This window comes from Embleya sp. NPDC008237, assembly GCF_042956465.1.
In the GTDB taxonomy this organism is placed as follows: domain Bacteria; phylum Actinomycetota; class Actinomycetes; order Streptomycetales; family Streptomycetaceae; genus Embleya.
The window spans coordinates 663,124-720,794 of the sequence record NZ_JBIBGL010000005.1; the positions used below are offsets into that span (position 1 = coordinate 663,124).

The following is a 57,671-nucleotide window of genomic DNA, read 5'->3' on the forward strand; positions in this document are numbered from 1 at the left end:
TGCCCGGCCGGGGGGGTTGGCGCCCTCGGGGGGCGCCCCCCGCCCCCGCCCCCCCCCCCCCCCCCCCCGGCGCCCGGGGGGCGCCCCCGGGGGGGGGCGGGGGCCCCCCCCCCCCCCACGACCCGGGCGGGGCGCTCGAACGATCAGGTGGTCGGGGTGACCTTGGCCAGGCCGATCGGGGCGTCCGGGTTCGCGCCGCGGTGCAGGGCGAAGGCGCGGGCGAGGGCTTGCAGATGCACGGTGGTGGCGATCGCACGGGCGGATTCCGTACGCAGGTCGCCCAGTTCGGGCGCCACCATCGCGTGCGGTATGCCGTCGGCGACCAGCCGCTCGCGCAGGGCGGCGATGTCCGGTGCCGTCGGGCCGCCCAGGTCGATCAGCAGCACCGGCACCCGATCGCCCAGCGCGGCGATCGGCCCGTGCAACAGATCGGCGACCGAGATGCCCTCGGCGAACACCCCCGACGTCTCCCGGATCTTGAGCGCACCCTCCAACGCCACCGCACCCCCGAGCCCACGCCCGGCCACCACCAGGCGATCGTGGTGCGCCCAGTCCGCGGCCAACGCCTCACACTCATCGGCACCGGCCAACACCCGGCCCACCGCATCCGGAAGCCCGGCCAGATCCGTCAGATCCGCGACCGTCGGCGGCAACGGGCCGAGCGCGAGCGCGATGCCGACCATGGCCACAAGCTGCGCGGTGACCGTCTTCGTGGCCGGCACCGCGATCTCCGTACCCGCGTCGGTCGCGGCAAGCACATGCGCCTCCGCCGCAAGCACGCTGTTCGCCTCGTTGGTGACCGCCACCACCCGAGCACCCCGCTCCCGCGCGGCCCGCACCGCCGTGACGATCTCGGGCGTACGACCCGACTGGCTCAACGCGGTGACCAGGTAACCGGTGTAGTCGGTGTGCGCGTCGTACCTGGTCACCAGGCTGGGCGCGGCCAGACCGGCCGGCCGACCGGAGGCCAACTCGTACAGGTAGCGCCCGAACATCGCCGCGTTGTCCGAGGACCCACGCGCAATCAGCACCGACCCGTGCAACGGCACCGGCAGCGCACCGCGAATCGCCGCGGCCAGTTCGGGCAACCGGCCCACCAACCGCCGCAGCACATCCGGCTGTTCGGCCATCTCGGCGGCCATCACGGCACCGGGGGCGGGAAGGGCGGGAGAAGCCGTATTCGTCATGTTCATCCCCATCGATCGATTTCGAACCAGGACCGAAAACCAAACCGTGCAACCCGCACCCGCCACACCCGGCCGCGGAGCGGAACGACCACCGTCACGTCACCAGAGCCCACCCCGGCCGCTCACCTCCGGCCACGTCCCACGCAAGCGCGGCGGCGCCCCGCAGCGCGCCGTCGTGGATGTAGCGGGCCGCCACGATCACCTCCCCCGGATCGACCGGGCCCGGAGCGTGCTTCGCCAGGAAACCCCGCAGCACGTCGAGCACCCGCTCGGACACGGCCATCAGCCCACCGCCCAAGGCGATCCGCAGCGGATCCAGCGCCAGATACAGGTTCAGGACATGGCCCGCCAGCACGTCGAGGGCATGCTCGGCGACCGCCCGCAGGCGCGGGTCGGCGGAGGTCAGGATCGCCGCCGCATCCGGCGGCAGGCCGTTGCCGGCAAGTGCGTACAGGGACTGCGTCCGGGCCACGAGCGGGCCGCCGCCGATCAACGATTCCAGGTCCGGTTCGTCCGGCCGACCCGGCACCAGCGAATACCCGATCTCGCCGGCCACGCCCCGCGCGCCGCCCACGACCCGGCCGCCGACCGTGAGCGCGGCGGCAACTCCCGTACCCAGGTTGACGAACAGCCCCGGATCGGCCGCCACCAGCGCGCCCGAGCGCAACTCGGCCAGCCCTGCCGCCTTGACGTCGTTGGCCACCACCACCGGAACCGCCCCGAACGCCTCCCGCGCCAGGCCGAGGACGTCCACGTTCTCGATCCCGGGCAGGTTCGGCGACAACTCCACTCCGGCCGAGGTCACCGTGCCGGGACAGACCAGGCCCACCGCCACGATCTCGCGCCGCCCGTCCCCGGTCGCCGCCGCAACCTGCTCCCGGGCCAACCGCAGCAGTCGATCCAGCGCATGCGCCATGTCCTCGCCCGGCTCGCGGGTGGCGACTCGTCGTTGCGCGAGCACCGTACCGGTCGCATCGATGGCGGCCATGGCCGTCTTGGTCCCGCCGATGTCGAGCGCGACTATCCCGAGGGAGTCGCGCGGCAGCGGCGGGTCGACCAGGTCGGCGGAGTCGAACACGATCGTCACAATCCTCGAGTCGGGCAAGCACGAAGGACATGGGCAAGGGAGACGGTGGCCGTCGGATCGGCCGGTCAGGAGGGATCGCCCACCACGCGCGCCTCCGCGTCGTAGCGTTCGCCCCACACCACCGCACCCGCATCGGCCCCGTGCAGCCCGGCCACCGACTGCGTGCGCCCGCGCGTCACGAACGCCTGCGGTCGGAAGCACATCACCACCGTGTCGCCCGGCCGAATCCCCAGCCGGCGCGCGTCCCGAAGCACCGTGTAGTAGTGGATCGCCCCGTCCGGAGCGGTATCCACCCGCACCTGCCGATCGACCGCGGTCGCCGGGTCCCGGCCCACCAGCGCGGTGAGTTCGAAGTCGCCCAGGACCTTGTCGACGTAGTGCCCGGCGGCGAACGCGTACGCGTCGTCCCCGTCCACGTGCGACACCTCGGTCACGTACACGATCGCGGGCTGCTCCGGCGCCTCCTCGGAAAACACGTGCAGCGGAGTCGTCCCGTGGATCGCGTTGCCCGGCTCGACATGCGTGGCACCCGCGTCTGCGGCGATCGTCAGCGAACGCGCGGACGTGGTCCCGGGCGCGTTCACCTGACGGATGTCGAACCCGGCCGCCCGCAACCGCTCCGCCGCCGCAACGACCGTGGCCAGGTTGGGCGTCGCCACGATCCGCCGCTGCTCCGGATCCGCGAGCAGGCACGGAAACGTGGTCGCCCCGTGTACCGCGACGCCCTCCACCGCGGCGACCTCGCGCGCCGCGGCCACCACGTCGGCGGCCGGGAAGCCGCCGCCGTGGCCGAAGTAGAACCGGTCCCCGGCATCGTGCACGCGCAGCAGCACCGACACGGGCGCGCCGCCGCGCCGTACCGCCGCCGCGCCGATGCGCCGCGCCGCGTCCACGGAGAAGACGGTGACCACCTCGGGGTCGGCGCCGACCACGAAGTCCTCGCTGCCCCGATGCGGCTGCACCAGGTGCCCGACGTGCCCGACCGGCAGGCCGTGCCGGACCGCGGCCGACACGCAGGCGGTGTCCACCGCGACCACCGGACCGAGCCCGGCCTCGATCGCGGTGCGGGTGACGTCGGGATTGCGCCCGTACTGCTTGGCCATGACGTACGTGGACAACCCCCGCGAGGACGCGGCCTCGGCGATCGTGGCTGCATTGCGGGCGACCGTGTCCAGGTCCGCCACGTACGTGTTGGCAAGCAGGCGGCCCTCCTGATGTGCCGTCACGACGGCCTCGATCAACGGGCGATTGTGGGCGAGGAGTCGGTCGAGGAACATCGCGAGGCTCTCCTTGAGACGAGCGGACGGAGCGGTGGATGGGGATGGAAGCGCCGGTCGAGCGGATGGCGAATGCCGGGGGTCGGCGGAGGCGGGACCCCGGGTGGCGTTGCCCGGCGTGGGTCAGGTCCGGCCGAGCGGCACGGGTATCGCCCCCTCCCCCGATTGGGCAGCCGCCGCGCTCGCGTCGTCCGCGTCCGGTTCGTCCTCGAACACGCGACCCATCGCGGCCAGCACCTGCGGACGCGAGCGGTGCGCCCAGACCAGGTACGCGGTGCCGAGCAGCATCCAGCCGACGATCACGTACGGCACGAGGTTGTTCGGGTGATCGGGCACCGGCCACAGCTGCCCGTATATCGGCAGCAGCATCAGCAGCACGGTCGCGCCGGGCAGGATCCCGTGCCGCAGCGTGGAGAACTCGCCGCGGTGCTCGCGCAGGTAGAAGCGGATCACCGCGATGCTCATCAGGATGTAGATGATCACCATGCCCAGCCCGAGGATGGTGCCCGCGAACCCGTACACGCCCAGCGGGCCCAGATCGCCGCCGAAGCCGCTGCCCAGCACCAGCGCGAAGACGAGCGAGAAGCCCAGGTAGGCGGTGATCGCCGACTGCGGCACGTGCCGTTCGTTGGTCCGGCCCAGGAAGCGCGGAAGCACTCCCTCGCGGCCCATCGAGAACAGCACCCGCACGGCGGCGTTCGAGCCGGAGACGACGTTGGCGAACTGGCTGACGATCACGGTCAGCGCGAGGATCCAGGTGACGCCCCAGTAGCGGTCCACCAGGGTGGTCAACGGCGCGGCGTCCTCGGCCAGTCGGGAGCCGTGCGCGGAGCCGAAGCCGATCGAGGTCGAGTAGGCCATCAGCACATAGAACGTGCCGATCACCGCGACCGCGGTGAACAACGCGAGCGGGATGCTGCGCTTGGCGCCGCGCGCCTCCTCACCCAGGGTGGCCACCGACTCGAAGCCGATGAACATCAGGATGCCCCACAACATGCCGGTGCCCAGGCCGCTGAAGCCGTCGATCGAATGGGCCGGGTCGAACGGCGCCACCGACAGGCCGGAGTCGCCCCCGTCACCGAGGATCACCCCGGCCAGGCCGAGCAGTACGCCGACCTCCAGGACCAGGAAGATCAACGCGGTCTTGGCCGAACTGGACACGCCGAGCGAGTTGACGCCCCACACCACGGCGGCGAAGGCCAACGACATCACCTGCCACGGCACCCGGACGTCGAACTGGCTGTCCAGGAAGTCGTGGCTGTATCCGCCGAGCGCGGCGAACAACATCGGGCCGACCATGCCGTAGGTGAGCAGCAGCAGCCACCCGGAGAGGAAGCCGCCGGACTTGCCGAAGCCGTGGCTGTTGTAGGTGTAGGCGAAGCCGGCGGCCGGCAGCTTGCGGGCGAACGCGGCGATCGTGTTGGCGACCAGGAGGCTGGCCACCATGGCGAGCACGATGGCCAGGGGCAGCGCGTACCCGGCTCCCGCCGCGGCGGGCGGCGTGTTGAACGCGACGCTGGTGGCGGGGCCCATGAAGGCCATGCACATGGCAACGGCACCGAACACGGACAACGTGTTCCGGCGGAGGGACCCGCCCTTCGACGGCAGTGGGGTGGACATCGGTGGTACTCCAGGCGGTTCGGTGGGGTGGGACGGACCCCTGAGGGTGCGCGGGCCGCCGCTCGGCACGGCGGCGCGATCTGCGTCGGGGCCGGTCGGCTGCGTCGGTACGCGTGCCGGCCGGGGTCGGAGGTGGGCTGGAGGACGGCTGCGGTGCGCTTCGCGGGGATCGTCGCGGGGCGCTTCGCGGGTCGTCGCGGTGCGCCTGGCAGGTCGTCGCGCGGTGCGCTTCGCGGGGTGGTCGCGGTGCGCTTCGCGGGTCGTCGCGGGTCGTCTCGTGGGGTCGGTTGCCGCGGTTCGTTCCGTTGCCCGGTGGTGGCGGGTAGCCGTCAGCGGGGGTGAGCTGTCGGCGGGGGTGGGCCGTCAGCGGGACGGGTGGTCGGTGGGATGCGCCGTCAGCGGGTGCTCGGTGTGAGCAGCGCGGACAGTTCCAGGTCGGCCCGGACCGCTGCCGCCGCGTCCGCCGCGACGTCGAAGCGGACCCGCAAGGCGGTCAGTCCGCGCGAAACCGCGCCCAACGCGCCCGCGAGATCGGCCAGTTCGGAGTGCACGAGCTCGGGGCACGCGGGCAATCGTCGGCGTACCCGTTCGCGCAGGCGGGTGGTCATCGCGGCGTCGATCGAGGCCGAGACCCGACCGCCGAGGACGACCAGTTCGGGTTCGTACGCGATCGTCACCGCGATCAACGCCACGCCGAGCGCGCGCTCGAACCGGTCGATCACGGCGCGGGCCGCGGGCGAGGAGTCGACGAACAGGTCGGCGGCGGTGGCCACGTCCAGGCCGGCCTCCCGGGCGGCCCGCATCAGGCCCTCGGCGCCCACCAGTTCCTCCACGGTCCGGTCGTCGGAGTCCACCGGCAGGAAGCCGAACTCGCCGACCAGACCGGTCGGTCCGCCCCGCATGTGTCGATCCACGGCCACCCCGGCGCCGAAGCCCGCGCCGACGGTGAACATCACGGCGGTGTCGGCGGTACGGGCGGCGCCGTGCCGCAGCTCGCCCTCCAGGGCCAGATCGGCATCGTTGCCGAAAGCGACGGTGCCCTCCAGCGCGCGGCGCACCCGGCGGGTGAACAGGTCACCCTCGATCTGCGGAAGGTTGGTCGCGCCGCGCACGCCCAACCCGTCGGCCGCGACCGCGCCGGGCAGACCTATCACGCCCGCACGCAACACATCGGGCGCGGCCGAGTCGGCGTACAGCGCGCGGACCCGCTCAGCGAGCCAGTCCGCGAGGTCGTCGGCCGCCAGGTGCCGGGGGGTGGGCTCCTCGCGGTAGCGCGGCGCATGGCCCAGCAGGTCGGTGGCCAGGAACCGGCAGGTGGTGCCGCCCAGGTCGACGCCGACCGCGACCCCGCGCTCGGCGGCCACCTCGATCACCACGCCCTGCCGCCCACGCCGCCCGGTCTGCAACGCGGCGCCCTCCCGAACCAGGCCCTCGTCGAGCAGCCCCTCCACCACCCGCGAAACGGTGGCCGCACTGAGCCCGGTCTGCTGGGTGAGCCCCGCCCGACTGTGCTGCCCACCGGCCAACAACACCGCAAGCAGGCTGGAGCGGTTGGCCCACCGGGCATCGGCCGTCTCCGCCATGTTCACCTCTCAGAGTGAAAATATTTCAGAGTGAGAGAAAATTAAGCCCCTCGAGAAGTGGTGTCAAGACTCCGTCAAAACCTCCCTAAGCGGAGAACCGCTACTGGGAGGGCACGTGGACCGCCGTGGTGCGGGCCGGGGGCGGAGCCCGGGCCGGGGTCGGGGGTCGGGGGCCAGGGCCGGGGCCAGCGGGCCAGCGGGCCAGCGGGACGGCAAGGCGGCAGGTCGGCAGGACGGCAGGCCGGGGCCGGGGCCGGGCCGGGGATCGTGGCCGCGAACCGGCGGGACGCCAGAACAGGGCCGGCCCGGCCCCGGGGTTCGCGACGGCGGGCCGGAGGGGCCGGCGGGGCTGCCGACGCGGCGCGACCGGACAACCGGCGGAATCAGGGCGGGCCCGAACCGGTCCGGTGCGGACTGGGCCGGAGCGGCCGACAGGGGCGGTGGTGGACGCGGTCGCGGTGGCTGCCCGCAAGTCCGTGCAGACCGACCACGAACCCGGACTGCCCGCCCCGCCGGCCGGGACAAAGCCGGGGACGGTGGCGCTCCCGGCCGAGCGGCGGCTGAACCACCTGCCGCCGGACGCGGCCACTGCCGTCGGCGGCGCCCTACGACCACCACAACGCGCGGTCCTGACGAATCGACGCACTGCCGCACTGGAACACGGTGTCGACCCGCTCGGTGCGGTCGATCCGCTGGACCATGTACCCGGTCGCCTGCGCCGGTGGCAGCCGGCGGAAACTGCGATCGAAAGCACCGAACTCGTCCGCAAAGAACTTCGGATGCACGAGTCGCCGCTCGCGCCGGTAGCCAACCACCCTGCGCACCAGAGGAGTTCGGCACCGCACCCGGGCCCCCGCCCGGCAGATCCGGTCGGCCCGCCCGCCAACCTGCCGGGCCGGGCACGACCGCCGGCCGGCCGAACACGAACGCACCCCGAGCGACGACCGGAGCGAGCCGGATCGGTCGGGGTGGGCGTGGGTCGGCTTCAGACCTGTCGTCGGCCGGTTTCGACGTAGGCGCGAAGGTGGTCGAGGCCGCGTTCGAGGATGTCGCCGATGGCCAGGTCGGCGTCCGTGCCGGCCTGGCGGTGGCGGGTGAGCGCGTCCACGGGCAGTGCCTCGCGGCCCTTCTTGCCGCCGAACTGGCGCGCGTCGTGGAGGCGCTCGCGTTCGACCGCGCCGAGGTCGAGCGGTTCCTGGCCGTCGTCGACCATGACGGTCACGATGCTGTCCACGTCGCTCGGGCCGTCCTGGACGATCACGATGCCGGTGTATGGCGTACCGCGCACGATCCATTCGATCCGGGTGCCGGGGCCGTCCCGATCCAGGTCGACCTCGGCCGCGACGGAATGCGCCGTCTCGCCGGCGGTCACCACCACCGCGCGGCCCGCGGTGGCCCGGACGGCGGTCACCGGAGGGAAGTATTCGGGAAGCTTGTCCGTGTCGGACAAGAGCATGTACACCCGGTCGGTGGACGCTGCGACCTGCACGGAACGCGTGTGAAGAACCATGCGCGTACTGCTATCCGTTCGAGGACCGTTCCATTCGCGATCCGTATACGCCCCGCCCGGGGCGGCCGCGCGGGTCGCACGCCGGGCCCGGCGTACCGGGTCGTCAGTCGGTTCCGTCGCCCAGGGATTCCAGGAGCGTGCGGAGCCCGTCGGCGAGGGCGGCCCGCTGCTCGACGCCGAGCGCGGCGAGCACGCGGTGTTCGGTGGCCAGGTGCGCCGGCAACACCCGGTCGATCAGTTCGCGGCCCTCGTCGGTGAGGGCGACCAGGACACCGCGGCCGTCCGACGCGCTGGTGGTGCGGGACACCAGGCCGCGCGCCTCCAGTCGATCCAGGCGCTGGGTGATGGCGCCCGAGGTGACCATGGAGGCCCGCATCAGTTCGGTGGGGCTCAGCCGATGCGGTGGCGGGTGCCGGCGCAGCGTGGCGAGTACGTCGAACGACGAGGCGTCGAGCCCGTGCTCGCCGAACGTCCGGGCAAGTTCGGCGCCGGCCAGACGCGCGGCGCGGGACAGCCGGGCGAGTACCGCCATGGGCGACGCGTCCAGGTCGGGGCGCTGCGTGCCCCATTGCTCCAGCACAAGGTCGACGTGATCTGCCACGGCGTCAGGTTAACCGAGCCGATCCGCGGATCCGGGTCGACTGCCCCTTCCCACTTATCTTAGCGTTGAGGTATCTTTCCCTTAGCACTAAGGAATCAACCATATGGTTGAACCGTCGACCGAACCACGCCCGAAACCGCCGGCCGACCCGCCGCCCACCCACCTATCGCCCCACCTATCGACCCATCGATCGACCTACCGATTGACCCATCGACCGACCGTCCCGAAGGGGCACACCATCATGCGCATCACCGTGTTCGGAGCAGCCGGAAGCGTCGGCAGCCGAGTCGTCTCCGAGGCCCTGTCCCGAGGCCACGAGGTCACCGCCGTGGTCCGCGACGCCGCCCGCTTCCCCGAGCTGCACCCCGAAGCCGAGGCCCGGGTCGGCGACGCCGCCCGGATCGAGGACGTGGCCGCGCTCGGTGCCGGCAGGGACGTGGTGATCAGCGCCACCCGCCCGGCACCCGGCAACGAACAGGCGCTGGCCGACACCGCCGAGGCGCTGCTGTCCGGGCTGGCCGGCACGGGGGTACGCCTGCTGACCGTCGGCGGCGCGGGCAGCCTGACCGTGCCGGGCGACGGCGACACCCTGGCGGTCGACGACCCGCGATTCGTGCCCACCGCGTGGCGCGGCATCGCCATGGCCTGCAACGCCCAGCTCGACGTCTTCCGAACCGACACCGAGGTCGACTGGACCTACCTGAGCCCGCCGGCCAACCTGGCGCCCGGCATCCGCACCGGTACCTTCCGACTGGGCACCGACGAACTCCTCGTCGACGACGACGGCGTCTCGGCCATCTCCGTCGAGGACCTCGCGGTCGCCCTCATCGACGAGGCGGAGCAACCGCGCCACCGCCGTACCCGCTTCACCGTCGCATACTGACCGTCGCATGCCGGCCGAACCCGATGGTTCCCGCCCGATCAGGTCCCGTGCCCCGGCGTCGACCGTGGTCGGCAGCAGCGGATTCCACATCTCACGTACCGCCGGGCCGCCCGGGACCAGGCCGTGTTTCAGGAAGCGGGTGACTCGTGGGCGGCGAGTTCTTCGGCCAATTCCATGCAGCGCAGGCGGGCCGGGGAGAAGTCGTAGGGCATCTTGCCGATGGCCTCGACCGCAGTCATGGTGTCTTGCCCCCTGCCGGAGCTTTGGCCGGCCTCGTCGGCGGTAGCGGGGTGCAAAGCGTCCCAGGAGTCGAAGAGCGCATCGTCGCTCTGCGCCAGGCCGGAGTCCTCGATGACGGCTTGCAGCACCCTTTCGAAGGCGTGCCGTTCGGCGGCCACCTGGGCCACGCGGGGGTCGTCGACCGCGATCGTGTCATCGAGCGCATCCTCGGCGGCGTCAATGCGGTCGGAGTCCTCCCGCAGATCCGGGTGGGTGGCCAGGGCGATGAAACGGGTGGCCTGGACGGCCGCACCGAGTGGGCCGAAGATCCGCTCGGTGACCAGCAGGCCGTCCAGGTCCGCCCGGCGCAGGGAGCCCTCGGGCAGGCTCGCCAGGCGGCTGGTGACGAAGTCGGAGAGCAGACCCATCCTGCTGCCTTCGGTGCGCATGCGCTGCACGGCAGTCCGGTGCCGCCGCAGTTCCGCTTCCCGCGCGACGAGCGATTCCTCCAGCCGTTCCAGGATGCTCGCGATGCCGTGGTCGCCGTCGGCGTCGGCGGAAGCGGTATGGGTGTCGGCGGCGAAGGCGTCGCGGATGTCGTCCAGGGCGATCCCGGCGTCGGCCATCTTGCGGATCCACAGTAGCCGGATCATGTCTTCGTAGCCGTAGCGGCGGCGGTCGTCACTGCCCCGCTCGGGCTCGGTGAGCAGGCCGATCTCGTGGTAGTGACGGATCGCCCGCGGTGTGGTGCCGACGAAGGCCGCCGCGTCACCGATCTTGACCCGGCGCGGCGGGATGAAGGACGAATACATGAACAGGGCCTTCCTCAGGGGGGCGGGACGTGAGTCCACCGGACCACATGCCGCTACGGAAGGTGCAACTCCAGGCACTCCGCCCGGCATCCATGCCAGGCCTTCCGGTGCCGGCGCGCCCTCTCCCCTCCCGAAACCCCCGCTTTTGCCTGTGCGGCACGGCGCGCCCGAAAACCGTTCCCGACGGAGCGATGACTTTGCGGGTCGGGCCCGGTCATACCCAGCACAGCCGCTCGCAGTGGACACGACAACAGCGAGCACCACCGGCGCAGGACATGGGATCCGCATTCATGGGAGCAGCATTCATGGGCACAACGCACACCGTGGCATCCGCCGACGGCACCACGATCGTCTACGACCGGCACGAGCCGGCGGGCGACAGCCGGGGGACGGTGATCCTCGTCGGCGGCGCCTTCAGCTACCGGAAGTTCCCGAAGATGGTGCGGTTGGCCGAGTTGCTGACCGAGGAATACGGGCTGACCACCGTGAACTACGACCGCCGTGGCCGCGGCGACAGCGGTGACACCCCCGGCCGCTACGACGCGGCGCGCGAGATCGACGACCTGGCCGCGCTGGTCGCCGCCGAGGGCGGGTCGGCGGCGCTGTTCGGCTGGTCGTCCGGCGCGGTGTTGGCGCTGCGGGCCGCCGCCTCCGGACACATCCCCGGGATCAGCCGCGTGGTGGCGTTCGAGCCGCCTTTCGTCGTCGACCGCACGCGCCACGTACCGCCGGCGGACCTGACCGCGACCCTGCACGGATTGATCGCCGCCGACCAACCCGCCAAGACCGTGCGGTACTTCATGACCAAGGCAATGGGTATCCCGGCCCCGTTCGTGGGCCTGATGCGGATCACCCCGATGTGGTCCAAGCTCACCGCGGTGGCCGACTCCACCGCGCACGACTGGGCGGTGATGGCCGAGCACATGCGCGGGGAGCCGCTCGACCCGGCCGACTGGGCCGGCGCCCGGATGCCGGTGCTGGTGCTGTCCGGTGGCCGCAGCGACGCACTGCTGCGCACCGCCGCCGGCGCCGCGACCGCGGCACTGCCCGACGCCCGCCACATCGAGATCGCCAAGCTCAGCCACAACCCGAACGTCCGGCTACTGGCAACACCGGCAGGCGAGTTCCTCACCGCCCGGGAGGCCTCGACCCGCTGACCCACAGCACCGGCGGGCGGAGCCGGATCCGGCATCCTCGAGCCCGGGGGGGGCGACCCGACGGGGTTCCGCCGCCGGGGCCCACCCGCTCGCCCGCCGGATGCTCGCGGATCCCGTCCGGGCGATCGGTGAACTCACCGACCTCTTCGTCTGCTGGTACCCCTCCACGATCCCATTGGGGCGGCGGCACGGCCCGGTCGGCACGGCCCGATCATCATCGAAAAGCGGCGCGGTGTACACGACCGGCTTCGCGGCCTGTGCAACAGCGGTCACGAGGACGTCCTTCTCTTCTCGCGGTAGCGTGGCCTGCCGGCAGCCGCCCGGTGTGGAGGGAAGAACCGGAGTGAGCGAGCAGGCAGTCACCTATGTGCGCCGACTGGGCATCACCGACCACATCACCATGCGAGTCTTCCTTGTCCTGGCCGAGCACACCGGGACCACGAACAGCCTTTCCGGAGCCGAGATTCCCGAAGTCATGGGCCTCGACCTCGCCGAGAGGGATCTGCCTCGCCTCGCGGCGGAGACCGGCCTTGACGTCGAGGCGTTCCGTCGGGAACTACGCGCCCTCAAACGCCGCGTCCCGATGGACATTCTCGAACATGACGACGGGACCTGGGAGATCGTCTACGGCCCCTCGTACACCGACCCTCCGCCGCCGGTACGGGGACGCGCTGTCGTCACCGATGAGAACGTCGGCGGGCCGCACGTCTTTTCGATGCCGGGCTGGAACCGCTACAGCACCTGGGGGTACGACCGGAACCCCGACTGCCTGTACGCCCAGATCATCCGCAACGAGGATGACCCCGATGCCCGGCCTCGGATCTGGATCACCCCGCCCGCGTACTGCCCGAAAACGATCGACGAACTGGCACGGGCGATTGCCGAGGCGATGGTCCCCTATTCGGTGGTGCCGCCGCCCGCCGAGTTGATCAAGGACTGGTTGACCAAACCTCGGCTTTCGTGACCCGACCAACGCACCGCGACCGCGACCGCGTGCGTCGGAGTCGGGGCCGGGCTCGGCACCAGGCCACGGATCCGTCGGTGTCGGTGTGGTCTCGGGGATCGTGGTGTGTTCCCTCGAAACCTCGAGCGCGCACGCGACACGCAGCCGTACCGACGTCGCAGGTCCGCTTTGCGCACGATCGGCAACATCGGTATCGCTTCGAACGCGTTGGCAAGGAGGCCACCCCGTGACCCACGCCCCACCCGGCCCACGCCCACTCGCCGTCTTCGATCTCGATGGCACCCTCGTCAGAGGCGATTCCTTCGGCCACTTCACCCGCGTACTGCTGCGTCGGGCCCGGTGGCGCATGGTCGCCGCGGCGCTGTGCCTACCGATCATCGGCCCGCTGTATACCGTCCACGCGACCCGCCGGCACGCCTTCGCCCTCGTTCTCCGGCTCGCCACCATCGGCCTGCCCGCAGCCCGATTCGAGGACCTGGCCGCCGACTTCGCGGCCGAACGCACGATCGAGAGCAATCGGGTCGCGATCACCCTGGCCCGGGCCCGCGCCCATCTCGCCGCCGGCGACCGGGTCGTGGTCGCGACCTCGTGTGCCGATCCCCTGGCCGCCGCCATCTGCCGTGAACTCGGCCTCACTCCGGTGGACGTGATCGCCTCCCGCCTCACCCCGAGCCGCGCCGGCATGCGACCGCTCCCCGCCTGCCGAGGCCCCCGCAAGGTCGCCCGCATCCGCGCAGCCGGCATCACCGATCCCATCACCCACGCCTACACCGACAGTTCCGTCGACCTCCCCCTCCTCGCCGAGGCCACCCACCGCTACCTGATCGACCCGGCCCCGCCCCACCTCACCCGAATCCACACCCGCCTGGGCCCGAACTACCAGGTCCTGCGCTCCCGGTAGCCGACCGCCTGCCGTCGTTGCCCGAGTGATCGACGACCGTACCGACCCGAGTCGCGCGCCGAACCAGCGTTCCGGACGCCGTGCGGCGCGGTTCCGTGGAGCGTGGGGGCGCGGTTCCGCACCTTGCCGTGCGGCGCGGTTCCGCACACCTCGCCGTGCCGCACCTTGCCGTGCGACGCCGTGCCGTACACAGGCCGTGCCGTGCACAGGGTCCGTGCCGTGCCTTACAGGACAGTGCCCGCGGCATGGTCGCATCGCGCCCCTACGCTGCCCCCAAGGACATCAGGGAGCGGGCCGTCGGTGCCGTCGTCGGGTCGGCCGTCGGGGATGCGTTGGGCGCGCCGTTCGAGTTCGGGTCGGCCGGGGCCTTCGGTACCCGCTTTCCCGAGGCGCCGGCCGGGAGTTCACGCTCCGAGGCGGTGGCGGATGGGGCGCCGGCGAGGCGACGGACGATACGCAGATGGCCGTGCACGTGGCCTATTCGCTGCTGGAGCGCGAGGGGTTGGACCTGCCCGACATGTTCGCCCGCTTCCAGCGCTGGGCCCGGTCCGACCCCAAGGACATCGGCCTCCAGACCGAGGACGTACTCACGAACGGCATGCCCTGGGACCTCGCGGCCGGCGTGCACTTCCAGACCACCGGGCGCGCGGCCGGGAACGGCTCGCTGATGCGGGCCACCACTCCCGCCGTGTACTTCGCGCCCGACGGTCGCACGGCCACCATGGCCGCCGCCCGTCGGATCGCCGCGCTCACCCACGGCGACCGGGCCGCGTGGGAAGGCACCGCGATCTTCCACGAGTTGCTCCGGGTGACCCTGATCGGCGACGACCCCTCGGCCGCGATTGTGGAGACACTCGCCGAGGTTCACCCCGACCACCACGACCGCTACGCCACCGTCCTGGACCCGGCCTGGCACCCCACCGACGCGACCGAGTTCAACGGCGCCGTCTGGCCCTGCCTCGGCTCGGCGGTCTGGGCGCTGCGCACCACCACCTCGTACGAGAACGCCGTCCGCGCCGCGATCGACCTCGGTGGCGACACCGACACCGTCGCGGCGGTGACCGGTGCCCTGGCCGGCGCCCGATACGGCCGGGCCGCCGTCCCCACCCGCTGGACCGACCGCCTCCACGTCCCGCTCCCCGGCTCGAACGGCGAGGTCCTGCGCCCGTCGGACCTCGCGGACCTGAACGACCGCCTCCTCAGCCGCACAACACACCCGGAAGCCCCGCCCGCCCTCGACGAAGCCTGATCAACCGACCCCAACCGCGACCCCTGCCGAGCCCTGAGCGCCATCCACGGCTCGCCGACCGCAATTGCCCGGCGTGCGTGGATCGACCATCGGCGCCCACCCGGGGCGGGCCGCGGATTCATCCCGCCTCTCACCCGCCCCCTCCCCCCTCCCCACCTGCCACACACCCCGAACGGCCCGCAGGCTCAGTCCGTTCGCACCTTCGCCTGGGTTCGGCGTGCGTAGGCGCGGGCCGCGCGGACGCGGTCGCCGCAGCGGGTCGAGCACCATTGGCGGGAGGCGTGGGTGCGGATGAGAAGGCGTCGACAGGGGGTCGCGCCGCAGGGGGCCAGGCGTTCGGCGTCCGGGCCGGTGACCAGGTCGGCGGCGTCCGCGGCGAGGATCGCGATGGCGTGGTTGACGATCTGGTCGATGGGGTGCGCCTGGGCGCGGTACGGGCCTCGGTCCTCGTCCCAGTAGAGGAGTGCGGCCGACGGGGCGCTGGTGAGCGCGTCGTTGATGGCCTGTACCGATGCGGCCGGCGCCGGGAGATCGGCGATCCGGGACGAGAGCAGTGTTCGCACCACATCGCGGAGGGCGCGCAGCCGACCCGCGCACACGTTGTACAGCCGGCTGTCCGGCGGCGCGAGCTCCCGCGCGACCAGCCATTCCTTTGCGGACGCGGGCGAACCCAACAGGTCGATCTCCTGGCCGCCGGGGAACGCGAGGTCGCTGTTGGCCAGATCGAGCGCGAGGTATCGATCCGCCCCGGGCGCCGGCGGCGGACCGACGGACACGGGGTGACCGGATGCGCCCGCCACGTTCTCCTTCATGGCTCTCATGTTAAGTCATGGCTCTCATGTAAAGCCTTGCCGTTCTCCGTGAGAATCGGCTAGGTTTCTCACGGCAAACAACGCGATTATCCGTGAGGTGTGCAGTGACCGGCAGCAGCAGTGCGACCAACGAGCAGATCGACATCCGCGTCTTCGGCGGCCCCTCCGCCCTGATCGAGTTCGGCGGCCTCAGGTTCCTCACCGACCCCGCCTTCGACGAGCCCGGCGAGTACCCCATCGGCACCGAGCGCGTCCTGACCAAGACCGCTCCCGCCGCCATCGACCCGGCCGACCTCGGCCCCATCGACGTGGTCCTGCTCTCGCACGACGAACACCCGGACAACCTCGACCATTCCGGTCGGGCGCTCCTCGCCGACGTTCCATTGGTCCTGACCACCTCCGGCGGCGCGGGCCGGCTCGGCGGCACGGCCCGGGGTCTGGTCCCCTGGGAGACGGTGGAGCTCCCCCGTCCGGACGGCGGCACCGTCACCGTGACTGCCACGCCCGCCCAGCACGGCCCCGACGGCTGCGAACCGGTCACGGGCGAGGTCGTCGGCTTCGTACTGACCGCATCCGACCTGCCCACCGTCTACGTCAGCGGCGACAACGCCTCCCTGGCGGTGGTCGAGAAGATCGCCGCACGCGTCGGCCCGGTCGACACCGCCGTCCTGTTCGCCGGCGCGGCGCGCACCCCGCTCTTCGACGGCGCGCTCCTCACCCTCGACAGCGCCCAGGCCGCCGAAGCCACCACGATCCTCGGCGCGCGCCGGGTCGTCCCGGTCCACTTCGACAGCTGGGGCCACTTCACCGAGGGCCGCAGCGCCCTGATCGACGCATTCACCGCGGCGGGTCTGATCGACCGCCTGGAACTGAGCTGACGAGAGCGGCGGCGAGGGCAACGCGGAGCGCATGGGCGTAAAAGTCGCGGAGGCATGCGAAGGCATGCGGGCGCGGGGGCATGCGGGCGCGGGACGGCCCTCTGCGCCCGGGCCCGTCCGCGATGCCATCATGGCGAATGTGAATTCACCGGATGCCACCACACCCAACGCCGCGCTGGTGCACGAGCATTGGCAGTTGCGACAGGCGCCGTACGGGGACTTCATCGTGTTCGCCGACGGATCGTTGGCGGTGATGGACCTGCTCCGCGTTTCCCCCGCCGACCGACCCCACGACAGGCGCGCCGAGCAGTGGTATTGGGGGGAGGCACTCCGGGCCACCGCCTGGACACCCACCGACTGGATGGACGTCGACAGCACGTCCGCCTCGTGCAGCCACGAAGGAAGCCGCGCACTCGCCGGCGAGTCGTCGAACCACGGCAGTATCGGCTGGGTCGCGCTGACCCGTGCGGACGACTCGCTGGAGTGGCTCGCGGTCTCCTGCTGGTCCAATCCGTTCACCGAAGTCACGCTGAACGAAACGCAGTTGATCGCCACCTGCACCCTGGGTCGGATCTGGACCTTCCCGCGCGGCGCCCCCCAGCAGGTGAAGATCACCGAGGACCCGGCCTACCCCTGGCCCACCTCGTCCCAGCCCTCCACCTGAGCCGATCCGCCGGATGGGCCGACGGCCCGTCACAGCCACGGCCCACGGCCTCGGCGCAACTCCCGGGCGCAGCCCGGGCTCAGCCCGCCGCCGAGCCTTCGCACGAACCCGATGCCATAGGATCGCGTAATCATGGACACGAGCGCGGGACTCGCATTGCTCGCCCTCCCGGCCGGACACGTGACGCTGTCCGACCGGCGAACCCGGCGCAGCTGGTCGGTCGAACTCGCCTCATACCGGCTGGCGGCGTTCCCGGTCACCCAGGCGCTGTACACGGAGGTCACCGGCCTACGACCGAGCGGCCCGCACGGCGAGCAACTGCCGGTCGAGGGCGTTTCCTGGTGGGACGCGGTGCGGTTCTGCAACGCCCTGTCCGAACGCGACGGCTTCACTCCGGCGTATCGCATCGAAGCCGACAGCGACAACGGCAGCGGCAACGGCAACGGCAACGAGCGCATCGAGTGGGACACATTCGCCGACGGATACCGCCTGCCGACCGAAGCCGAGTGGGAACACGCGTGCCGAGCCGGTACGACGGGACCCCACTACGGCCCCCTCGACGACATCGCCTGGTATCGCGCGAACTCGGACGAGCGCATCCACGAGGTGGGCGGCAAACAACCCAACGCGTGGGGCCTGTACGACATGCTCGGCAACGTGTGGGACTGGTGCTGGGACGTCTATGACGCCGAGATCTACGGCAGCTACCGTGTTCTGCGTGGTGGTGGCTGGTTCGACGAACACTGGAGTTGCCGAGCCTCCGCCCGTCGCCGCAGCCACCCGACCTACCGCGTCGACGACGTCGGATTCCGCATCGCCCGCTCCGCCACCCCCTGACCGGGAGCCGCGCGTGGACATGGCGCCCCGAACAACATGCCCTCGTGAGCCGCGGCGGCGACGCCGTGCGCCATAGCGTGTCCCGTGCCATGACCGCCCGCGCCCGCTTGGTGCACCTCGTGCCGCCGCCGATCGATCCCGTCGATGCCCGTGGTGACTGGGCCGCGGTGGAAACCGCGCTCGGCGTCCGACTTCCCGATGACTACAAGTGGTTGGTCGAGGCGTACGGATGGGGCGAGTTCGGCGACGTCCTCCATCTCCGCACGCCGTTCGGAACGAACGGATGCAACGGACACAACGGCATCGAGTGGCAGAAGGCACATCCCGCCGACTCGGCGGCGCGGGATCGGGAGCGCTACCCCCACCCCCTGCACCCGGCGCCGGGCGCGTTGCTCGTCTGGGGCGCCACGATCGACGCCGATCGGCTGTGCCTGCTCACCGCCGGTGCGCCCGAGGACTGGCCGATCGTGGTGTGGAGCAGCGAGGGCTGGTACGAGACCCACCCCATGGGCGCAGCCGAGTTCGTCGAAAGGTGGACCGACGGACGCCTGGTCTCCCGCCTGCTCGCGAGCATGGAGCCGGACCTGGCACCGTGGTTCAACACCTTCCGCCCGCGCACCCACAGATGCCTCCGCCTGTCCGAGAGCCGGTTCGCCCACCCCGTTCGCCTGCGCCTCCTCCGCGAGGCACTGGCCCCGACCGTGGACCGGGGCCGGTGGGAGTCGGACGCCGAGGACGAGTGGCAGCACCACCTCGCGACCGTGGAGCACGACTGGCTGCTCACCTACGAGGCGCCCCACCCACACACGATCCGCGTCGACTTCCCGCCCGAGGACGCGGACCTGATCCTCCCCCGCCTCCTCGCCGCCGTCCGCCACATGGGCTGCGAGGTCCTACGGATCACCACCGCGGCCGGAATCCCCCTGCCGGACCCGGACACCGCCATGCACGAGCAGCCCCCAGCCCCCGCGGCCCCGCATGTGTCCGAACACCGTTGACCCGCCCGACTCGTGAACGCCGCCGCCCCCTTCGACACGGCATGCATCGCGATCGTCACCATCGAGACCCGCCGCATCACCCATCAAGCCCCGAATCGGGCATCGGGACGCGGCTCGCGATCACCGCACGTATTCGCGTCGGCCTCAGCCGTGACGTGCGGGGATACGCACGGCATGATGCCGGTTACGCCATGTGGGGTACGTGAGGCCGGCCGCCCACCGTGACCTCACCGCCCCATCGACGCGCATGGCCGGTACCGACCATCGACGGGGGATGATCCGAACTCGTGTTGTGCCCAAGCTGCGGCGCCCGATCCACGCTGCCGGACCGCTGCACCAACTGCGGTCACCAGGAATACGCCCCGCCCGCGGAGGCAACATCGTCCCTGGACCTGCGCTTCGCCCGGTTCGGCCCCGCCGCGACGCCGCCGCCGGGCTGGTACGCGCCGGTCTTCCGATCCCTGAGCGGACTGGCCACCGCGCTGTACGTCCTGCTCGGCGTCACCGCCGTACTGTCCCTGCTCGCGGCGATCGCACTGTTCCATCGGGCCAACCTGGTCGACCAGACCCTGCACGGCGGGTGGCTGTCCGCCGACCCCGACGCGGCGAACCGATCCATCGGCGTGTGGTGGGGGCTGGCGAGTCTGGCCATCGTCGCGGTCATGGTCGTGTTCGTCATCTGGTTCCACCGGGCCCGGTGCAACGTCGAGGTGTTCCCGCCGTCCGCGCAACACCTCTCCAGGGGCTGGGCGATCGGCGGCTGGTTCTGCCCGGTGGTCAACCTGTGGTTCCCGCCGCTGATCGCGCACGACATCTGGAAGGCCAGTGACCCCCGGGCACCGCTGCGCGGCGGCCTCACCCCGGGCCGGCATCCGCTGCTGTGGAGCTGGTGGGCAGCCTATGTCGCCGCGAACATCGTGATCGTCTTCGGCGTGATCGGTCGCAAGACGGACGGCGGCGACGACCCGATCGGCAGCGACGCCTGGACCGCGTACCACGAGTCGTACCGCACCGCCGACACCGCGGCGGGCTGGGCCTTCCTGCTACTGATCCCCGCCGCCGGCCTGGCCATCGCGGTCGTGGCCCGGATCACCACCTTCCAGTCCGAGTACGAACGCGGCTTCCACATGACCCAGGGCGTGCACCGGGTGGGACCGATGCATGGGATGGGACCGATGCACTCGATGCACCCGACGGCGCCGATGCACGGGATGGGACCGAGGCACCCGATGGCGCCGATGCACCACCCGTACCCCATGTACGCCGCCCCCTCGACGCCGCCTGCGCCCATGCCCGCGCCCACAGCTGCGGCAGATCCCGCGCAACAGGTCGACCCGGCGCAGCCCGACCACGGCCGCCCGGTCGAGGGGCACTTGCCGCCCCCGCCCCCGATCCCCCGCCAACCACCGCCCCGGCCGCAGCAACCACCGGCGCCTTTCTGACCGGCAGACCCCGCCCTCACCCGCTCCCGCGCACCGACCGCCGCGTCGACCGGGGTATCTCGGTCGCCGCGGCGATCTCGCGCAGCGCGAGGGTCGCCGCCTCGATCGCAGCCGCCGGCGCGCCGCGCCAGACCTCGGCGTGTGCGGCGGCGTTGGCACGGACCGCGTCCTCCGCGACCTGTACGCCGCGCGGGGTCAGACTGATCAGCGTGCCCCGACCGTCGCCCTGGTCCGGGAGGCGTTCGGCGAGGCCCTCGGCGACCAGGTGATTGGTGACGTTGCTGGTACCGCCCGAGGACAGCAGCAATGCGCGGCTGAGTTCGGTGGGCTTGAGCCGATAGGGCGCGCCGGCCCGTCGCAGCGCGACCAATACGCCGAACTGGGCCGGGGTGAGCCCGAATTCGGGCAGCTCGCGACGGGTGGCCTCGTCCAGGTCGGCGGCGAGCAACATGATCCGCTTGCTCAGTTCCGTCGTCGCGTCCAGCACGTCGGGCAGTTCGGCCTGCCACGCGTTGACGAGGGCGCTCGCGCGGTCCTGTGGTGCGGTCATCTTGACAGCGTATTACACACACCTGATAGCTTTCTAAAAAGCTTTCAAGTGAACTCGACGCTGTGCGTGCCAACCACGCGGCGCCCGGCCGGCACCGCCCCCGCCCCCGCCCCCGCACCGACACCAGTGCGGGGGTCGATGCGGGCACCGGTGCCGGCACCACCGCCGATCGCCGACACGACCACACCTGCCCGACCCTTCTCGGAGGCCCTGATGTCCACCCATCCCACCGCCGCGCCGACCCCTTCCGCCGCGCCCTCCCCCACCCGACTGCTCCTGCGCGGCGGCACCGTCGTCGACACCGACCCGCACGTCACCGCCCGGCCCGACACCGACGTCCTGATCGAGCACGGCGCAATCGCCGCCGTCGGTCCGGACCTGTCCGCCGAAGGAGCCGAAGTCGTCGACGCCCGCGACCGGATCGTGCTGCCCGGATTCGTCGACACCCACCGCCACGTGTGGCAGTCCGTGCTGCGCGCGGTGGCCGTCGACAGCGACCTCGGCGACTACCTCGGCCGGGTGCTCGGCCGGCTCTCCCCGGCGATGCGCCCCGAGGACGTGTACGCCGGCAACCTCGTCGGCGCACTGGAATGTCTGGACTCGGGCATCACCACCGTGCACGACTTCTCCCACGTCCAGCACCGCGCCGAACACGGCGAAGCGGCGGTACACGGGCTGCGCGCTGCCGGCATCCGCGCGGTGTTCGGCTACGGCCATCCGCCGTTCGACCCCGCCGCCCGCGACCCCCGCATCGTCCGCGACCTGCGTAAACGCCTGTTCGCCGGCGACGACGACCTGGTCACCCTCGCGCTCGCCCCCGGCGGCCCGTCGTACACCCCGATCGACCTGGTCGAACAGGACTGGCGCCTGGCCGCCGACCTCGACATCCCACTGGCCGTACACGTCGGCAGCGGCCCGGTCGCCCAACGTCCCATCGAAGCCCTGCGCGAGCACGGCCTGTTGAACGCGCGCACCCTCTACATCCACGGCAACTCGCTCCCCGACGACGAACTCGCGATGATCGCCGACTCCGGCGGCACCCTCTCGATCGCGCCGCACATCGAGGCCCAGATGGGACACGGCGCACCGATGATCAACCGCGCCCACGCCACGGGGCTGGTCACCGGGCTCGGCGTCGACGTGGTCACCAGCGGTCCGGGCGACATGTTCTCGCTGCTCCGCGCCGCCCTGCTCACCAGCCAACTCGCGGACGGGCCAAGGTTGTTCGCGACCGACATGCTGCGCATGGCGACCATCGGGGGAGCCGCCGCGCTGGGCCTGGCCGATCGCATCGGATCCCTGGCGGTGGGCAAGCAGGCCGACCTGATCCTGCTGCGCGCGGACGCGATCAACCTGGTCGGCGCGTCCCACGACATCGCCGGAGCCGTGGTGGCATCCGCCCACGCGGGCAACGTCGACACCGTCCTGGTCGCCGGCCGAACCGTCAAGCAGGCAGGCCGACTCACCCACCCGCACCTGACCGACGCCATCACCAACGCCCGAAAGTCCGCCGAACACCTGGCCGCTACGGGCTGACCCGCCGGGTCGGTATGGGTTGATCCGCCGGGTCGGTACGGGTTGATCCGCCGGGTCGGTACGGGTTGATCCGCCGGGTCGGTATGGGTTGACTCGCCGGGACGCTACGGGTCGGCCCGCCGGGCCAATACAGGCTGACCCGCCGGGACAGTACGGGCCGACACACCTGGGGCGGTATGGGCTGACGCACGATGCCCGGCACGAGCTGACGCATCCGCCCGGCGAACACCGGCGGTCCCGAGGGGAGGAGGGGCCGCCGACGAAGGACCGCCGACACGGGACCACGGCCAGGGGACCGCCGCCAAGAGGCCACCGCCAAGGGAACACCGCTGGGAGAGCATCGCGGTGCGGCGGCGGCACCTCGTGTGCCCGCACGGTTCACCGATCCCCGCCTTTGCGTCCGTTGACCTGCACGAGGCCGTCATGCAGGCTCTGGACCCAGGGAGCGGGGGATCGCCACAGGAGGTACAGGGTGGGGTACTGCGGGGGTTGTTCCGGACAGGGCTGGGTCCCGATGGACCAGATCTGCAACGGATGCGGCGGATCCGGCCAGAACGGCATGGGCCAGGACAGCAATTGGTCCTGTTCGGGATGCGGCGGATCCGGCAGGATGCAGGCGATGATGCCGTGCCCGACCTGCGGAGGGAACGGCGGTCAGGGAGGTGGCGGCGGGGGCCCGATGTACGCACCACCGAGCGCCCCGCTCACCCGCGGCCAGCGCGTGAAGGCCCGACTGCTCTCCCTCGTGGCCTTCGGCATCCTGGCGGCGTACGTCTACCACACAACGAGGTAACCCAGGCCGGCCCCGGTTTCGACGTCGACGTGGACGTCGAGACCGGGGCCGGGAGCGGGGCGAGACCAGCGGCCCGGCGCTGGGGCTGGGGCCGGGGGCTGCGGCCGAACACATAATGCGCGGTGGAGGGCGGCGACGTACCGCCGCCCTTCGTCGTGCGCCCATGTTGTCCCACAGCGAGTGGTGCTCCGCATCGCGAACAGCGCACCAGATAGCGAGCGGTGCACCCGAACACGAGCAGCGCACTCTACCGAGAGCAGCGCTCTCCGCGGCGAGCAACGCACACCGAGAGCAGTGCACTCCGTAGCGAGCGGTGCCCTCCCATCCCACCAAGAGCAGTGCTCTCCGCGGCGAGCAGCGCTCGCTCAAGACTGTGCATTCCGCTGCGAGCAGTGCACCGAACAAAGAGCGCTGCTCGCTCCCACCCGCAGGCAGCGCAAACCACCAGGAGCAGTGCATCCCACCGAGAGCAGCGCTCTCCAAAGCGAGCAGCGCTCACTGAAGACTGTGCATTCCGCTGGGAGCAGTGCACCTAACAAAGAGCACTGCTTCACCCGCAGGGCAGCGCAACCCACCAAGAGCAGTGCACTTCGTAGCGAGCGGCGCACTCCCATCCCACCGAGAGCAGTGCTCTCCGCAGCGAGCAGCGCTCACTGAAGACTGTGCGTTCCGCCGCGACGGTGCACCGAAAAAGGCACTGCTCTCACATACAAGCGGCGCATCCACCGAGAGCACTGCCCTCCGTAGCGAGCGGTACCCTCCCATCCCCTCAAGAGCGGCGCTCTCCGCAGCGAACAGCGCACCACTCAACGAATGTGCGTTCCGCCGCGAACGGTGCACCGAACAGAGAGCACTGCTCACACCCGCAAGCGGCGCAACCCACCAATAGCAGTGCATCCCACCGAGAGCAGTGCACTTCCTAGCGAGCGGTGCACTCCCATCCCCCTTCGAGAGCAGTGCTCTCCACAGCGAGCAGCGCACCACTCAACGAATGTGCATCCCGCCGCGAACGGTGCACCGAACAAAGAGCACTGCTCACACACACGAGCAGCGCAAGCCACCAAGAGCGGCGCTCTCCATAGCGAGCAGCGCGCTCCCATCCCACCGAGAGCAATGCTCCCGGGCAGCGAGCAGCGTAGAGAACACCGGCCCTCCCCACCTCTCCATGGCGCTCAACCGTGATGATGCAAACCCGCCGCGCGTCGCCCTCGCCCCACGGTCGAGCTTCGCCCGTCGAGCCGTCCCCTCAAGCCTCATCCGGTGAGACCTCCCCGGGCCGAACCGCGCCCGGTCGAACCTCCCTCATGCCGAACGCCATCCGTCCATCCGCACCCGATCGAGCCCGGCGGGAGCTCGATCCGCGCCCCGCCGTCGGCTGGAACGGCACGTGGGTCGTCCTCACCCGACGCCGACTGTCCGAGCGCCCCGTTAGTCTCACTCCCCCGACATTCGAACAAGGATTCGATCACCAGGCGAGCACACCACCCCTCCCTCCCCTCGTCGAGTTCCGGAAAGGGCCACTGTGAAGGTACGGATAACCCGCGACCGCCTCGTCGAGGCCATCGGCTGGGCCGTTCGCGCGCTGCCCGCGCGGCCGGTCGTCCCCGCTCTCGCCGCCTTTCGGCTCAAGGCGGCCGACGGCACCCTGGCCGTCTCCGCGTACAACTACGAGGTCTCGGCCGGCATCGAGGTCGCCGCCGAGGTCGCCCGGGTCGGCGAGATCCTGGTCCCGGGCCGACTGCTCGCCGACATCGCCCGCGCGCTCCCCCGCGATCAACCGGTCGACCTCACCGTGGACCCGGCCCGGGCCCGGGTGACCTGCGCAGGTGCCTACTTCGCGCTGCCGCTGCCGGCCCTCGCCGACTACCCGGCCACGCCGCTGCTCCCAGAGACCGCGGGCACCGTGCGGGCGGCCGCCTTCGCCGAAGGCGTCGCGCAGGTCGCGATCGCCGCGGCCCGGGACGAGAGCCTGCCGGTACTCACCGCCATCCGACTGCACCTGACACACGACGCACTGGTCCTGGCCGCCACCGACCGTTACCGGTTGGCGGTCCGACGCCTGCCCTGGCAGCCGGTCACCGAGGATCCGGCCAGGACGGCCCTGGTGCCGGCCAGGATGCTGGCCGAATTGACCAAACACTCCGGAATCGACGCGGACCTCCACCTCGCCCTCGGACCGGAGTCGGGTCGTCGCGGCCTGCTCGGCCTGGCCGGGAACGGGCGGCACGCCACGACGCGCCTGCTCGACCACGAATTCCCGCGCTACGACTGGCTGTTCGACAACGAGACGACCGCCGTCGCAACCATCGAGGCCGCGGCACTGATCGAGGCCCTGCGTCGGGTGTCGCCCGTGGTCACCCGCAACGCCCCGGTCCGGTTGTCGTTCGGGCCGGAGTCGCTCCGGGTCGAGGCCGGCAGTACCGACGAGGCCGAGGCGGGCGCGACGCTGCCGAGCGCCCTGACCGGCGAGCCGACCAGGGTCGCCTTCAACCCGGCCCACCTCCTGGACGGCCTGGCCGCGCTCCGCACGCCGACCGCACGCCTGTCGTTCAGCACGCCGACGAAGCCGACCATCCTGACGGACGGCGCACCCGACGCAGCCGACGGGCCGCTCCCCCACGACACCCCCGGGCGGAGCGACGCCGACGACCCGGACTACCGCTACCTGCTGATGCCGATGCGCGCCGCCTGACCGGTCGGACCGAGCGCAGCGGCGAACGCCGAGTGGCCGGGTGGTCGGCATCGGCCGACCCCGCACGCACGTGCCCTCACCGCACCGGACCCAGCAGCGCGCCGAGCACCGCGTCCGTATCGGCCAGGTCCGGCAGGACGACATCGGCACCCGCCGCCGCCAGGTCCGCCGCGCTCGTCGTCCCGGTCGCCACCGCGACGGACCACGCGCCCACGGCCCGGGCGGTCGCGACGTCGCGCGGGGTGTCGCCGACGATCACGGTGTCCGCGCCGACGTGCCGCCGGCCGAGGTGCTCCTCGGTACGCGCGAAGGCCCGGGCCGGCAGGTCGACCCGCTCGTAGGCGTCGTCGCCGTACGCGCCCACTCGGAAGTCCACGTGGTCGGCAAGGCCGAAGACCCGCATCTTCAGCACCGCGAGCGCGTACGTGTTACCGGTCAGCACCGACTGGCACACCCCCGGTATCGCCCCCAGGGCGGTGAGCGCCTCGGACGCCCCGGCGAGGACCCGGCCCTCGGCAACCAACTCGGCTTCACGATCCCGCAGTTCGGCGATGATCAGGTCCAGGAAGGCGTCGAGCATGGCGCCCTCCGGCGGCAGCCCGTGCGCACGCAGCACATCACTCGCCATGGCCAACTCGGTACGTCCGTCGAACTGCCAGGGATGGTCCAGCGAACGCCCGGCCACCTGACGAAATGCCGCCGCGTACGCCCGTCGGGCCACCGTCCCGCCGTCGATCAGCGTGTGGTCGATGTCCCACAACACCAGCCGGGAATCGGCTCCATCAGTCGTCATGAACACTCCGATCATCGACAACCGCCCCGCACGGCGGCTGCCTCGAAGCATTGCATTGGGCTCTTTTCGCACGAACGCCGGGGTCCACCGAGCGTATTGCGAAGATCACAGAGCGCGATCACTGCCCGTGTCGCCACTGTTGCTCGACCCCTCGGCATTCCGACCCCCGCGCCGCCCGGTCCCTCCGCGCCCCTTCCTCACGATCACCGCACGACCACCGCACCATCGCCACGCCCTTGCCACGCCCTTCCCGCGCTCTTTCCGCATCCTTTCCGCGCCACCGGCACATCCGGCACGAAGGCGAATCCACATGCCTTTCCAGACGATCCCCTCACATTTCTCGCACTGATCGCATCGCACCGGAGCCCATCCGATACCGACAATCCATCGCCATTCGGCGCAAGGAACAACCGACCAGGACCACGTCCCGGCGCCGTGCCGACTCGCGCTCCTGTGTATGCACGGCCGTCGACCAATCCCTCTCAAACAGCCATTGACCTGCAACTTGCATGGCGATCTGTGCGGCAATCCGCACGGGAGGGTGTCCGGTGATATGTGCGTCGTGATGTCCATGTACATGCATGGCTTTCTGAGTCCCAACGCGTTCGTCAAGACGCATGGCTGTATGTGCGGGTGTGTGGGCGGCTGTGCGGAGCGGGCGACGGATGCACGGAGACGTGGGCGGCCGGTCGGAGCGACGGGCGAAACGGCGGCCCGCGCGGTGGACCCGCCGGTAGCTCTCGCGGCGGGTCTCACGACGGCGCGTCGGCGCACTGGAACGGCCGGTCGAACGATGGTCCGAACGGTGGATCAGGCGCTCGCTCAAGCACTGGATCACGCAACGGAGCACACACTCGACGCCTGGGTATTCATGCGTGACAGGGGATGGATGTGCGGGGCGGATCTTCCAACATGCAGATCGAACACAACGGCAATGCCTTGTTTTCTGGGCTTTTGCGCGGTTCTCGTGACGGCCACATCGCGATGCGCGACACGCCGACTCTCCTGACAGGAAGTTATTTGCCGGAGATCGCGATAGGGTTCGGTCGTTGACACGAAAGGACGGTCATGGCCACTTCCCGGGAGCGTTGGACCGTGGCGAGGCTCGCGGCCATCGCGGGTCTGCCCAGCAAGGTGGGCTACGAGGCACGGGACCGAAACGTGCTGCACCCGACGGTGCTCTCGCCCAGCGACGTATTGCCCCTGCTCACCTTCGAGGCATTGCGAAGGATCAGCTGGCCGGGCGAGAACTATGCGCGCAACACGCCACAACGTCTGCGCCTGTGGGAGCACCTGGCCATCGAGCACTCACGAGTGGGCGATCTCGCCGATGTCGACCCGATGACCGGCCTTTACGTGCATCCCTCGGGAGCCGACCTGGCCGTTCGACCGAGCGAACACGCCGCTCTCGCGCTGCGGTTCGTCGAAGAGAACACGCCTTACCAGTACCTCACGCTCGGCGCGTGGGCCCAGCAGGCTCTGCGGGCCCTCGCCGCCGAACAGGAGCAGGTCGGACGACGCCACGGTGCCGCCTGACCACCGCTCGGGAAGTTCTGCCCCAAAAGCAGAGCGAGTGGCCTAGGAGTCCAGCCCTAGTCCACTCGCTCGCAGCTCAGCGCCCCTAGGGGCGCCGTCGGAGAAAGGAGGCCTGTCGGCCGCTTACACAACCGAACAGTGAGACCCAGCCGTTCCGGTACTTCCACGCGCCGAACGGTCGGGTCACCCCTACCTCTTTCTCTTCACCAGCTTCAGGAGCAGATCATACCTGCGATCCCCGAGGCAGGCCCAGTGCTGTCTTCAGCCAGGTCCTTGCCCTCTTCAAGTGTGCCCGAATCCTCTGGATTCACGATGCAGGCTCGGGTCCGTGCCGCCTTGCGCGCTGCGCGAGTTCGCGTCGGCGGCGCCCGAGGCGTCGATCCGACCATGCCGGACTCGGTCCGCCGGGCCTCGGTCAAGGTCCCGCTGCGGGTGGTGACCGGCGAGGCGTACAGCGACCTGGCCTTCGTCTTCGCCGCCAAGGTCGGCCACCTGGCGGCCGGCCCCAACCAGCCCGGCTGCATCGCCGACCTGACCACGATCGCCCGCTACCTGGGCCTGACCGTCCGTTCGGTGACCCAGCCCGACGGCCGGATCGCCCTCAAGGCCCCGTCGTCCTTGTACGCCGCGCAGAAGCAGCTCACCGCAGGCGAGGAACTCACCGTCGTACGCCGCACCAAGCCCTCCGGCACCGGGACTTCGGCGGTCCGCCGACTGCGCACACCGGAAAAGGGCGAGCCGTGGGTGATGGTGCCCGTCGCCCTCCTGGGTGCGGTCCCGCACCGGCATGCCCGGGCGTATGCGGTCATCTGCTACGCCCGCGCCCGCGGCCACCACCTGACCTACGCCGAGCTCGCCGACGTGCTGCGGCACCAGTCCGGACGCCGGATCGGCGAGCCGGTGAGCGTGCGCGCCGCCCGCGGCGTGGTCGCCGACCTGGAGCGCTGGGGCTGGGTGGAGGTGGGCCGCCGCGAGGGATGGCAGGGCCGCAACATGCTCGTACCGCTTCGACCCTTCGAGCACCCGAGCGACCACGAGCCGACCGCCGCCGGTGTGGACGCCGGTGTGGACGCCGAGGCGGTCGAGCCGGTCGACATCTTCGCTGCGGAATTTCCCGGTGGGACTGGTGGGACTGGTGGGATTGGTGGAGCCGTTAGGGCCGGGGGGATCGGCGAGACGGGAGAGAACGGGGATCCCGGCTTGGTGGACGCAGTGGTGACCGAGGAGTACGCCGAGTACGCAACCGAGTACGCAGCGGCGGGCGGAATCGTGATCGACGCCGTCGGTGCGCAGCACGCGACACGTGCGGAGACGACCGACCGGAACACCGACTGGACTACCGACGGAGCGCGTGTCGTCACGTGTGGTCGTGCGTTTGCGCATGGCGGCGAGAGAATCGGGATCGAGATCGAGGCCGGCGTCGAGGTCCGGAACGAGACCGGGAACGAGGTTGCGGAGACGACTCGCGCGGTGACCGCGGGGGAGTTGCGGGTGACTTCCGCGACACCCGGAAACGTCCTCTCGGGAGTGGGCGCCGAGGGCCCCTCCGAGCCCACTGGGAACGGCATTTCGGCAGGTCGGAGCCTGGGTGCGGAGGGTCAATGGACGTCGGGTCCGCAGGGGGTTGGGACCTCCGTCACGTATAAGGAAGACACTCCGATTGACCTACAGATGAACGCGGACTCCCAGGGGGGTTCCGCCCGAAGGGCGTCTTCCGTGGTAGACGGGCACGAGCCTGCGAGGAGCCCGCAAACGGCCTTGCCGGCGACACCTGCGTCCGGGACGCCTGCGGCGGAACCCCGTCGAACTCGCCCCGCACCGACGCCGAACCACCGGACCACCATCTCCGCCACGGCGGCGAAGGCGTTCGCCGGGATCGAGCCGCTGGTGGCCAGGATGAGCATCGGGCAGCGAGTCGTGGCCGCGGGTCTGGTCGATCGGGCCGTGGCCGAAGTCGGCGACGCGGATCGGGTGTTCGCCCGGCTGGCGGACCGCTGGCGGACCCAGGAAGGGGCCGTCAGGAGCCCTGTGGGCTGGCTGGGAGGCCGCGGACTGGCCCGGCGTGGGTGCGAGGACCCGAACTGCGAGGACGGCCGCCTGTGGCTGCCCACGGCCGGTCCTGGGGCAGGCGTGGTCGGGGACCCGTTCGCGTGCCGCAACTGCGCTCGGCAGGACCGGGATCGGCGGGCCGAGGCGGACGAGCGCTTCGGCGCCGAACGGCGGGCCGCGCACCGGGCTCGGCAGGCGACGGCGGTTGCTGCGGTCGCGAGGCCGGCGGAGGTCCGGCCGATGGTGGCTCCGGCGCCGATCGGGACCTGCGACGACTGCGACCGGGCGGTTCGTGGCCTGCGTGAGGACGGGGTCTGCGCGGACTGCCGCGAGGACCGGGAGTCGGCCGCCGGAGCTGCGGAAGGGGTGCTCCGAACGCTCCAGGCGGCGTTCTGAGCGTCTTGGCGGTGGTGGATGGGCGGCGAGGTGGCCGGCCGATCAATGTGCCGTCAGGGGGCCGCTGGGCGGCTTCGAGGTCCGGTGCCGGGGTCGGGGATGGTTCGATGCGCGAGCGGGCCGTTGCGAAGTGGGCGACAAGCGGGATGATTTGTCGCGTTTCATATCTTTTGTTGTTGAACAGGCTTATTCGGGCTGCCGGTTCGGAGTGGAGTGTGCGGGCTGCGGGGCATTTCCGCAAGATTCGCGTTGATTCGCGCGAGTTTGTGTGGGTTTCGTATGCGGTTCGTGCGGGTTCACGCGTGTAGGCGCGGCCTGCACGGCGGCGCGGCGGCACGGGGCGCCGGGCACTGGGCACCTCGTACCTGGCGCCTGGCGCCTGCGGATGAAGCCGGTTGTGGTCGGTCCGGGGGCTCGGGCAAGGGCGCGGGGCTGCCGCGCGGTCGGAGGCTCGTGGACCGTGGCCATGGCTGAAAGGTAACTTTTGACATCGTTTTGCCGCTGCTGCTGCGACGGAATCCGGCTACCCCGCTCGGCGTTCTCGGCGGCCTGCTGCGGCAGTTGCGCCGGCGATTGCCCGACAGGAGACGTTCCGGCGGCCGACATGAGAGCGCCGTCGGCGGGCACGGGGGACTGGATGGCCTCCGTGCCCGCCGACGGCGGATTACTGCTGGGGCGAGAAGATCTCGGGGCGGCCGAGGGCGCCCTCGGCGTCGAGGCGTTCGAGGAACAGTTCGACGGCGGCCGAGAACAGATACACGACCAGACCGCGCTTCTCGGTCGCGGTGAGCTCGGTGTCCAGGTCGCGCGCGAGTTCGTACACGGCCGGGCTCACCCGGTAGCTGGAGGACTGGCTGGGGTCGGTGATACCGCCCCTGGCACGCAGGAACGAGCGGATCATTTCGATCTGCTCGTCGTTGTCGTCGGGGAGTTCGAGCAATGCGGCGTTGAGGTAGTGGCCGAGCGCCAGCCGCCGGTTCTGCGACGAACGCTTGTCGGCGGTGAGTCGCTTGCCCAGGCGCGCCTTGACGTCGGGCAGGAGCCGGAAACCCCAGGTCTCCCAACCCTTCGAGTTTATCCGCGCGTCGAGAAAGCTATCGAGCAGCGAAGCATGCGCCGACCGCTCGTCGGCGGAGCCGGTACCGACCGGGGTCGGGGCGGCCGGTGCCGGAGCGCTGCGTCGGGGTACGCGGGCAGCCGACGCCTTCGCGGGTGCGGACGCCTTGGCGGGCTGGGCCGGAGGAGCCCGGACCGGCTCGGGAGCACGGGGTGCCGGTTCGGCCGCGGGAGCCTGGGCCTGGCCCTGGGCCTTTGTGGGCTCGGGCTCGGGGGCGGGCCTGGGCTCGGGTGCCGGTTCGGCGGCGAGAGTCGGCACGTTCGGGGCCGGCTCGGGAGTCGGCTCCGGGCGGGCCGCCACGGGGAGAGGCTCCGGAGTGGGCGGTGCGGTGGGGGCCTGGTTCCGGGTGGGCTCGACGTGGGCTGCCGGCTCGGGCCGTGGAGCCTGGGCCGGAGCCGTCGGTTCCGGGGTGGCCTGCGCGGTCGTGGTCCGGGTGGGCTCCGCTACGGGTTCCGGGGTGGGGGCCGCGACCGGCTCCGGCGTCGGTTCCTGGGCAGGCTGGGACACGGCCTCGGGGGCCGGCGGCGCCTCGACGCGCGGGGCCGCCGGGACGGTGGCCTCCTCGGTGGCGGGTGCCGCCGCCGCGTGGACGGGCTCGGGCTCCGGGGTCGGCTCCGGGGTCGGTGCGGGTGCGGGAGCCGGTACGGCAGGCGCCGCGTTCTTGAACGGCGGCCCCGACGTCGTACCGCCGGATCCGCTGCCGCCGCCCATCTGTGCCAGAAGCGCCGCCGTCGAGTCGGTGCCCGAGTTGAGGAAGCTGCCGTTCATGGCGTCCTGGAGCGCGGCGGCCAGGACCGACGACTGGACGGCAGGGGCCTTTCGCGCTTTGGCCCTCGACTTGGGCGCGGGCTTCTCGTCTGTCATCAGGCTGCCTGCTTCACACGGTCGAACAGTTCGATGGCCAGCTCGGTGTAGGCAACGCTCGCGGCGATGTTCGGTTGCTCTATGCAGACGGGGCGCCCGATTTCGTACGCCTGCGAGATCCGGCTGTCCCGGCGGATCTGCGTCTGGAAGGGGTCGAGGCCGTAGTCGGCCAGCCGCTGCTCGACCTGGTCGTCCTCGCTGGTGCGGCGGGACGGGGCGTTGGCCTTGTTGATGACGGTGCCGATGAAGCGCGGCTCACACTCGCCGAGGGTGCGCTCGGACGTGGCGGCGGTCAGGCCCTTGATCACGGCGGCGCCCTGGACGGTCGCGTACAGCGGTTCGCACACCGCGACCACGAAGTCGGCGGCGGCGAGGGCGACCGCGGACAGGGCACTGACGCTGGGCGGGGTGTCGATCAGGATGATCGTCGGGGTCCGCCGGATGGGTTCGAGGATGCGCCGCAGGATCCCGGTGGTGGAAAAGTCCATTCCGGCGATCTTGCGCTCGGCGTCGACCATCGTGCTCTGCACCGAGCCGAAGAGGCTGAGGCTGCCGGTGGTCTCGAAGGACTTGAGCAGCTCGCTGCGGTCGAAGATCATCTCCGGCACGTCGGGCGTCATGCCGTTCAGCTGCGCATAGAGCGCGAAGCCGACCGAGCGCTGGGGCTGCGGGACCACGCCGAGTGCGACGCCGGCCTGCGCCTGGGGCTCCAGGTCGACCACGAGGGCGTGAAAGCCGTTGATCGCCAGAGCGCTCGCGAGGTTCACCGTCGTTGTCGTCTTCCCGGGACCCCCCTTCTGGCTGGCCACCGCCACTACTGCACCCATCGTGCGTCCTCTCAAGTAGAGCCGACCGGCCGCCTGCGGGAGCCGGGTTTCTGCCGGTGGCCTGTCAGAGCCGTCCGCTGCACCTGACAGGGAAGACGACGTACCTCCGGGGTAGCTGCTCGATACTTCCGTCGGAAGCCCGAAAGCGCAACGAACCAGGATCTAGCGGGCAGAACCTCCAAGACGTCCTTGAGGGGTCCGGCCTAAGATTTGTCTGTCAGGTTAGCAGCGGATTCTCAAAATTCACTGTGACACTCGGAAAACCCACCCGTATGTCCCGGTTAACCCGTTTGGTCGGCCGAATCAACGCCCCCAACAGGCTCTTTTGACGCACGAATTGCCGATGGAACTCTCGATTTATAGGTCACCCGTTCGACATATCGAGACACAGCCCGAATGGTCGACCCGGCCGAGCTCCAGACGACACCCGGACGGGCCGGCAACTTCACCCCTCCGGGTCCGTGTGAGGTCCGTCTCGGGCTCGTGCGTCGGGGCGTGGGTCAGGTTCGTAGGTCGGGTCCGCGTCTCGTCCTCGCGTCTCGGACCACGACTCGCGATCGGCGCCTGAGCGGTATGTGGGTGACGGGGAGGGCTGCCAACGGGGCATGATGCGCATCGAATCCGGCCGGGAGCGGGTCTGGGCCAGGAGCGTCGGGCGACAGCGGCAGGTTCGGCAGGTTCGGCAGGTTCGCGGGTGGCATGTGGTGGGCAGCCCTGTCGGTGTTGCCCGGGAGCGGCTCCGGCCGCGACCGAGCTGCTCCGCTATGGCCGCGGCCAGAGTCGCTGCGGCGGCCAGCCCGCGCGGCGAATGCGGCTTCGTATCCGCCGGTGTCCGGCCGCCGAGGCTGCCGTGCAGCCTGCGTAGGTCGAACCGACTCGCGCCGTACTCGAAGACCTCGACGCGGGCGGCAACCCAGCTGGGCCAGGGGCCCGGTCGGTGTCGAGGCCGTCCCCGAGGATGGCGAAGCTCGACTCGGCGAATGCGCCGCCCCGGAACCGGTCCGTGCGGCCGACCGAGATCCGTATACCGAACTCCTGCGCAGGGAACGCGAATTCGTGGCTGGGGAGCCGGCACCCACAGGCCGAACGGAAGATCCCTCCCGCAACGGGGCGGGCCTCGCGGACCGCATCGCACCACGCGTCGGCGACCGGGTCCACACGCAGATGCTCGCGGTCGCCCAACCGATGACCTTGCGCGTGACGATGTGGACGACGCCGGCCGAGCAGTGCGGACCCCGGCCGGTGGCCGGGCAGGTGGTGTCGCCGCATGACGAGGCCGGACGTCCGGCCCGCACGTCCGGGCCGCACGTCCGAGCCGCACCTTCGCGCCGTACCGGACGCTGCCGGCCCGGGCGAAGATCCCGGCCGACCAGGGCCGTCGCCCGTCGCCCGTCGCCCGCCGATGCGCGGGGGTCGGGGGTCGTGATGCGTCGTCCGCGTCTGCGGTGTCGGCCGGCGGACCACACCGGTCTGACTCATGCCCCGGTCGACGCGGCAGCGCCCGCGCCAGGCGCCGCCGCGGACCGGGCCGGCGTGTACCGCGAAGCGCCATGGCTGCCGCGCGAGCGCTGGTGGCCATGGCGGTCTGCCCGCTGCACTGCCCGCTGGGCCCCGCTTCTCGGGGGTGCGGCGCCGGGAGCCGCGCTCCTCCGGTCGTGGAGGACAGCACGGGAGACCTCCTGCCGGTTCACAACTCTGCACTCCGCAGCCTGCGTTGCTGCCTACGCCGCTGCTTGTGTCGACGTCGTGCCGGAGCCGCTTGGTGGCCGAGGGGCCCCTCAGGGGCCGGCTGAAGGCCCCCAGAGGCGGTCGGGCGACAACGCGAGGCTGTTGCTGCGTCGCCTTGACCGCCCCGCAGCCCCGGCCCGGGCGCCCCGCGCCGGATCCGAGTTTCCGGCGGCGCGGCGAAAAGGGCCACGGAAGGACCGTGGGCTCGGCCTCACCCACGCCCGGACAGGCAGGCAGGCCGACCGAGATTCGGCCGCCGACGGGGACCGCGCCGGGGCCGCCCCGGACGCACCCGGGGCCTCTACCCGAGAACGAACCGCGCGTCGCCGGCCGCATCCGACAACACCCCCGTAACGGTTCCTGCCCGGGGAGTGGGCCGCCGCCCAGGCGCGCTGTGCCCGGGTGGGTGTCCTGGAAGGGGCCGGGCGGCCGGAGAAGTGGCGTCTGGCGCTGGACACGATCGACACCCTGGCCGGGTGGGGCCTGGTCCCGCCGGTGGTCGTGAGGGACGCGGGCTACAGGCAGGCCGGCGAGTCCGGTTACGAACTCGACGCACGGGGCCTCGACTTCGTGGTTACGGTGCGCGGCGACGACCTGGCCCAAGCCGGCAACGCGGCCCCGTCGGTGATCGTGTACTCGGGCCCGGGACCGCGTCCCGTGCCGCCGTGTCGGACCCGGGCCCGACCGATGGTCGAACACGCCGTCGCCGCAGGGCGGGGGGCGTTCGTCGAGGTCGTGCGGTGGGGAGGGTTCCCGCGATGCGATGCGCTCACGGTTCGCCACCTCCGTGGTGCGCCCTGCGGCGAAGTTCCGGACCGGCTCGCCCGAGCCGCCGCGAACGAGACCTGCGTCGCCCGAAACGGAGAGCCGCCCGCGTTCACCCTGCTCACCGAGGGCCCGGACGGCGCGGACGCGCTCACCGACCACCGGCTGACGAACCGCCCCGAACGCCCCCTGGGCGGAGTGCGTCCGGCTCACGAATCTGCGTGGCACGTCGAACACGACTACCGCGAGCGAGCTGAGAAGTTGCAGGTCACGGGTCCGGTGTGAGGGCGATAGAGGACCCCGTGCCGATCGGCCGCCGCCGGTGTCCACGGCGAAGGTCGCCCGACCTGTCGGCCACCGTGGCTCTCGGGTCTGCTGGGGTTGCGGTAGGGGTCCGGCGAGCACAGCGGATCATTGCCGGCACCAGGTCGAGGCGGCCGGCCGGCCGCAAGGGCACGCTGCAGCGAGTGGCGCCGATGCACGCAGGAGGAATCGCAGATCATGATTCTCCCCAAGGTTCGGGCCCCTCGCTTCGTGACGATCCGCCGTGGTGGGACCCTCACCGACGCGGATCACCGTCTCCTCGCGCTTCTGGCCTGCCTCGTGTGCAGAGACGTCCTGGGCCTCTTCGAGTCGGCCCGGCCCGGGGATTCGCGGCCACGCCGGGCGATCGAGCATGCCCGGGCATGGGTGCGTGGCGAGGTCGAGATGATGCCGGCCCGCGCGGCTGGTGGCCATGCGATGAGGGCAGCCAGAGAGCTGCGGGAGCAGCGCGACATGCCGCGTACGCCGCCGGCCAGGCCGGTGTCGTCGCCCACGTCGCCGCTCACGAACTCGGCGCGGCCGCCTACGCGATCAAGGCCCGTCCGCCTGCCCGTCCCTCTGCCCCGCCGGCTATCCGGGGTCCGGACTGTCGGTCGGGTCGGCCATCCGACCGTCTGGGCATTCGGGTGCTCGTTCGGCTGTCCGCCCGTCGGCGCGTGTGTTCGTTCACCCAGTGGTCGAGCGGCTGTGGCATGCGGCCGGCGGTTGCCCGTCGGATCGTTCTGGCGTCCGTGAGGGCTCCACGGCGGCCGATCCGTTGTTCGGCTGTGGGCTTTGCCCGTCCAGGCAGTCACAGAGCCGTAGAGAGGCCCTTCCGGCCGCAGATCCGTGCGTCGTGAGCTTGCGTGTGTCGGCCGCGCGCCTACAGGAAGACCGGCCCGACCGTGCGTTGCTCCGACCGCCGGTTGCTTGCGAGCGCCGTGGTTCGAGTGGGCCGTCGCGCCGGCCGCACGTAGCACCGGCCGTCCGGTGAGCCGCAGCTCGGTTGCTCGTAAGACCGTCGGATCGGTCCGGACGTAGGCCCGGCCGCTGACTCGGCGACCGTGTGCGCGTTCCGTGGACCGACCAATCCGCAGACACGTCCGGTCGGTCAGCCACCCGTCGTACGGCTCAACCATCCGCCGTTCCGGCCGCACACCCGCCGTCGGCAACGCAGTTCGTGCCGTCCGCAGAGCGTTTCCTGCACCCGGCCGTCGTTCCGCCGAGCCGCCCGCCCGAACGGTGATCCGTCGCTCGCTCCGTACGCCCGAAGGCAGAGCCATCCGAAGACAGATCGTTCGATCGATCGCTTCGCTCATCCGCCCGCCTGTACGTCCGTCCGGTCACCCACTCATCCAGCCACCCATACGGCCGTACATCGCAAGGTCCACCCCAACGCCCGCCCGCACAGGCGGCCACCCAGCCACAGATCCATTGCTCCGCCCATCCGCAGTTACGCCCGTCCAACCACTCATCGTTCGTGTCGCCCATAGAGCCACCCACCCACCGGCCCGTCCAAATGAACGCCCGACCATCCCAACATCGCTCCGCCCACCCGCACGTACGTCCATACACCCGTCCATCCACCTACACGCACATTCAGAGCTCCAGCCGCACACTCATTGCTCCGCCCGCTGTTCCGCCCGACCACTCACCCGTTCATCCGTCCACCCGCACGTCGTCACAACCACTGCTACACCCGTATCAACATCCATCGCTTCACCCCTACATCCGACCGTTCGCCCATCCATCCATCCATCCACCCACGCGTACATCCATTCATAGCTCCATCCGTACGCCCGAACGCATAGCTACCCACCCACCCTTACGCCCATCCGCAGAACCGCACGTCCATCGATCCACACACACCTACACCCACACACCCGCCGTAACACACACCCGCACACCCGCCCGCACAGACGCCGTTTTAGCGTTGTAGTTCACCGAGCATATTCCGTACTAGAAGCGTGAACATGTCACGTCACTTTCCAACGTGCACCATGCCATGCGACTCACGCTCTACATTGCGCAACATACTCAAGGACACTTCTGAGAACAGTCCGCCGAGTACTCTTCGATGCAATTTCCGCAACATGTTGCGTTGTATGAGTTGTGAACTTGTGAAACATGCAGGTCAGGGCCCTCGATTGCCTAGATCATCCACATCGGACTCGGACGCAAGAGGTGCTTGTACCTTGGTGTCATGCCATACAGTCGGGCGCCAAAAATGGCGCCCGTATGGACCTCTTGATCACCTGGCAGCACGCGAGTCCGGCCACCGGTGGGCTCGTCGAGCGCTTCTCCCCTGACTGTTTCACGGGCGAGGAACGATGAGAACCGGTCCCGCTGCTGGAGCGACTGCCAGCCCCTTTGGCTTTGAGGCTCGACCCCTCACCGCCACTACTGCCATTGGACCGAGCCCTTCAGGACGCCCTGAGTGTGCGTCCGCACACTCACCAGGGCGGGGAAACGAACAGCACCAACCTCGTCTACAGGTCATCGGATCGAAGCAAGGGGCGTCCCAATCAGCGCGGCCGCGTCGGATGTCGCAGGCTCTCCATGACGCGGCACCTGGTGGGCATGGACGAGTTGGTGGAGCACTGAACGGTGCTCGATGACGACGCGGACCTGGTCACGGGGAGACGTGGCGGGACGCGGTTGGGCCTCGCGCTTCTGCTGAAGTTCGACAACCGGCACGGTCGGCTTCCACGAGTGCGGGGACCAGGCGGACTCAGCTCCCCCATCCCTCGGCGTCGCGATCGATCCAATCTTCGCTACTCGGGGCAGGGTGCTTGGATCAGGTCACTTGCACTGAAATGGTGGGAATGCGCAGCATAATCCGCAATCGATGACGGGTGGACACCATGCCTCTCGAGGGCGACTACGGGCCGAGTCCGGCTCGGTGGATCCGCGAACAGGTCGAGCTGTACGAGAGTTCGGGCGGCACGCAGGGGACGACGCTATGGGACACGGGCCTGCCCGTCGTCATTCTCACGTCGCGCGGTGCGCGGAGCGGCAAGCTTCGCAAGATCCCGCTGATGCGCGTGGAGCACGAGGGACGGTATGCGGCCGTGGCCTCGAAGGGAGGCTTCCCGCGTCATCCGGACTGGTACTTCAACCTCAGGTCCGACCCGCACGTGGATCTCCGGGACGGTGCCGTATGCCAGGACATGACGGCCCGTGAGGTTGCCGGGGACGAGAGGGCCGAGTGGTGGAAGCGCGCGGTCGCCGCGTTTCCGACATACGCGGAATATCAGGAGAACACCGACCGCGTGATCCCCGTCTTCGTGCTGGACCCGTGCGCGTGGTAGAGCCGGACGGTCTTGCGAGAGCCTGCCCCCGGCCATGCGAACGGACGAAGGCCCGGAGTGGCAGGGGCATTTGCCGAGGTCTGCACCTGCGCGTCGAGTCCGGGCCACTGTCGGGCATCGAGCTCGCATCCGACGACCCCGGCACCAGGATGGCGGTCTTTGTCCTCGTTGCCATGCGGGACTTGCGGCGCGACGTGTTGAGCGAGAAAACCCGCGAAGGCGTCGCCGCCGCCACCGAAACCGCCGGCAGGTGCCGCGCCGCCCGGCCGCGCCGGACGGGGACCGCGTCGCCGATGTCGAGCAGGCGTACCGCCAGAGAGTCGCCGTCAAGGCGCTCGCCGGACAACACCGGGTCGCCCCGAAGACCATCCGTCGCGTCCTGGACGCGCCCGTCGCCCGCGAACTGCCGCCCGCGAACTGCCCGAGCAACTCGACCCGCTCTCCACCTTGCCGCACCCCGGGAGAGCACCGCTCTCGCCACCGACTGCTGCGGGGTCGGCCGGAGACCCCTTCTGACCTGCGCATATGTGAGAATCCCCGTGTAAGCCAGTATCCACCGCAGGTTGGTGTGATCCTCTATGCCTTCCCGCTCCAGCCTCTCAGAACGGCATACACGGCATCGCCGCAGGTCAGAGCGTCGTGCAGAGATGCGCCGCACTCCTGACAAATGCGTCTATCTGATCGTGAACTCCAGTTGGCCCATGAATGCACATTGTTGAACCGGTTGGTGGGAAGTCGTACGCCAAGCCGGGCGGACGGCCCCTGCGTGGTGAGGGTCCGGAAGGCATCGTTCCGACAGAGGCCGGGCCCCCGCCGGTGTGATCGCGCAGCTGGACCTCGCGGACCCTTCGCGCTCTCCCCCATCGACCCGGCGGCGGCCGAGTGGATGGAGACGCGGGCTGGGTGACGCCCGGCGGTGGCGGAGCAGGGGGGAATGAGCTTGCTTCGCTTTGGCGGACAGCGTCTTTGTGGTGGTCAGGCCTCGAGTAGGGCTTCGTATTGCCGTGCAGCCTGCGGATGTTGGCCTCGGCGCGTGCGGCCGCCCGTGTCGGCCGGGGCCGGCTCGTAGGTCGTCCGGGTCGAGCCGCGCGTCGTCAACGCGCCGGCCGGAGCCATGCATGGACCATGGTCGGAGCACCCGGCGCAGCCGGGTCGGCGAGCAGCGGCTGGGGCGGCTGTGGGTGGGCGAAACCGTCCGGCGCCTCCGCCCGAACGGCTGCCCGGCCCGGCTCAGTTCTTCCGATCACCCAGGACACAGAATTCGTTGCCCTCCGGGTCGAGGAGGGTTACCCAGTGCTGCTCGCCCTGCACGGTGTCGGCGCGCCGGGCACCGAGGGAGAGCAGCCGGGCGACCTCGGCCTCCTGGTCGTCGGGGCGGAAGTCGGGGTGGAGCCGGTTCTTCGACGTCTTGCCCTCGGGGACAGGCACGAAGAGCAGCCCCGGCATCCGGTCCGGCTCAGGCCGGATTTCGATGATCTCCTCGGATTCGTCGACCACTACCCAGCCGAGAGCCTCGGCCCACCAGCGCCCGAGGGCGATGGGGTCGGAGGAGTCGACGATGATCTGTTCCCATTCGAGTGCCATGGGCGTGAGCATAAACGGGGTCGGCCGGCTGCCAGGGCTGGGGGTAAGTACCGTCGACCGCCGGTCCGGTGCGCGGATCGTATCCCGCAGAGCGGTGTGGTAGCGCGATGTGGCGGCAGCAAGTCGCGAGAAGTGACCGCCGCTACACCACTCCAGGGGACACCACCGCGGCCCGTTCCCAGGTCGATTTGAGGGTGTCGGAAGACGACTCGGCGAGTGCGTTGTCCCAGGACTGGCCGGTGCGTCCGACCGAGAGTCGGATGCCGAAGTCTGCTGGGAGCAGGGCCTGGGAGCGGGCGACCGAGGCGGAGACGGCCGTGCTGATCGGCCGGCTGCGTACGGCTCCGAATCGTTTCGTCGGCCCGCAGCACGTCCGCCGTGGCAGCGGGAACCGGCCGGTTTTCGATCAACGCGAGGCTCTGCAAGGACATGCCCACGGGCCTAAGCGGTCCTGCGGCCCGGCAGCAGCCAGGGGGGCCGCCGTTCCGCGGGGGCGCCCTGCCGATTCCTTACCTGTTCCGCTTGCTTGGAGTGCACTCCAAGGCCATAGCGTTCAGGGCATTCCCGTGTCACCAGGGCCTCGCCGGCGTCCCGGAAAGCTGCCCAACCTCGATACCGGCTCCCGGCTGAATACGAAATACGCGGGAGCCAGACGACCGATATCCCCGGAGTATCTTTAATGCAACAACGCAAACTAGGACAAAACCTCGAAGTCTCGGCTCTCGGGCTCGGCTGTATGGGCATGAGTTTCTTCTACGGTCAGCCACAAGACACAGCCGAGATGACGAAGCTGCTGCGGGCGGCCGTTGACCACGGCGTGACGTTCTTCGACACTGCCGAGGTCTACGGACCGTTTACAAATGAGGACCTGGTGGGTCGGGCGCTGGCACCGGTCCGCGACCAGGTGGTGATCGCCACCAAGTTCGGTATCAAGCACGGCGAGCACGGGCCGACCCCGATGTCCGGGGTCGACAGCAGACCCGAGCAGATCCGCCGGGTGACCGAGGCCTCGCTCAAGCGTCTTCGAACCGAGAGCATCGACCTGCTCTACCAACACCGCGTCGACCCCAACGTGCCCATTGAGGACGTGGCCGGCACGGTCAAGGAGCTGATCGCCGAAGGCAAGGTAAAGCACTTCGGCTTGTCCGAGGCCGGCGCCGCGACGATTCGTCGCGCCCACGCCGTGCAGCCGGTGACGGCACTGCAAAGCGAGTACTCGCTCTGGATGCGCGAGCACGAAACCGAAATCATTCCGACCTTGGAGGAATTGGGCATCGGTCTGGTGCCCTACAGCCCGCTCGGCAAAGGATTTTTGACCGGCAAGATCGATTCCAGCACCTCGCTGGCCGACGACGACCTCCGCCGCCTGCTTCCGCGCTTCAGCCCTGAAGCACGGCAAGCCAACCAGGTGCTGGTCGACCTGCTGCGGCAGATTGCCGACGACAAAGGAGCCACGCCGGCTCAGATCGCTCTCGCCTGGGTGCTGGCGCAGAAGCCGTGGTTCGTGCCGATCCCCGGCACCACCAAGCTGCACCGCCTGGAAGAGAACCTGGGCGCACTCGACGTCGAGCTGACATCCGGCGACCTACATCGGATCGAAGAGGCCGCCGCCAACATCCGGATCCAGGGCGAACGTCTCCCCGAGCAGTTGCAGTCACGGTTCGGCCGCTGAACCCGCCCGACTTTCCGGGCGTCCGGACCGTGCCATCCACCGCGATCAACCGCGAGCGGCTCCGACCGGGTCGGTTCGCGCGGCCGCCCTGCAAACGATGGCGAGGTCCGGTTGGTTGTCCGGGCGATCATTGGTGGCGGGCGTCCGGCTGCTGTTTGATGCGCTGGTGACGGCGGCCCGAAGTCGATTGCCAGGGGTCTGCTGCTGCGTGACCATCGTCGGATGGGTAGGGATGCGGGTCGCACGCTGATGCGGGTTGTGCAGACGTGTTCTGCCTACCCGTCGCAGTGGAACGCCTGGACGGCAGACGGCCAGTACTTGTACCTCCGATACCGGCATGGTGTGGGTTGTGTCGAGTGGCATCCCGGCCCTGACGATGATGCCGAAACGCCGGACTCGTGGAACGAGGGCCTTTCGGGGGTCCTGGCCGAATGGGACGACGGCACCGGCGGCGGCGTCATCAGCCTTGAGGCCTTCCTCGCGGCAGCAGGCCTGGTGTTGGCGCCGGGCGCCTTGCCGAGCTGAGGTTGTGGCACGCGTTCGGGTGCGGGGTCGGACGCGGAGCGCGGCTGCGCACACACACGACCGGCCGAACATCTCCCGGCGGCTGCCTTGTTGGCCGTGGTGCGCCGGCCCTTGGGTGTTGCGACGACTTGTTCGACGAGGGCTTGCGGAGCTTGGAAGCCGAGTGGTGAAAGCCGTGTCGACGGCGGGTGGTTCGGTCTCGGGCAGCGGGTTGATCGGAGCGGGTTCGATGCCGTCGACTGGCAGTGTTCCGGCTCCGGCGATATCCGGCGGGCGTGGATGAAGGACGCGACGGCCCGCCGGATGATCGGCGTCGGCAGGTCCCTTCGGCAGCCGGCGGTAAACTGGCTGACACCGAAGACCGCGCCCGCGACGTCCTGCGGGAGGTTCTTGCGCATTGGGCAGGGCACCAGCATCACCCCGACCGGTACAGCGCGATTGCCGCGAGCCGTCCGCCCGTTCGTCCGCCCGTCCGCCCGGCGGCTTGCCTCCCGGCTGCCTGCCTCCCGGCCTTGCCGAGCGCTCTTTGCACCGCGCCCATGCAGTAGAACCCCGTTGCCCGCTGTCGAGGCCCGTGAGAGCATCAAGGTTCAACGGTCCGTCTCCTTTCATTTATGCTTCGCAACGCGAATGAGAGTGCGGGCCTTTGCCATGTCCACGGTTTTGAGCAAATTCGTTAGGGTCTGCGAATGGCAGGTACCGTTTGATGTCCGCGACAGAGCCGCCCGAAGCCTGCATCGAGGATGCGAGCAATATCCTGGTTGCGCCTTCGATGTTGCACGATAATGACTTGATCAGGGATTTCTTCGGGTCCACGATCACGCCGGAGGACCTTGCTTCCGGTTCGCCCGACCTCGCACTGAAGACTGTCTACCTGTGTGGTGATATATCCGGGATCAGCCGCCGCCAACTGCATGCGGCTGCTCGGGTATTCGTTATCCGGGAGCTGGCACACGGTTACCGCGAGGACGTGGACACCCCGTGGACCTTCGTCGACCTCGGCCGAGTTCCCATCCGCGTGCATGGCATCGGCGTGTATTACCGCCGCTTTTTCGGGCTCGGCGGGGATTACTTCGGGCGGATCAGTGCGGAGCACGCGTTCCAGTCCCTGACGGAGTCCACCAAGCCCGGAACAGCCCATCGCAGCGGAATCTATCTGACGCCCGTCACACGAAACGGTGACGAACTACATTTCCGCCTGCTCCGGTGCTCCACGAATCTCTCGGGGCCGACCGAGAGCTTTCGCCCGACCGATACGCGCATCGTCGAGGCTCTGAACCGCGAGGCCGCCACCGTCTTCCGGAACCAGGCACCGCTGAATCACGTCCTCGCGCAGATCTACCACAACACCCTTGCCACGGCCGAGCGCAAGCAGTCCAAGGCCAAGATCTCGGCTCATGCCGACAAGACCAAGGACATGCCCGTCAATGGCATCATGGCCTTCTGCACGTTTTATGACGGGCTCGACAAGCTGCAGCCCTTGGCCGAAGACCCCTTCGACTTCGGGGTGAAGGGTGCGGGCGGGCTGACCAAACTTCACTTCCGCCTCAAGGAACCGACCGAAGGACGCGACGAGGTCGCGCTGCCCACGCAGTTCACCCTGACTCTCTATCCCGGCTCCGTGTTCTTCATGCCGCTGTCCACCAACCGCCTGTATACGCACGAAATCCGGCCGTCGACGTTGGACGCCGAATCGCTCCCGACCCGCCTGGGATACGTGGTGCGCTGTTCGAGCGCCGAAGCAGTTCACAAGAACGGTCAGACGTTCCTCAAAGTGGCCGGAGACTTGCTGAAGTTGGGGCCGCCCACACCGGACGGCATGAACGAGCTGCGCAGGCTGTACGCCGAGGAGAACAGGACCTCGTCGTTCATCGATTACGGTGACGAACCTCTCTTCAGTATGAACACGGGAGACTACGTTGCCCCCCGAATCTAGGATCTCGGAAGAGATCCTCTCGTGTGCTCTGCCGACCGAGGAGAATCTTTTTGCGGAGCTGTCCGCGTCGGCTCGTTGGGAAGACGTGGGAAAGGGCCGGCGGGGCGCCGTGCTTGCCAGGGTCGACGAGGCGGGGGGTGTGCCTCTCGTTCGTACCACCACTCGATACAGCAGCCCGGCGCAGCGTTTCCGGGAGGTGCACGAACGGCTGGCGCAACAGGTTCTAGAACGTGCGGGGCTGTCGGTCGGCTTCAACAACGCTCTCATCGAGAGCTACACGAACGCTTACACAACCATGGGCAGCCACTCCGACCAGGCCCTCGACCTGGCCGATGAGTCGTTTATCGCGGTCTTCTCCTGCTACCGGTATCCCGAAGCGAGCCCGCCGAGGAAGCTGATCTTCGCATCAAAGGAGTCCGAGCCCGGTGGCGAGACGTTCGAGATCCCTCTCGCCCACAACAGTATCGTCGCGTTTTCTGTCGCATCGAATCGGCGACTCCGACACAAAATCGTATTGGACGCGTCCGCCGTCCGGACGGCGGACAACCAATGGTTGGGTGTGACCTTCCGAACGTCAAAGACCTTCGTTCGGTTTCGCGACGGACATGTTTACCTCCCGCAGGGTGCGCGCCTCGTGTCGGCCGACGATGAGCAGAAGCAGGAGTTTTACCGACTACGGCGCCGTGAGAACAACGAAACGGACTTCATCTATCCCCTGCTGACATACACCGTCAGCGAGAGCGATCTGCTGCTGCCCGTCTGACCTCGGCGGTTGTGGAGGCCGACGCGGCAATGTGGATCGGCGTTCGGCCCGTGCGTGCTCCCGCGTCGAATGCCGGATGAATTTGGTTGCGGTGGGCGGCTGGGGCCCGGTGAGGTACCTGCATGGACGGGGCTGCGGCGCAGGGACGATGGGCGAGGGCGAGGGCGGAGAGAGGTTGTGCGGTTGCGGGGCGGGCCTCGTGGCGCGGCTGCTGACTGCGCACGCGAACTCCGGTGCCTGCAACGCCGGCATCGCAGCGGGTGCCGCGCTCGGGGGACTGATTCTGGCGTTTGGCGACGTGCGGGGCACCTTCCTCGCCGGTGGGCTGCTGAGCGTCGGGGCCTGCGTGGTGCTACTCGCCGGGGCGCATCGGCCCGAACGTGAGAACGGAACATGAGAACGGGACATGAGAACGGACGTGAGAACACTCCAGGCCGCGGGGGTCGGGGCTGCCGCTGCGATGGGCGAGGCTGTCCTGGCATCGTCGAGGATCAATTGCGGGACGGCGCCTGGCGGGGTGGCCGGAGCGCGTCGGTGACGACCTTGTCGGCAGCGCGTTGCTGGGAGAGCGTTTCGGGCATGCTTCCGTCGAGTGCGAAGTTCATGGAGACCACCGCCCCTCGTCGGCCGTCCTCGGTGACGCCGACGGTCACGATGGAGCCCGAATCGCCGCCGTCGTGACCCCAGTAGCGTCCGCCGCCGGGCAGCGGACGCGAGACCAGCCCGAGGCCGTATCGGCCGTCGGGCCAGAACGGTTCGATCTCGGGGCCGACCGGCCGGGTGGTCTTCATCGCGGTCAATTCGGCGGGGCGCAGCAGGCGTCCGCCGAGGAGTGCCCGGAAGAAGGTGTCGAGATCGCGGGTGGTGGAGACGATGCCGCCGGTCGCGTAGGCGGGGATCTGGGAGGTGACGTCGACGAGTTCGCCGTCGAAGCGCTGGTACTGCTTGGCGTGCGGCAGTCGGATCTCCGGTGAGGTTCCGGGCGAATAGGTGTGCCGCATGCCCAGCGGTCGGAAGATGCGGCGGTCGAACTCGCGGTCCCACGGCTGCCCGGTGATGCGTTCGATGAGCAGTTCGGCGATCATGTAGCCGGTGTTGGAGTAGGCCCAGCCTTCGCCGGGCTCGAAGAGCTGCGGCAGGGCGACCCCGTGCGCCACCAACTCCTCCGTGGAGTAGCGCTGATAGCGCATCCTCAGGTATTCCGCCTTCGTGTTCCAGGTCGGGATGGCGTCCTGCAGGCCCGCGGTGTGCTGGAGCAGTTGGCGGATCGTGATCGGGCGGCCGGCCACGATCCCGGGCAGCCATCGTTCGACCCGGTCGTCGAGTTGCAGGCGACCCTCGCCGACGAGTTGGAGAACCACGGTTGCGGTGAAGGCCTTGGACGTGCTGGCGATTCGGAACGCGCCGTCGGCGGGGATCGCACGTCCGGTGCGCACATCGGCGACGCCGACGCGCGCGGCGCAGGTGGCCCGACGCGTCGTCGCCCTCGCCTGAACGGCCGGGATTCCCAGAGCCGATACCGCCTCGGCATTGCGATGCAGCTGCCTGTAGTCGGGTAGGTCGAAGGTGTTGGCGAGGTCGTGCGTGACGGTGTCGCCGATGGCCGTCGTGTCGTCGACCCTCTTGCCGATATCCGACTTGTCGTTGGCGATCGGCGAGCAGGATGGCGTTGCCCCCGCGCCCGCCTTCGCCCCCGCGGCGGGTGGAGCGATCACGACGGCGGCTGCGGCGGTGCTCAGCGCCAAGGTCAGCGCCAACTTCGTCGTCGACTTCAGTGGAGCGGCGTGAAGGTGGTTTCTCATGCCAGGAAAGTTAGGCGGCGCCGGGACGCCCACCGATACCGCAGGCTGGAGGTATTTCGATACAGCGGGCTGTATTACGGGGTCGTACTCCTGTTCGCATACTGGCCGTCATGTATGGAGCCGACGCGTTGCGTGCCTGCGCCTACCTGCTCGGCAACCTGGTCGCGGCGATCGGGGGTCTCCTCTTCCTCCCCCACCCGGGGGCAGCGGGCGACTGGGCGGACCGTCGGCGGTCCGCGGCTCGGCGATGGCTCGGCGTACCGAGTGACTCGTCACCGACCACGCGCCGTTGGCTGGCGATCAACGCGTTGACCGGCGTGCCGGCGGGCCTCCTGGCGCTATTGGTTGTCGGCAACATCGTCGTCGGCGTGGTCGGCACGACCGCCTGGTGGGCGTTTCCGCCCGCCGACCGCCCGCGGTTGTGGTTCGACGTGCCGGTCGACGACTGGGGCGACGCACTGTCGTTCGGCATCGTTCAGGTCGCCGGCCTCGGCGCTGTGCTGTGCCTGCTGCTGCCGCCGCTCGCACGCGCCCAGACTCGTCTCCTCGCACCGTCACGGGCGGAGCGGTTGGCCCGCCGGATGGCCACGCTGACCCGGACACGAGCCGATGTCCTCGACGCGCATGGCGCCGAACTCCGCAGAATCGAGCGGGACTTGCACGACGGCACGCAAGGTAGGCTCGTCGCGATGACGATGCAACTCGCCCTGGCGCGCCAAGCGGTGCGCGAGGAACCGGACACGGCCGAGAGCTTGATCGAACGCGCACACGCGAGCGCCGAGGCCGCGCTGGCCGAACTCCGCAACGTGATTCGCACGATCTACCCGCCGATCCTCGCCGACCGGGGGCTGCCCGGGGCGTTGACCGCGGTCGCCGGGCGTTCGGGCGTGCCTGCCCGGCTCGACATGGGCGAGCTGGGCGATGTCCCCGCCGCGGTGGAAACGGTCGCCTACTTCACGGTCGTCGAGGCGCTCACCAATGCGGCCAAGCACAGTGGGGCGTCCGCCGCCACGGTCGCGGTCGAACGCGAGGGCGGCCGGCTGCGGATTCGGATCACCGACGACGGGACAGGTGGCGCCGACGAGGCGCGGGGCACCGGGCTGGCCGGGATACGCCGTCGCGTGGAGGCGCTCGACGGCGAGGTCACGGTGGACAGTCCGGCCGGCGGCCCCACGGCCATCACGGTGGAGTTGCCGTGCGGCTGGTGATCGCCGAGGACAACGTGCTGCTCGCGGAGGGTCTACAGCTCATCCTGGCCAAGCATGGCTTCGAGGTCGCCCGGGTCGCCGAGACGGCCGACGACCTGCTCGCGGCGGTGGAAGAACACGATCCACAGGCGGCCATCGTCGATGTGCGGCTGCCGCCGTCGTACCGCGACGAGGGATTGCAGGCGGCGATTGCGCTACGGCGACGACGGGCGGGCTTCCCCATCCTGGTGTTGTCGCAGTACATCGAGCAGACGTACGCGACCGAGCTGCTGTCCACCGGTCACCACGGCGTCGGCTACCTGTTGAAGGACCGGGTCGGCCGGGTCGCCGAGTTCATCGACGCGCTCCGCAAGGTCGCGGCGGGTGGCATGGCACTCGACGCCGAGGTCATCGCGCAGGTCGTCCGCCGGCGGGACGATCCGCTGACGACGCTGACCACACGGGAGCGGGAAGTCCTGGGTCTGATGGCCGAGGGCCTCGACAACCTGACCATCGCCGCACGTCTGCGGGTGTCGGACAACGCGGTGCACAAGCACATCGGGCACATCTTCGCCAAGCTGGGCCTGGCCGCCGGCGACGCCGGTCACCGCCGCGTGCTTGCCGTCCTCACCTACCTGGACGCATCGCCGCACTGACGGCCGCGTGCAACTCGCCCGCTCGGGCAGCCGCGGCTGCGGGCTCGAGAGCGGGTGCGGTGGCCCGGTCGCCGTCTCGGTCGGGTGGCGTCACTCGTGCGGTTCGGTCTCCAGGACCATGCCTGACGTGCCGGCCATCATGCGGCGCAGGACGGCATCGGCCCGCTCGTTGTCGCGGGCCATGACCGCGTCGAGCAGGTCGCGGTGTACTTCGTCGACCGCCCGGTCGGTCCAGCGCCGCGCGTCCGCCGGATTGGGCCGGCTCCAGTGCCGGTACAGCTCGGCCTCCTCGCGCAGGGAGGCGGCCAGGTTGCGCAGCCGGGGGTTGGCGCAGCCGGCCAGGAGAGCGGTGTGGAAGTCGGCGTGGGCGATCAGCCAGTCCTCGCCCGGTTGGTCGCCGTCGTCGCGTGGGGTCTGCTCGAAGGTGTGGTGGGCGGCCGGCACTTGGGCCTGCCATGCCAGGTCGCCCTCGGCGATCGCGCGACTCAGGGCGAGTGACTCGATCTCGGTGCGGGCGTCGGTCAGGATCGCGCGACTCAGGGCGAGTGACTCGATCTCGGTGCGGGCGTCGGTCAGGTCGGCCAGTCCGCGAGGGGTGACGTCGGTGACCCGGAAACCGTGGTGGGCCTCGGAGCGGACCAGGTTCTTGGCGACCAGTTTGAGCAGGGCTTGGCGTACGGCGCCGGTGCTCACCCCATATCGCTCGCTGAGCTCGGGGAACTTGAGCCGCGCGCCGGGTCGACTCCGGCCGCCCTCGGCTTCTTCATCGGCGGGCACACGCTGGCGCGCGCGGTCCTGGTGCCATGGGCGGCGGGCGAATGAGGGCGGGGTACTTGATGCGCGGCGACTTCGGCGGCGCGACTCCGTCCGACGGTGCAACTTCGTCCGATGGTGCGACGTCATCCGGCGGCGCGGCTTTCGGCGGCGCGACGTCTTCCGAGGCGAGCGTGGGCGCCTCTGTCACGCCGCGGCCGCCACCGCGCGCCTGACCGAGTTGGCCGGCGGCTTCACCGGAATGCTCCGGGCGGCGGGCGCGTTCCCCGCGGCGCTCTTCGGCAAGGGCTGAGGGCCGCGGTCGGGTCTGTTGCCCCTGGCCTCCCGGTCGGCACGTGACGCGAGGACCGGTACCGGAGCTCCGGAGGTATCGGTCCACGCGGCGGGCCTTGGCCGACGAGTCCAATTGGACTCGTTTCCGATCGGACTCGTCGGGACGGGGTCGTCGGCTTGGGACGGGGCTTCGGGCGGACCGCTATCGCGTCGACCTCGGACATCATGTCGGGAAGGGTCAGGGCGGCGACGCCGAGGAGGGTTCGGGCCGGTGGCTGGTCACCCCGGATGCCGGTGATCACCTTGAGGAGCGAATGAGGCGGTGCTTGCCGGCGGGGCGGGTCGGCGCGAGAGGGACCGGATCGTGTTCGGTATCAGTTGTCGCGTAGTCGGCGGGCGGTCATCGCCCAGGCAGCCGGTACGGTCGCGGCGAGCAGTGCTCCGGCCGTCGCCAGGGCACTTTGCGCGCTCGGGCCCGCGGCCTGCCCGGAGGCGTTGCCGGTCAGGTAGACGCCGCCGACGATGGCTACGCCGAGCGTGCCGCCGAGTTGCTGGACGGCGTTGAGGAGCCCCGCCGCCGAGCCGCTCTCCTGCGGCGAGACGTGGCGCAGCGCGGCGGTGAAGAACGGCGCCGTGAACAGGCCCACACCGAGGCCGGCCAGGGCGAGGGCGAACGGCAGCCCGAGCGGGTAGTGGCCGTTGGGCGCGGCCCGATAGGCGAGGGCCGCGGCGGCCAGGCCGGCGGCGAGGGTGACGATGCCGGCGTGCAGGACGCGGGTGCCGTAGCGGGGGACGAGGTGGCTGCCCGCGGCCCAGGAGGCGACCGCCAGGCCGACGGACCACGGCAGCAGGGTGAGGCCGGCGCTGAGCGGGCCGTTGCCCAGGCCCAGTTCCAGGTGCAGTACCACGGTGATCATCACGCCGTTCAGTACGGCGAAGAACAGGGTGGAGGTGGCCAGTGCGGCGGGGAATGTGCGACCGCGCAGCAGGGACGGCTCGACCAGTGGGGTGCGGCCGGCGGCGGCCGCGCGGCGCTGGTGGGCGGTGAACGCGAGCAGGACGAGTGCGCCGAGCGTGGCGACGGCCCACGCGCGTGCACTCGGCGCGCCGGTGCCGGCGGTGAGCGGGCACACCAGCAGTGCGGTGCCGACCATGGCCAGGACGGTGCCGGTCGGGTCGAGGCGAGGGCGTACGGGGGCGCGGTCCTCGCGCAGGTTCGGGGCGAGGGCCAGGACGGCGGCCGCGAGGGGCAGGTTGACCAGGAACACCGCGCGCCACGAGGTGCCGAACAGGTCGGCGTGGGTGAGCACGCCGCCCAGGACCGGGCCGAGAACCGCGGACAGGCCCATGACCGGGCCTATGGTGCCCAGTGCCTTGGACAGTTCGTCGCCGTCGAACATGGCGCGGATCAGTCCGAACGTCTGAGGGATGACCAGGGCGGCGGCGGCACCCTGTGCCGCGCGCAGGCCGATGAGGGTGCCGGCGGTCGGGGCGAACACGCAGGCCAGTGAGGTGAGGGCGAACAGGGTGACGCCGATCCGGAAGATCCGGCGGCGGCCGGCGATGTCGCCGAGGCGGGCGGCGGTGAGGAGGCCGAGGGCGAAGGCGAGGGTGTAGGCGGCGCTGTACCAGGGGATCGCAGCGGCGGGGCCGCCGAGTTCGGCGTGGATGACGGGGCCGGCGACCTGGACGATGGTGGCGTCGAGGAGGTTCATGGCCTCGGCGGTGAGCAGCGCGATCAGGGCGGTCCACCGCCGGCGGTACACGACGGGGGCCGGCCGGCCGGGCGGAGCGACCGGGGTGTCGTGGGCGGTGGGGGTGATGGTGGTGGCCCGTGTGTCGGTGGGCGCGGGGGAGGGCTCGGTCGAGTGCTTCTTGGTGGGCTCGGTGGCGTGCTCGGTCATGGGTCCCCGTGATCGGTGTCGTGCGCGGGTCCGCGGCTTCCCGGGTTGTCGTCCCGGCGTGCGGCTCGACCCCCACCTTGATCGGGTTTTGCCTTCCGGTTCCACTTCCCATGATCGGATGGGCGATTACATCCATGAGGATCGGCTATTTTGCGGGATATGCTCGAACTCGACGATCTCGATCGCGGCCTGATCCATGCCCTGCACGTGGACGCGCGCGCCCCGTTCACCCTCATCGCCGAGATCCTCGGCTCCTCGACCCAGACCGTGGTGCGCCGCTACCGCCGCCTGCACGCCGAAGGCGGCTTGCGTGTGGTCGCCCTGCCGACCCCGCGCGGCATCCGCGCGCACCAGTGGTTCGTGCGTCTGACCGCCGCCACCCGTACCGCCCACGACATCGCGGTTGCGTTGGCCCGCCGCCCGGACAGCTCGTGGGTTCGGCTGACCTCCGGTGGCACCGAGATCGTCGCGATCATCCACACCGCGCCCAGCGGCCCGGACGCCCATTCCCTCCTGCTGCGCGACATCCCGCGCACCGCCGGCGTCACCGCGGTCTCCGCGCACTACCTGCTGCACACCTACCTGGGCGGGCCCACCGCGTGGCGCGGCCGGCTCGGCGCGCTCACCCCCGAACAGGAGGCCCGGCTGCGTGCCCAGGTCGCGCCGGCCGCCGACGTGGAAAGGGACGATCCGGACCCGCTCACCGACGCCGACCTGCGCCTGCTGGCCGCGCTGCGCGAGGACGGCCGGGCCGGCTACGCGGATCTGGCCGCTGCGACCGGTTCCACGCCCTCCACGGTCACCCGTCGGCTGACTCGACTGCGTTCGTGCGGCGCACTGTTCTTCGACGTCGACATCGAACCCGCCCTCCTGGGCGCCACCGTGTCCGCGCTGCTGTGGATGCAGGTTGCTCCCAGCCGTCTCGACGATGTCGCCACCGTGTTGGCCGGCCACGAGGAACTCGCCGTCGTCGCCGCCACCACCGGCCCCACCAACCTGGTCGCCCACGCCCTGTGCCGCGACGCGGAGGCCCTGCACCACTACCTGACACGTCGCGTCGCTCTCGATGCCATCACCCGCATCGAGACCGCACCGGTCCTGCGCACCTACAAGGCCGCCGCGACCCTGCGCGGCTGACCGAGTGCCGCGCTCCGCTCCCGCTTTCGCCCGCACCCGTGCCGGCGCCGGGGGCGTGGCGGGCCGAGGGCGGCCGGTTCAGGCGTTGCCCACCGCCGTGTGCAATCGGGCCAGGGCCAGGCGTAGTTCGCGTTCGGTGCCGATCGGCACGATGGCGGCTCGACCCGGTACCCGGACACCGCCGGTGAGGGCGACCCGGGTCGTGTCGTGCTCGGCGACCGCGGCCATGCCGATGATCACGAATCGGCTCTGCAACCAGCACCATCCCGGGCGCAGGATGCCGTCGAAGCGGGCCCGCATGCCGTAGCGGCTGCGCGCGTAGGCCTCGATGCGATCGCCGTCGCGCCGGGACACCCGGACGTGGCGCATGTCCGGCTGGAACCGACCGAAGCCCTGCTCCAGGTCGCCCATCACCGCCCAGACGTCGGCGAACGGCGCGGGCACCACGCCCTCGACGACCCGAGCGCCCGGGATCCCGGCGGTCAACGTCCGCAGTCGGGCCACGGCGTCCACGCGAACGGGCTCGGGGCGAAAGGATTCGAGGTGAGCCGATTGGAGGTGAGCCGGTTCGAGCCGAACGGGCTTGCCGCCGGTGGGTTCGACGCGAACGGGCGCGACGCCGGTGGGTTCGATGCCCGCCGGTGCGACTCGGCTGGGTTCGGCGCCGGCCGATCCGGGGGTGCCGGGGTCGAGTGGCTCGGTCATGCCGTCCACATCCTTCGGAATCCCGCCCGGGCGCGATGCAGCCGGGACTTGACGGTGCCTTCGGGGACGCCGAGCAGTTCGGCGGCGGTCTGTTCGTCCAGGCCCTCGACGTCGCGCAGAACCAGTACGGCGCGGTGCTCGGGCGACAGCCTGGCCAGTACGTCGTCGATGTCGGCGGCCAGTTGCGGGTCGCCGGGGGCGGGCAGTTCGGTGGATTCGACCGGGGTGTCGCGTACCGCCCGGCGGGCGATCCGGATCGCCTCGCGGACCGCGATCGCGCGCACCCAGCCGTACAGCGCCTCCGGTTCCTCGAGTTTGCGCAGCGCGCGGAAGACCACGACCAGCGTTTCCTGGACCGCGTCCTGGCGGGCGTCGAGGGCGATCGGACCACAGATGGTGGCGACGTAGGGGATCAGATGGTCGAGCAGGTCGCTCATCGCCAGGGTGTCGCCACGACGGGCGACGCGGGCGAGGGCGATCCCGCGCGTACGGCGGTCGGCCGCGCCGTCCTCGACGTGGGTGACGTCCTCGACGTGCGCGCCGTCCTCGACGTGGGCGCCGTCCCCGATCTGCGCGGTGTGGGCGGCGTGGGTTTCGGCCGGCCTCTCGGTTCGGTCCGAGGCTCGGCTTCCGACTCGGTCTTCGACTTCTCGGGTTCGGTCTTCGGTTCGACGATCCGGCACGGTGGTGATCATCTCCCGGTGGCCCGGGTCCGGGGCAGTCGACTCCGCGTGCGGCGGAATCCGGTCAGGGCGAGTCGGGCGGCCGCGTAGCCGAATGCCAGGCAAACCGGCGTGTAGACGGCCAGGTTGAGGCGGTGGAACGTACTGCCGGGGTCGCTCCCGATGCCCACCGCCCAGACCAGGCCGGCCGTACTCCGGATCGCGAGTCCGGCGGCCACCGCCGCGGTGATCAGCGCGCTGATCCGGCCGCCTCGACCGCGGCTGTGCGCGTACACGCCGACGGCGCCGGTGCCGAGCAGCGCGCAGAGCGGCAGCAGGACGCGTGGGGTGAACGGGACGTCGGCGTTGAGCAGCCCCCGCGAGAGCGCTTCGGTACTGCCGGCGGGCCAGGTCGAGCCGGTCGCCCAGAACGCGTGCAGGAGGGCATCGGCGGTGAGCAGTGCGGCGACCGCCGTACCGGCCCGCCTGCCGGCGGCGGTGGATGTGCCGGTGGTCGGCATGGCCCTTCCGTCGGGTCCGGCGACTCGGCCGGGCCCATTGGCTCCGGCGGGTTCGGTGACTCCGGTGGATCCGGTGGTGGTGTGCACGGCACGGTCCCCTCTGGGGGCTGACGAGCTGTCAGCCGGTCGCCGGGAAGAGGACGCGGGGCCGGAAAAGGTTCCCTGTGACGCCGGACACACCACCGCGAACACTGCCGCCACACCGCCCTGGCCCGGTCGGGCCAGGGCGCGGGTGCGGTATGAGGCGGCCCTCGACGCGCAGCCATGGGCCGCCGTCCGGCACGGCTCCCGCTTCATACTTGCGAGATCATACGTAATTACGTAACTTCGAAGTACCGAGACTTCAGGTTCGACCGACATCGCGAATCGACTCGGGGAGCGCCACGATGCCTGTCCGCAAGTCCCTCACGGTCCTGTACCGCTCCTGCTGGATCGCGTTCTTCGTGGTCCTGGTGGCAGGGATGCATTACGACTTCTCCTGGCTGTGGAGCTGGCTTCCGCTGGGACTCCTGATGGTCACCCGACTCCTGGCGAACCGGGCGCGGCCGGAGGGAGCCGGCGGCGGTGCTGACGGAGCCGACGGACGTGCCGACTTCGGTGTTCGGTCCGCGGTCGAGGTGGAGGCGCCGGTGACCGGGCGCTGGCGGGCGTTGAACAGTCCGGCCGACAGGGTGCCCAGCCACGGCACGCGGGCCTATGGCCAGGCGTACGCGATCGACATCGTCGCGGAGCCCGACGGGCGGCCTCGGCCGAGCTTCGGGTGGTGGCCGGTGGTTCGACGCAGTGGTGCGTTCCCGGCCTTCGGCGCACCGGTTGTGGCGCCGGCGGATGCGACGGTGGTCCGGGTGGCCGACGGGCAACGCGACCATCTCAGCCGCAACTCGTTCCCGGCGCTGCCCTATCTCCTGGTCGAGGGCATGTGCCGGGACCTTGCCGGCGCCCGCCGGCTGGTCGGGAACCATGTGATCCTCGACCTGGGCGCGGGGGTGTACGCGCTGTACGCCCATCTGCGGCGCGGGTCGGCGGTCGTGCGGGAGGGCGAACGCGTGCGAGCGGGCGACGAGTTGGCCCGTTGCGGCAATTCGGGGAACTCCAGTGAGCCGCACGTGCACTTCCAGCTGATGGACGACGCCGATCCGGACGTGGCGCGTGGGATCCCGTTCGACTGGCGCGGGATCGGGGTGCCGGCGAACGACGAGGTGTTCACCGCGCCCGGTGTGCTCAACCGGCCGGGGACCGGGTGACCGGCCTCGGAAGCAGTGGTCCGGTTTCTCCTCCGACAGAGGAGGGATCGGGCTCGCGGGCGGTACGGCCGACCGGCGCGAGCATGATTGCCCGGCGGCGGATGGACGGCGGGTGGGGCCGGGTACGCGCGTCGGGTGCGTGGGTCGCGCGGGTGGGCCGGGGGCGGGCGTTTCGCGGGTGGGGTGGGAGGGGAGCGCGACGGCCGATTGCCGCCGGCGGGTGGCTGGTCCGGGTGGTCACGATGGCTTCATGAGTTTCGAGAGCAAAGCCCCGACAGGGGCGACCGAGACCGCGAGTGAGCCGATGCTGCCCCCCGCCCCCGCGCCCGAGCGTGCCGCACTTGCGGTCCTGGAAACGTTCTTTGCGGCCGAGGCCGCCTACATC

General features: G+C 70.5%; 47 protein-coding genes and 2 pseudogenes (1 of these 49 running past the window's edge). 28 read left to right on the top strand and 21 right to left on the bottom strand.

Features of this window, described 5'->3' with window-relative positions:
• Positions 1-143: 143 nt before the first annotated feature.
• The 8 genes from ACFZBU_RS16630 to ACFZBU_RS16665 all read right to left on the bottom strand — a co-directional run bounded on the left by ACFZBU_RS16630 (position 144) and on the right by ACFZBU_RS16665 (position 8,865).
• Positions 144-1,187 (bottom strand): SIS domain-containing protein, encoded by a 1,044-nt coding sequence (locus ACFZBU_RS16630; RefSeq protein WP_391584281.1) that lies wholly within the window; start codon positions 1,185-1,187, stop codon positions 144-146.
• Positions 1,188-1,281: 94 nt separating this feature from the next.
• Entirely contained in the window at positions 1,282-2,265 is a 984-nt protein-coding gene (locus ACFZBU_RS16635) for an ROK family protein (protein WP_391584282.1), read from the bottom strand.
• A 74-nt stretch (positions 2,266-2,339) separates the two neighbouring features.
• The gene (locus ACFZBU_RS16640) at positions 2,340-3,551 is read right to left on the bottom strand and encodes an alanine racemase (protein WP_391584283.1); all 1,212 of its coding nucleotides are present in this window, start codon (positions 3,549-3,551) and stop codon (positions 2,340-2,342) included.
• Positions 3,552-3,674: 123 nt separating this feature from the next.
• Complete coding sequence (locus ACFZBU_RS16645) at positions 3,675-5,171, bottom strand: APC family permease (RefSeq protein WP_391584284.1); 1,497 nt, start codon at positions 5,169-5,171, stop codon at positions 3,675-3,677.
• 395 nt (positions 5,172-5,566) lie between these two features.
• Positions 5,567-6,754 (bottom strand): ROK family transcriptional regulator, encoded by a 1,188-nt coding sequence (locus tag ACFZBU_RS16650; protein ID WP_391584285.1) that lies wholly within the window; start codon positions 6,752-6,754, stop codon positions 5,567-5,569.
• 605 nt (positions 6,755-7,359) lie between these two features.
• The gene (locus tag ACFZBU_RS16655) at positions 7,360-7,578 is read right to left on the bottom strand and encodes a hypothetical protein (protein ID WP_391584286.1); all 219 of its coding nucleotides are present in this window, start codon (positions 7,576-7,578) and stop codon (positions 7,360-7,362) included.
• 161 nt (positions 7,579-7,739) lie between these two features.
• Positions 7,740-8,264, bottom strand: coding sequence for an SRPBCC family protein (locus tag ACFZBU_RS16660; protein WP_391584287.1), 525 nt, complete (start codon positions 8,262-8,264; stop codon positions 7,740-7,742).
• 103 nt (positions 8,265-8,367) lie between these two features.
• Complete coding sequence (locus ACFZBU_RS16665) at positions 8,368-8,865, bottom strand: MarR family winged helix-turn-helix transcriptional regulator (RefSeq protein WP_391584288.1); 498 nt, start codon at positions 8,863-8,865, stop codon at positions 8,368-8,370.
• 241 nt (positions 8,866-9,106) lie between these two features.
• Between ACFZBU_RS16665 and ACFZBU_RS16670 the strand changes: the two genes are divergently transcribed.
• Positions 9,107-9,748: an NAD(P)-dependent oxidoreductase gene (locus ACFZBU_RS16670; RefSeq protein WP_391584289.1), complete on the top strand. Its 642-nt coding sequence runs from the start codon at positions 9,107-9,109 to the stop codon at positions 9,746-9,748.
• Between the two features lie 128 nt (positions 9,749-9,876).
• Here the strand turns inward: ACFZBU_RS16670 and ACFZBU_RS16675 are convergent, their stop codons facing one another.
• Positions 9,877-10,779: a MerR family transcriptional regulator gene (locus ACFZBU_RS16675; RefSeq protein ID WP_391584290.1), complete on the bottom strand. Its 903-nt coding sequence runs from the start codon at positions 10,777-10,779 to the stop codon at positions 9,877-9,879.
• Between the two features lie 305 nt (positions 10,780-11,084).
• Here ACFZBU_RS16675 and ACFZBU_RS16680 point away from each other — a divergent pair, with 305 nt between their 5' ends.
• The 4 genes and pseudogenes from ACFZBU_RS16680 to ACFZBU_RS16695 all read left to right on the top strand — a co-directional run bounded on the left by ACFZBU_RS16680 (position 11,085) and on the right by ACFZBU_RS16695 (position 15,050).
• Complete coding sequence (locus ACFZBU_RS16680; protein ID WP_391584291.1) at positions 11,085-11,936, top strand: alpha/beta hydrolase; 852 nt, start codon at positions 11,085-11,087, stop codon at positions 11,934-11,936.
• Positions 11,937-12,279: 343 nt separating this feature from the next.
• Positions 12,280-12,900, top strand: coding sequence for a hypothetical protein (locus tag ACFZBU_RS16685; protein ID WP_391584292.1), 621 nt, complete (start codon positions 12,280-12,282; stop codon positions 12,898-12,900).
• A gap of 226 nt (positions 12,901-13,126) precedes the next feature.
• Positions 13,127-13,801 carry a haloacid dehalogenase-like hydrolase gene (locus ACFZBU_RS16690; protein ID WP_391584293.1) on the top strand — a complete coding sequence of 225 codons (675 nt, stop codon included), beginning with the start codon at positions 13,127-13,129 and terminating at the stop codon, positions 13,799-13,801.
• A 245-nt stretch (positions 13,802-14,046) separates the two neighbouring features.
• Positions 14,047-15,050 (top strand): annotated as a pseudogene (locus tag ACFZBU_RS16695) (ADP-ribosylglycohydrolase family protein).
• A gap of 185 nt (positions 15,051-15,235) precedes the next feature.
• On the opposite strand, the gene ACFZBU_RS16700 reads toward ACFZBU_RS16695, so the two are convergent.
• Positions 15,236-15,862 (bottom strand): CGNR zinc finger domain-containing protein, encoded by a 627-nt coding sequence (locus ACFZBU_RS16700; RefSeq protein ID WP_391584294.1) that lies wholly within the window; start codon positions 15,860-15,862, stop codon positions 15,236-15,238.
• Positions 15,863-15,966: 104 nt separating this feature from the next.
• On the opposite strand from ACFZBU_RS16700, the gene ACFZBU_RS16705 reads away from it, so the two are divergent.
• The 5 genes from ACFZBU_RS16705 to ACFZBU_RS16725 all read left to right on the top strand — a co-directional run bounded on the left by ACFZBU_RS16705 (position 15,967) and on the right by ACFZBU_RS16725 (position 20,681).
• The gene (locus tag ACFZBU_RS16705) at positions 15,967-16,740 is read left to right on the top strand and encodes an MBL fold metallo-hydrolase (protein ID WP_391584295.1); all 774 of its coding nucleotides are present in this window, start codon (positions 15,967-15,969) and stop codon (positions 16,738-16,740) included.
• A 139-nt stretch (positions 16,741-16,879) separates the two neighbouring features.
• Positions 16,880-17,404 carry a hypothetical protein gene (locus tag ACFZBU_RS16710; RefSeq protein ID WP_391584296.1) on the top strand — a complete coding sequence of 175 codons (525 nt, stop codon included), beginning with the start codon at positions 16,880-16,882 and terminating at the stop codon, positions 17,402-17,404.
• 132 nt (positions 17,405-17,536) lie between these two features.
• The gene (locus tag ACFZBU_RS16715) at positions 17,537-18,241 is read left to right on the top strand and encodes a formylglycine-generating enzyme family protein (protein WP_391584297.1); all 705 of its coding nucleotides are present in this window, start codon (positions 17,537-17,539) and stop codon (positions 18,239-18,241) included.
• A gap of 89 nt (positions 18,242-18,330) precedes the next feature.
• On the top strand, positions 18,331-19,239 hold the full coding sequence (locus ACFZBU_RS16720) for an SMI1/KNR4 family protein (protein ID WP_391584298.1): 909 nt from the start codon (positions 18,331-18,333) through the stop codon (positions 19,237-19,239).
• 287 nt (positions 19,240-19,526) lie between these two features.
• Complete coding sequence (locus tag ACFZBU_RS16725) at positions 19,527-20,681, top strand: DUF4328 domain-containing protein (RefSeq protein ID WP_391584299.1); 1,155 nt, start codon at positions 19,527-19,529, stop codon at positions 20,679-20,681.
• A 16-nt stretch (positions 20,682-20,697) separates the two neighbouring features.
• Here the strand turns inward: ACFZBU_RS16725 and ACFZBU_RS16730 are convergent, their stop codons facing one another.
• The gene (locus ACFZBU_RS16730) at positions 20,698-21,231 is read right to left on the bottom strand and encodes a MarR family winged helix-turn-helix transcriptional regulator (RefSeq protein ID WP_391584300.1); all 534 of its coding nucleotides are present in this window, start codon (positions 21,229-21,231) and stop codon (positions 20,698-20,700) included.
• Between the two features lie 213 nt (positions 21,232-21,444).
• Here ACFZBU_RS16730 and ACFZBU_RS16735 point away from each other — a divergent pair, with 213 nt between their 5' ends.
• Positions 21,445-22,767 (top strand): amidohydrolase family protein, encoded by a 1,323-nt coding sequence (locus ACFZBU_RS16735; protein ID WP_391584301.1) that lies wholly within the window; start codon positions 21,445-21,447, stop codon positions 22,765-22,767.
• 2,315 nt (positions 22,768-25,082) lie between these two features.
• Positions 25,083-26,252, top strand: coding sequence for a DNA polymerase III subunit beta (dnaN, locus tag ACFZBU_RS16740; RefSeq protein WP_391584302.1), 1,170 nt, complete (start codon positions 25,083-25,085; stop codon positions 26,250-26,252).
• A 76-nt stretch (positions 26,253-26,328) separates the two neighbouring features.
• Here dnaN and ACFZBU_RS16745 read toward each other — a convergent pair whose 3' ends face one another.
• Entirely contained in the window at positions 26,329-27,045 is a 717-nt protein-coding gene (locus tag ACFZBU_RS16745) for an HAD family hydrolase (protein WP_391584303.1), read from the bottom strand.
• 912 nt (positions 27,046-27,957) lie between these two features.
• Between ACFZBU_RS16745 and ACFZBU_RS16750 the strand changes: the two genes are divergently transcribed.
• The 3 genes from ACFZBU_RS16750 to ACFZBU_RS16760 all read left to right on the top strand — a co-directional run bounded on the left by ACFZBU_RS16750 (position 27,958) and on the right by ACFZBU_RS16760 (position 31,026).
• Positions 27,958-28,098, top strand: coding sequence for a hypothetical protein (locus ACFZBU_RS16750; RefSeq protein WP_391584304.1), 141 nt, complete (start codon positions 27,958-27,960; stop codon positions 28,096-28,098).
• A 15-nt stretch (positions 28,099-28,113) separates the two neighbouring features.
• Entirely contained in the window at positions 28,114-28,581 is a 468-nt protein-coding gene (locus ACFZBU_RS16755) for a hypothetical protein (protein WP_020554288.1), read from the top strand.
• A 387-nt stretch (positions 28,582-28,968) separates the two neighbouring features.
• Positions 28,969-31,026 (top strand): hypothetical protein, encoded by a 2,058-nt coding sequence (locus ACFZBU_RS16760; protein ID WP_391584305.1) that lies wholly within the window; start codon positions 28,969-28,971, stop codon positions 31,024-31,026.
• Positions 31,027-31,690: 664 nt separating this feature from the next.
• On the opposite strand, the gene ACFZBU_RS16765 is transcribed toward ACFZBU_RS16760, so the two are convergent.
• Both ACFZBU_RS16765 and ACFZBU_RS16770 read right to left on the bottom strand, forming a co-directional pair.
• Complete coding sequence (locus tag ACFZBU_RS16765; protein ID WP_391584306.1) at positions 31,691-33,007, bottom strand: hypothetical protein; 1,317 nt, start codon at positions 33,005-33,007, stop codon at positions 31,691-31,693.
• Entirely contained in the window at positions 33,007-33,834 is an 828-nt protein-coding gene (locus ACFZBU_RS16770) for a ParA family protein (protein WP_079026817.1), read from the bottom strand. Before ACFZBU_RS16770 ends, ACFZBU_RS16765 begins: the two co-directional genes overlap by 1 nt.
• A gap of 2,088 nt (positions 33,835-35,922) precedes the next feature.
• On the opposite strand from ACFZBU_RS16770, the gene ACFZBU_RS16775 reads away from it, so the two are divergent.
• From ACFZBU_RS16775 to ACFZBU_RS16785, 3 genes and pseudogenes are all read left to right on the top strand, one after another.
• Positions 35,923-36,612 (top strand): transposase, encoded by a 690-nt coding sequence (locus ACFZBU_RS16775; RefSeq protein WP_391584361.1) that lies wholly within the window; start codon positions 35,923-35,925, stop codon positions 36,610-36,612.
• Between the two features lie 216 nt (positions 36,613-36,828).
• Positions 36,829-37,490 (top strand): annotated as a pseudogene (locus ACFZBU_RS16780) (putative immunity protein).
• Between the two features lie 2,004 nt (positions 37,491-39,494).
• Positions 39,495-39,941: a nitroreductase family deazaflavin-dependent oxidoreductase gene (locus tag ACFZBU_RS16785; RefSeq protein WP_391584307.1), complete on the top strand. Its 447-nt coding sequence runs from the start codon at positions 39,495-39,497 to the stop codon at positions 39,939-39,941.
• Positions 39,942-41,171: 1,230 nt separating this feature from the next.
• Here ACFZBU_RS16785 and ACFZBU_RS16790 read toward each other — a convergent pair.
• Positions 41,172-41,525: a VOC family protein gene (locus ACFZBU_RS16790; RefSeq protein ID WP_391584308.1), complete on the bottom strand. Its 354-nt coding sequence runs from the start codon at positions 41,523-41,525 to the stop codon at positions 41,172-41,174.
• A 679-nt stretch (positions 41,526-42,204) separates the two neighbouring features.
• Between ACFZBU_RS16790 and ACFZBU_RS16795 the strand changes: the two genes are divergently transcribed.
• The 5 genes from ACFZBU_RS16795 (at position 42,205) to ACFZBU_RS16815 (ending at position 46,818) form a co-directional block, all read left to right on the top strand.
• Complete coding sequence (locus tag ACFZBU_RS16795; RefSeq protein ID WP_391584309.1) at positions 42,205-43,197, top strand: aldo/keto reductase; 993 nt, start codon at positions 42,205-42,207, stop codon at positions 43,195-43,197.
• Positions 43,198-43,419: 222 nt separating this feature from the next.
• Entirely contained in the window at positions 43,420-43,722 is a 303-nt protein-coding gene (locus ACFZBU_RS16800; RefSeq protein WP_391584310.1) for a hypothetical protein, read from the top strand.
• Between the two features lie 706 nt (positions 43,723-44,428).
• Positions 44,429-45,658 (top strand): hypothetical protein, encoded by a 1,230-nt coding sequence (locus ACFZBU_RS16805; protein ID WP_391584311.1) that lies wholly within the window; start codon positions 44,429-44,431, stop codon positions 45,656-45,658.
• On the top strand, positions 45,642-46,421 hold the full coding sequence (locus tag ACFZBU_RS16810) for a hypothetical protein (protein WP_391584312.1): 780 nt from the start codon (positions 45,642-45,644) through the stop codon (positions 46,419-46,421). Before ACFZBU_RS16805 ends, ACFZBU_RS16810 begins: the two co-directional genes overlap by 17 nt.
• Before the next feature lie 199 nt (positions 46,422-46,620).
• Positions 46,621-46,818 (top strand): hypothetical protein, encoded by a 198-nt coding sequence (locus tag ACFZBU_RS16815; RefSeq protein WP_391584313.1) that lies wholly within the window; start codon positions 46,621-46,623, stop codon positions 46,816-46,818.
• Between the two features lie 94 nt (positions 46,819-46,912).
• Here the strand turns inward: ACFZBU_RS16815 and ACFZBU_RS16820 are convergent, their stop codons facing one another.
• Positions 46,913-48,223 (bottom strand): serine hydrolase domain-containing protein, encoded by a 1,311-nt coding sequence (locus ACFZBU_RS16820; RefSeq protein ID WP_391584314.1) that lies wholly within the window; start codon positions 48,221-48,223, stop codon positions 46,913-46,915.
• Positions 48,224-48,333: 110 nt separating this feature from the next.
• Here ACFZBU_RS16820 and ACFZBU_RS16825 point away from each other — a divergent pair, with 110 nt between their 5' ends.
• Positions 48,334-49,431: a sensor histidine kinase gene (locus ACFZBU_RS16825; RefSeq protein WP_391584315.1), complete on the top strand. Its 1,098-nt coding sequence runs from the start codon at positions 48,334-48,336 to the stop codon at positions 49,429-49,431.
• Positions 49,419-50,066: a response regulator gene (locus ACFZBU_RS16830; RefSeq protein WP_391584316.1), complete on the top strand. Its 648-nt coding sequence runs from the start codon at positions 49,419-49,421 to the stop codon at positions 50,064-50,066. Before ACFZBU_RS16825 ends, ACFZBU_RS16830 begins: the two co-directional genes overlap by 13 nt.
• Positions 50,067-50,156: 90 nt before the next feature.
• Here ACFZBU_RS16830 and ACFZBU_RS16835 read toward each other — a convergent pair whose 3' ends face one another.
• Together ACFZBU_RS16835 and ACFZBU_RS16840 are read right to left on the bottom strand one after the other, a co-directional pair.
• Positions 50,157-50,969, bottom strand: a complete 813-nt coding sequence (locus tag ACFZBU_RS16835; RefSeq protein WP_391584317.1) for a GntR family transcriptional regulator — start codon at positions 50,967-50,969, stop codon at positions 50,157-50,159.
• 518 nt (positions 50,970-51,487) lie between these two features.
• The gene (locus ACFZBU_RS16840) at positions 51,488-53,017 is read right to left on the bottom strand and encodes an MFS transporter (RefSeq protein WP_391584318.1); all 1,530 of its coding nucleotides are present in this window, start codon (positions 53,015-53,017) and stop codon (positions 51,488-51,490) included.
• Between the two features lie 159 nt (positions 53,018-53,176).
• On the opposite strand from ACFZBU_RS16840, the gene ACFZBU_RS16845 reads away from it, so the two are divergent.
• The gene (locus tag ACFZBU_RS16845; protein ID WP_391584319.1) at positions 53,177-54,154 is read left to right on the top strand and encodes an Lrp/AsnC family transcriptional regulator; all 978 of its coding nucleotides are present in this window, start codon (positions 53,177-53,179) and stop codon (positions 54,152-54,154) included.
• A 78-nt stretch (positions 54,155-54,232) separates the two neighbouring features.
• On the opposite strand, the gene ACFZBU_RS16850 is transcribed toward ACFZBU_RS16845, so the two are convergent.
• The 3 genes from ACFZBU_RS16850 to ACFZBU_RS16860 are packed head-to-tail and all read right to left on the bottom strand — an operon-like array spanning position 54,233 to position 56,042.
• Positions 54,233-54,859, bottom strand: coding sequence for a hypothetical protein (locus ACFZBU_RS16850; RefSeq protein WP_391584320.1), 627 nt, complete (start codon positions 54,857-54,859; stop codon positions 54,233-54,235).
• A complete protein-coding gene (locus ACFZBU_RS16855; RefSeq protein ID WP_391584321.1) occupies positions 54,856-55,542 on the bottom strand; it encodes an RNA polymerase sigma factor in 687 nt (228 codons plus the stop codon). The genes ACFZBU_RS16850 and ACFZBU_RS16855 overlap by 4 nt, the downstream gene beginning before the upstream one ends.
• A gap of 8 nt (positions 55,543-55,550) precedes the next feature.
• Complete coding sequence (locus ACFZBU_RS16860) at positions 55,551-56,042, bottom strand: DUF3995 domain-containing protein (protein WP_391584322.1); 492 nt, start codon at positions 56,040-56,042, stop codon at positions 55,551-55,553.
• 386 nt (positions 56,043-56,428) lie between these two features.
• Here ACFZBU_RS16860 and ACFZBU_RS16865 point away from each other — a divergent pair, with 386 nt between their 5' ends.
• Together ACFZBU_RS16865 and ACFZBU_RS16870 are read left to right on the top strand one after the other, a co-directional pair.
• Positions 56,429-57,286: a M23 family metallopeptidase gene (locus tag ACFZBU_RS16865; protein ID WP_391584323.1), complete on the top strand. Its 858-nt coding sequence runs from the start codon at positions 56,429-56,431 to the stop codon at positions 57,284-57,286.
• 250 nt (positions 57,287-57,536) lie between these two features.
• Positions 57,537-57,671, top strand: the beginning of a protein-coding gene (locus ACFZBU_RS16870) for a nuclear transport factor 2 family protein (RefSeq protein WP_391584324.1). 363 nt of this gene lie beyond the right edge of the window; the window shows 135 of its 498 coding nt (coding positions 1-135); it begins with the start codon at positions 57,537-57,539; its stop codon lies beyond the right edge, outside the window.

What these genes read in the sequence shown, in the direction of transcription:
- ACFZBU_RS16650 (WP_391584285.1), bottom strand. Translation starts at nt 6,754, where the DNA reads ATGGCGGAGACGGCCGATGCCCGGTGGGCCAACCGCTCCAGCCTGCTT.
- ACFZBU_RS16760 (WP_391584305.1), top strand. Translation starts at nt 28,969, where the DNA reads ATGCCGGACTCGGTCCGCCGGGCCTCGGTCAAGGTCCCGCTGCGGGTG.
- ACFZBU_RS16765 (WP_391584306.1), bottom strand. Translation starts at nt 33,007, where the DNA reads ATGACAGACGAGAAGCCCGCGCCCAAGTCGAGGGCCAAAGCGCGAAAG.
- ACFZBU_RS16645 (WP_391584284.1), bottom strand. Translation starts at nt 5,171, where the DNA reads ATGTCCACCCCACTGCCGTCGAAGGGCGGGTCCCTCCGCCGGAACACG.
- ACFZBU_RS16730 (WP_391584300.1), bottom strand. Translation starts at nt 21,231, where the DNA reads ATGACCGCACCACAGGACCGCGCGAGCGCCCTCGTCAACGCGTGGCAG.
- ACFZBU_RS16640 (WP_391584283.1), bottom strand. Translation starts at nt 3,551, where the DNA reads ATGTTCCTCGACCGACTCCTCGCCCACAATCGCCCGTTGATCGAGGCC.
- ACFZBU_RS16700 (WP_391584294.1), bottom strand. Translation starts at nt 15,862, where the DNA reads ATGAAGGAGAACGTGGCGGGCGCATCCGGTCACCCCGTGTCCGTCGGT.
- ACFZBU_RS16670 (WP_391584289.1), top strand. Translation starts at nt 9,107, where the DNA reads ATGCGCATCACCGTGTTCGGAGCAGCCGGAAGCGTCGGCAGCCGAGTC.
- ACFZBU_RS16800 (WP_391584310.1), top strand. Translation starts at nt 43,420, where the DNA reads ATGGGTAGGGATGCGGGTCGCACGCTGATGCGGGTTGTGCAGACGTGT.
- ACFZBU_RS16865 (WP_391584323.1), top strand. Translation starts at nt 56,429, where the DNA reads ATGCCTGTCCGCAAGTCCCTCACGGTCCTGTACCGCTCCTGCTGGATC.
- ACFZBU_RS16835 (WP_391584317.1), bottom strand. Translation starts at nt 50,969, where the DNA reads ATGACGTCGCACCATCGGACGAAGTTGCACCGTCGGACGGAGTCGCGC.
- ACFZBU_RS16860 (WP_391584322.1), bottom strand. Translation starts at nt 56,042, where the DNA reads ATGCCGACCACCGGCACATCCACCGCCGCCGGCAGGCGGGCCGGTACG.
- ACFZBU_RS16680 (WP_391584291.1), top strand. Translation starts at nt 11,085, where the DNA reads ATGGGCACAACGCACACCGTGGCATCCGCCGACGGCACCACGATCGTC.
- ACFZBU_RS16675 (WP_391584290.1), bottom strand. Translation starts at nt 10,779, where the DNA reads ATGTATTCGTCCTTCATCCCGCCGCGCCGGGTCAAGATCGGTGACGCG.
- ACFZBU_RS16735 (WP_391584301.1), top strand. Translation starts at nt 21,445, where the DNA reads ATGTCCACCCATCCCACCGCCGCGCCGACCCCTTCCGCCGCGCCCTCC.
- ACFZBU_RS16745 (WP_391584303.1), bottom strand. Translation starts at nt 27,045, where the DNA reads ATGACGACTGATGGAGCCGATTCCCGGCTGGTGTTGTGGGACATCGAC.
- ACFZBU_RS16660 (WP_391584287.1), bottom strand. Translation starts at nt 8,264, where the DNA reads ATGGTTCTTCACACGCGTTCCGTGCAGGTCGCAGCGTCCACCGACCGG.
- ACFZBU_RS16850 (WP_391584320.1), bottom strand. Translation starts at nt 54,859, where the DNA reads ATGACCGAGCCACTCGACCCCGGCACCCCCGGATCGGCCGGCGCCGAA.
- ACFZBU_RS16755 (WP_020554288.1), top strand. Translation starts at nt 28,114, where the DNA reads ATGGCCACTTCCCGGGAGCGTTGGACCGTGGCGAGGCTCGCGGCCATC.
- ACFZBU_RS16715 (WP_391584297.1), top strand. Translation starts at nt 17,537, where the DNA reads ATGGACACGAGCGCGGGACTCGCATTGCTCGCCCTCCCGGCCGGACAC.
- ACFZBU_RS16750 (WP_391584304.1), top strand. Translation starts at nt 27,958, where the DNA reads ATGCAGATCGAACACAACGGCAATGCCTTGTTTTCTGGGCTTTTGCGC.
- ACFZBU_RS16805 (WP_391584311.1), top strand. Translation starts at nt 44,429, where the DNA reads ATGTCCGCGACAGAGCCGCCCGAAGCCTGCATCGAGGATGCGAGCAAT.
- ACFZBU_RS16720 (WP_391584298.1), top strand. Translation starts at nt 18,331, where the DNA reads ATGACCGCCCGCGCCCGCTTGGTGCACCTCGTGCCGCCGCCGATCGAT.
- ACFZBU_RS16790 (WP_391584308.1), bottom strand. Translation starts at nt 41,525, where the DNA reads ATGGCACTCGAATGGGAACAGATCATCGTCGACTCCTCCGACCCCATC.
- ACFZBU_RS16845 (WP_391584319.1), top strand. Translation starts at nt 53,177, where the DNA reads ATGCTCGAACTCGACGATCTCGATCGCGGCCTGATCCATGCCCTGCAC.
- ACFZBU_RS16795 (WP_391584309.1), top strand. Translation starts at nt 42,205, where the DNA reads ATGCAACAACGCAAACTAGGACAAAACCTCGAAGTCTCGGCTCTCGGG.
- ACFZBU_RS16785 (WP_391584307.1), top strand. Translation starts at nt 39,495, where the DNA reads ATGCCTCTCGAGGGCGACTACGGGCCGAGTCCGGCTCGGTGGATCCGC.
- ACFZBU_RS16840 (WP_391584318.1), bottom strand. Translation starts at nt 53,017, where the DNA reads ATGACCGAGCACGCCACCGAGCCCACCAAGAAGCACTCGACCGAGCCC.
- ACFZBU_RS16770 (WP_079026817.1), bottom strand. Translation starts at nt 33,834, where the DNA reads ATGGGTGCAGTAGTGGCGGTGGCCAGCCAGAAGGGGGGTCCCGGGAAG.
- ACFZBU_RS16825 (WP_391584315.1), top strand. Translation starts at nt 48,334, where the DNA reads ATGTATGGAGCCGACGCGTTGCGTGCCTGCGCCTACCTGCTCGGCAAC.
- ACFZBU_RS16820 (WP_391584314.1), bottom strand. Translation starts at nt 48,223, where the DNA reads ATGAGAAACCACCTTCACGCCGCTCCACTGAAGTCGACGACGAAGTTG.
- ACFZBU_RS16630 (WP_391584281.1), bottom strand. Translation starts at nt 1,187, where the DNA reads ATGACGAATACGGCTTCTCCCGCCCTTCCCGCCCCCGGTGCCGTGATG.